At 66.4% G+C, this 41,452-nt stretch carries 38 protein-coding genes and 3 pseudogenes (1 of these 41 running past the window's edge); 9 read left to right on the forward strand and 32 right to left on the reverse strand.

From position 1 onward, the window contains the following. The 5 genes in view from rplB to rpsJ are tightly spaced (at most 36 nt apart) and all read right to left on the reverse strand, a layout consistent with a single transcriptional unit that may run on beyond the window. Nucleotides 1-529, reverse strand: partial view of a 50S ribosomal protein L2 gene (rplB, locus tag CYU59_RS18010; RefSeq protein WP_293000921.1) — the 5' portion only. Its footprint begins 311 nt before the window's first position; only the first 529 of its 840 coding nucleotides appear in the window; the start codon lies at nt 527-529; the stop codon falls past the left edge of the window. A gap of 36 nt (nt 530-565) precedes the next feature. Next, a complete protein-coding gene (rplW, locus tag CYU59_RS18015) occupies nt 566-868 on the reverse strand; it encodes a 50S ribosomal protein L23 (protein WP_293000923.1) in 303 nt (100 codons plus the stop codon). Then, on the reverse strand, nt 868-1,551 hold the full coding sequence (gene rplD / locus CYU59_RS18020) for a 50S ribosomal protein L4 (RefSeq protein ID WP_293000925.1): 684 nt from the start codon (nt 1,549-1,551) through the stop codon (nt 868-870). The genes rplW and rplD overlap by 1 nt, the downstream gene beginning before the upstream one ends. Continuing rightward, complete coding sequence (gene rplC, locus CYU59_RS18025; protein WP_293000927.1) at nt 1,551-2,204, reverse strand: 50S ribosomal protein L3; 654 nt, start codon at nt 2,202-2,204, stop codon at nt 1,551-1,553. Before rplC ends, rplD begins: the two co-directional genes overlap by 1 nt. A gap of 14 nt (nt 2,205-2,218) precedes the next feature. Further along, entirely contained in the window at nt 2,219-2,524 is a 306-nt protein-coding gene (rpsJ, locus tag CYU59_RS18030) for a 30S ribosomal protein S10 (RefSeq protein WP_003873519.1), read from the reverse strand. Nucleotides 2,525-2,882: 358 nt separating this feature from the next. Here rpsJ and CYU59_RS18035 point away from each other — a divergent pair. Together CYU59_RS18035 and CYU59_RS18040 are read left to right on the forward strand one after the other, a co-directional pair. Beyond that, nucleotides 2,883-3,369 (forward strand): annotated as a pseudogene (locus tag CYU59_RS18035) (hotdog fold domain-containing protein). Nucleotides 3,370-3,505: 136 nt separating this feature from the next. Next, nucleotides 3,506-5,878 carry a PGRS repeat-containing protein gene (locus CYU59_RS18040; protein WP_293001103.1) on the forward strand — a complete coding sequence of 791 codons (2,373 nt, stop codon included), beginning with the start codon at nt 3,506-3,508 and terminating at the stop codon, nt 5,876-5,878. 3 nt (nt 5,879-5,881) lie between these two features. Here the strand turns inward: CYU59_RS18040 and CYU59_RS18045 are convergent, their stop codons facing one another. From CYU59_RS18045 to mftA, 10 genes are all read right to left on the reverse strand, one after another. Beyond that, entirely contained in the window at nt 5,882-6,235 is a 354-nt protein-coding gene (locus CYU59_RS18045; RefSeq protein WP_293001105.1) for a nuclear transport factor 2 family protein, read from the reverse strand. Beyond that, nucleotides 6,232-7,827 carry a carboxylesterase family protein gene (locus tag CYU59_RS18050; protein WP_293001183.1) on the reverse strand — a complete coding sequence of 532 codons (1,596 nt, stop codon included), beginning with the start codon at nt 7,825-7,827 and terminating at the stop codon, nt 6,232-6,234. Before CYU59_RS18050 ends, CYU59_RS18045 begins: the two co-directional genes overlap by 4 nt. 279 nt (nt 7,828-8,106) lie before the next feature. Then, the gene (locus CYU59_RS18055; RefSeq protein WP_293001107.1) at nt 8,107-8,805 is read right to left on the reverse strand and encodes a TetR/AcrR family transcriptional regulator; all 699 of its coding nucleotides are present in this window, start codon (nt 8,803-8,805) and stop codon (nt 8,107-8,109) included. Between the two features lie 33 nt (nt 8,806-8,838). Then, the gene (gene mftG / locus CYU59_RS18060; protein WP_293001185.1) at nt 8,839-10,284 is read right to left on the reverse strand and encodes a mycofactocin system GMC family oxidoreductase MftG; all 1,446 of its coding nucleotides are present in this window, start codon (nt 10,282-10,284) and stop codon (nt 8,839-8,841) included. A gap of 3 nt (nt 10,285-10,287) precedes the next feature. Then, entirely contained in the window at nt 10,288-11,700 is a 1,413-nt protein-coding gene (mftF, locus tag CYU59_RS18065; RefSeq protein ID WP_293001109.1) for a mycofactocin biosynthesis glycosyltransferase MftF, read from the reverse strand. Then, entirely contained in the window at nt 11,697-12,440 is a 744-nt protein-coding gene (mftE, locus tag CYU59_RS18070) for a mycofactocin biosynthesis peptidyl-dipeptidase MftE (RefSeq protein WP_293001111.1), read from the reverse strand. Before mftE ends, mftF begins: the two co-directional genes overlap by 4 nt. Nucleotides 12,441-12,569: 129 nt before the next feature. Further along, nucleotides 12,570-13,748: a pre-mycofactocin synthase MftD gene (gene mftD, locus CYU59_RS18075; RefSeq protein WP_293001113.1), complete on the reverse strand. Its 1,179-nt coding sequence runs from the start codon at nt 13,746-13,748 to the stop codon at nt 12,570-12,572. A gap of 2 nt (nt 13,749-13,750) precedes the next feature. Continuing rightward, nucleotides 13,751-14,923 (reverse strand): mycofactocin radical SAM maturase, encoded by a 1,173-nt coding sequence (gene mftC / locus CYU59_RS18080; protein ID WP_293001115.1) that lies wholly within the window; start codon nt 14,921-14,923, stop codon nt 13,751-13,753. After that, nucleotides 14,920-15,213, reverse strand: a complete 294-nt coding sequence (gene mftB / locus CYU59_RS18085; protein WP_293001187.1) for a mycofactocin biosynthesis chaperone MftB — start codon at nt 15,211-15,213, stop codon at nt 14,920-14,922. The genes mftC and mftB overlap by 4 nt, the downstream gene beginning before the upstream one ends. Before the next feature lie 17 nt (nt 15,214-15,230). After that, a complete protein-coding gene (mftA, locus tag CYU59_RS18090) occupies nt 15,231-15,326 on the reverse strand; it encodes a mycofactocin precursor MftA (protein ID WP_293001117.1) in 96 nt (31 codons plus the stop codon). Between the two features lie 102 nt (nt 15,327-15,428). Between mftA and mftR the strand changes: the two genes are divergently transcribed. Both mftR and CYU59_RS18100 read left to right on the forward strand, forming a co-directional pair. Continuing rightward, nucleotides 15,429-16,028 carry a mycofactocin system transcriptional regulator gene (gene mftR, locus CYU59_RS18095; protein WP_293001120.1) on the forward strand — a complete coding sequence of 200 codons (600 nt, stop codon included), beginning with the start codon at nt 15,429-15,431 and terminating at the stop codon, nt 16,026-16,028. Beyond that, nucleotides 16,025-17,083 carry a DUF2332 family protein gene (locus CYU59_RS18100; RefSeq protein ID WP_293001122.1) on the forward strand — a complete coding sequence of 353 codons (1,059 nt, stop codon included), beginning with the start codon at nt 16,025-16,027 and terminating at the stop codon, nt 17,081-17,083. Before mftR ends, CYU59_RS18100 begins: the two co-directional genes overlap by 4 nt. Here the strand turns inward: CYU59_RS18100 and CYU59_RS18105 are convergent. Together CYU59_RS18105 and CYU59_RS18110 are read right to left on the reverse strand one after the other, a co-directional pair. Next, the gene (locus CYU59_RS18105; RefSeq protein WP_293001124.1) at nt 17,066-18,250 is read right to left on the reverse strand and encodes an FAD/NAD(P)-binding oxidoreductase; all 1,185 of its coding nucleotides are present in this window, start codon (nt 18,248-18,250) and stop codon (nt 17,066-17,068) included. The two genes, CYU59_RS18100 and CYU59_RS18105, sit on opposite strands and share 18 nt — an antisense overlap. Nucleotides 18,251-18,287: 37 nt before the next feature. Continuing rightward, nucleotides 18,288-18,740: an Lrp/AsnC family transcriptional regulator gene (locus CYU59_RS18110; RefSeq protein WP_293001126.1), complete on the reverse strand. Its 453-nt coding sequence runs from the start codon at nt 18,738-18,740 to the stop codon at nt 18,288-18,290. 114 nt (nt 18,741-18,854) lie between these two features. Between CYU59_RS18110 and ddaH the strand changes: the two genes are divergently transcribed. Both ddaH and rocD read left to right on the forward strand, forming a co-directional pair. Then, nucleotides 18,855-19,706 carry a dimethylargininase gene (ddaH, locus tag CYU59_RS18115; RefSeq protein WP_293001128.1) on the forward strand — a complete coding sequence of 284 codons (852 nt, stop codon included), beginning with the start codon at nt 18,855-18,857 and terminating at the stop codon, nt 19,704-19,706. Nucleotides 19,707-19,711: 5 nt separating this feature from the next. Continuing rightward, complete coding sequence (gene rocD / locus CYU59_RS18120; protein WP_293001189.1) at nt 19,712-20,941, forward strand: ornithine--oxo-acid transaminase; 1,230 nt, start codon at nt 19,712-19,714, stop codon at nt 20,939-20,941. On the opposite strand, the gene CYU59_RS18125 is transcribed toward rocD, so the two are convergent. The 7 genes and pseudogenes from CYU59_RS18125 to CYU59_RS18155 form a co-directional block, all read right to left on the reverse strand. Further along, on the reverse strand, nt 20,938-21,756 hold the full coding sequence (locus CYU59_RS18125; RefSeq protein ID WP_293001130.1) for a mycofactocin-coupled SDR family oxidoreductase: 819 nt from the start codon (nt 21,754-21,756) through the stop codon (nt 20,938-20,940). The two genes, rocD and CYU59_RS18125, sit on opposite strands and share 4 nt — an antisense overlap. Nucleotides 21,757-21,841: 85 nt before the next feature. Continuing rightward, nucleotides 21,842-22,667: pseudogene (locus tag CYU59_RS18130) on the reverse strand (SHOCT domain-containing protein). 154 nt (nt 22,668-22,821) lie between these two features. Continuing rightward, nucleotides 22,822-24,012, reverse strand: coding sequence for an elongation factor Tu (tuf, locus tag CYU59_RS18135; protein WP_293001132.1), 1,191 nt, complete (start codon nt 24,010-24,012; stop codon nt 22,822-22,824). Between the two features lie 158 nt (nt 24,013-24,170). Beyond that, the gene (gene fusA / locus CYU59_RS18140) at nt 24,171-26,276 is read right to left on the reverse strand and encodes an elongation factor G (protein ID WP_293001134.1); all 2,106 of its coding nucleotides are present in this window, start codon (nt 26,274-26,276) and stop codon (nt 24,171-24,173) included. An 82-nt stretch (nt 26,277-26,358) separates the two neighbouring features. Next, nucleotides 26,359-26,829: a 30S ribosomal protein S7 gene (rpsG, locus tag CYU59_RS18145; protein WP_099037227.1), complete on the reverse strand. Its 471-nt coding sequence runs from the start codon at nt 26,827-26,829 to the stop codon at nt 26,359-26,361. After that, nucleotides 26,829-27,203 (reverse strand): 30S ribosomal protein S12, encoded by a 375-nt coding sequence (gene rpsL, locus CYU59_RS18150; RefSeq protein ID WP_285187242.1) that lies wholly within the window; start codon nt 27,201-27,203, stop codon nt 26,829-26,831. Before rpsL ends, rpsG begins: the two co-directional genes overlap by 1 nt. A 283-nt stretch (nt 27,204-27,486) precedes the next feature. Further along, nucleotides 27,487-28,128, reverse strand: coding sequence for a TetR/AcrR family transcriptional regulator (locus CYU59_RS18155; RefSeq protein ID WP_293001144.1), 642 nt, complete (start codon nt 28,126-28,128; stop codon nt 27,487-27,489). A gap of 145 nt (nt 28,129-28,273) precedes the next feature. Between CYU59_RS18155 and CYU59_RS18160 the strand changes: the two genes are divergently transcribed. Genes CYU59_RS18160 through CYU59_RS18170 form a run of 3 tightly spaced genes read left to right on the forward strand, consistent with a single transcriptional unit; the run spans nt 28,274 to nt 30,281 of the window. Continuing rightward, nucleotides 28,274-28,651: a DUF3060 domain-containing protein gene (locus tag CYU59_RS18160; RefSeq protein ID WP_293001146.1), complete on the forward strand. Its 378-nt coding sequence runs from the start codon at nt 28,274-28,276 to the stop codon at nt 28,649-28,651. A gap of 4 nt (nt 28,652-28,655) precedes the next feature. Next, entirely contained in the window at nt 28,656-29,096 is a 441-nt protein-coding gene (locus CYU59_RS18165) for a DUF3060 domain-containing protein (protein WP_293001148.1), read from the forward strand. 12 nt (nt 29,097-29,108) lie between these two features. Beyond that, nucleotides 29,109-30,281 carry an FAD-dependent monooxygenase gene (locus CYU59_RS18170; RefSeq protein ID WP_293001150.1) on the forward strand — a complete coding sequence of 391 codons (1,173 nt, stop codon included), beginning with the start codon at nt 29,109-29,111 and terminating at the stop codon, nt 30,279-30,281. On the opposite strand, the gene CYU59_RS18175 is transcribed toward CYU59_RS18170, so the two are convergent. The 8 genes and pseudogenes from CYU59_RS18175 to CYU59_RS18210 form a co-directional block, all read right to left on the reverse strand. Further along, the gene (locus CYU59_RS18175) at nt 30,278-31,042 is read right to left on the reverse strand and encodes a crotonase/enoyl-CoA hydratase family protein (RefSeq protein WP_293001152.1); all 765 of its coding nucleotides are present in this window, start codon (nt 31,040-31,042) and stop codon (nt 30,278-30,280) included. The two genes, CYU59_RS18170 and CYU59_RS18175, sit on opposite strands and share 4 nt — an antisense overlap. After that, on the reverse strand, nt 31,039-31,761 hold the full coding sequence (locus tag CYU59_RS18180; protein WP_293001191.1) for a PaaX family transcriptional regulator C-terminal domain-containing protein: 723 nt from the start codon (nt 31,759-31,761) through the stop codon (nt 31,039-31,041). The genes CYU59_RS18175 and CYU59_RS18180 overlap by 4 nt, the downstream gene beginning before the upstream one ends. A gap of 16 nt (nt 31,762-31,777) precedes the next feature. Further along, nucleotides 31,778-32,716 carry a crotonase/enoyl-CoA hydratase family protein gene (locus CYU59_RS18185; RefSeq protein WP_293001154.1) on the reverse strand — a complete coding sequence of 313 codons (939 nt, stop codon included), beginning with the start codon at nt 32,714-32,716 and terminating at the stop codon, nt 31,778-31,780. 49 nt (nt 32,717-32,765) lie between these two features. After that, the gene (locus CYU59_RS18190; RefSeq protein WP_293001155.1) at nt 32,766-34,394 is read right to left on the reverse strand and encodes an acyl-CoA dehydrogenase family protein; all 1,629 of its coding nucleotides are present in this window, start codon (nt 34,392-34,394) and stop codon (nt 32,766-32,768) included. A gap of 47 nt (nt 34,395-34,441) precedes the next feature. Continuing rightward, complete coding sequence (locus tag CYU59_RS18195) at nt 34,442-35,287, reverse strand: PHB depolymerase family esterase (RefSeq protein ID WP_293001156.1); 846 nt, start codon at nt 35,285-35,287, stop codon at nt 34,442-34,444. A gap of 1 nt (nt 35,288) precedes the next feature. Further along, nucleotides 35,289-36,047: a deoxyribonuclease IV gene (locus CYU59_RS18200; protein ID WP_293001157.1), complete on the reverse strand. Its 759-nt coding sequence runs from the start codon at nt 36,045-36,047 to the stop codon at nt 35,289-35,291. 173 nt (nt 36,048-36,220) lie between these two features. Continuing rightward, a complete protein-coding gene (locus CYU59_RS18205) occupies nt 36,221-40,171 on the reverse strand; it encodes a DNA-directed RNA polymerase subunit beta' (RefSeq protein WP_293001159.1) in 3,951 nt (1,316 codons plus the stop codon). 74 nt (nt 40,172-40,245) lie between these two features. Next, nucleotides 40,246-41,452 (reverse strand): annotated as a pseudogene (locus CYU59_RS18210) (DNA-directed RNA polymerase subunit beta); the annotation flags it as partial.

The raw sequence follows: 41,452 nt of genomic DNA on the forward strand, positions 1-41,452 counted from the left end.
TACGCAGCGAGGCGTATGTGCCTTCCTTACCGAGCAATTGGATGCTGGAGCCGGCAGAGCGAGCCAGCTTGGCACCGCCGCCGGGCCGCAGCTCCACCGCGTGGACCAAGGTACCGGCCGGGATGTTGCGCAGCGGCAGGTTGTTGCCCGGCTTGATGTCGGCGTTGGCGCCGGACTCGACCACGTGGCCCTGCTTGAGTCCCTGGGGCGCGATGATGTAGCGCTTTTCACCGTCCAGGAAGTGCAGCAGTGCGATGTTCGCGGTGCGGTTCGGGTCGTATTCGATGTGCGCGACCTTCGCGTCGACGCCGTCCTTGTCGTTGCGACGGAAGTCGATGACGCGGTAGGCCCGCTTGTGCCCGCCACCCTTGTGACGAGTCGTGATACGGCCGTGCGCGTTACGTCCACCCTTGCCGTGCAACGGCTTGATGAGCGACTTCTCCGGAGTCGAGCGAGTGATCTCGGCGAAATCGGAGACGCTGGCACCGCGACGACCCGGGGTCGTCGGCTTGTACTTGCGAATTCCCATGTCTGTTAAGTCTCTCTATCCTCGGCTATTCGGCGGCTACGCCGTCACGCCGAACAACTCGATCGGCTTGCTGCCAGGCGCCAACGTCACGATGGCGCGCTTGGTGCTTTTCCGTTGTCCGAATCCACTGCGGGTGCGCTTGCGCTTGCCCTGGCGGTTCGCAGTGTTCACCGCGGCCACCTTGACCGAGAAGATTTTCTCGACCGCGATCTTGATCTGTGTCTTGTTCGAGTCGGGGTGGACCAGGAACGTGTACACGTTGTCATCGATCAGGCCGTAGGACTTCTCCGAGATGACCGGGGCCAGGATGATGTCGCGGGGGTCAGTGACGGTTGCCATCAGACCGAAACCTCCTCGGCGCCACGAGTGTTCGCGGTGATGAAGGCGTTGAGCGCCTCCACCGAGAACACCACGTCGTCGGCGCGCAGCACGTCGTAGGTGTTGAGCTGGTCCGGCGAGAGGATGTGCACACCCGGAAGGTTGCGCACACTCTTGGCGCCGGCCTCGTCGCTGCGACCGATGACCACCAGCACCTGCGTGCGGTCAGTCAGCGAGGCCAGGAAAACCTTGGCGCTCTTGGTCGACGGCGTCTGACCCGACACCAGCTCGGTGATCGCGTGGATGCGGCCGTTGCGCGCCCGGTCCGACAACGCGCCACGTAGTGCTGCGGCGATCATCTTCTTCGGGGTGCGCTGGCTGTAATCACGCGGCTGCGGACCGTGCACCACACCACCGCCGGTGAACTGCGGCGCACGCGTCGAGCCCTGCCGCGCGCGACCGGTGCCCTTCTGCCGGTACGGCTTCCGTCCACCACCGCGAACCTCGCCGCGGGTCTTGGTCGCGTGCGTCCCCTGGCGCCTCGCGGCCAGCTGGGCCGTGACGACCTGGTGCAGCAGCGCGATGTTGGCAGGCGCGTCGAACAGCTCGGCTGGTAGCTCGACCGAGCCTTCCTTCTTACCGGCGGGCGTCTGAACGTCGATCGTCAGGCCCTTGGCGGCTTTTGCCGACTCGTCAGTAGCCATTACTTCTCACCTCGTTTGATCGCGCTGCGGACCACGACGAGTCCGCCGGTGCGGCCAGGCACGGCGCCCTTGATCAGCAACACGCCGTTCTCGGCATCGACCAAGTGCACCAACAGGTTCTGGGTGGTCACCCGGTCGCTACCCATCCGGCCGGCCATCCGAGTGCCCTTGAAGACACGCGCGGGAGTGGCGCAACCGCCGATGGATCCGGGCCGGCGGTGGACCGCCTGGGCGCCGTGGCTGGCGCCCTGACCCTTGAAGCCGTGCCGCTTCATGGTGCCCGCGAAACCTTTACCCTTCGACGTGCCGGTCACGTCGACATACGTTCCGGCAGCGAAGATCTCGGCCGTCAGCTCCTGGCCCACCTCGTAGTCGGAAGCGGCCGCCTCGTCCTCGAGACGAAACTCGGCCAGGTGCCGACGCGGGTTGACACCGGCGGCGGCGTACTGGCCTGCCAACGGCTTGTTGATCTTGCGTGGACTGATTTCGCCGTAAGCCAGCTGCACCGCGCTGTACCCGTCGACCTCCGGGGTACGGATGCGGGTCACCACGTTCGGCCCGGCTTTGACCACCGTCACGGGGACGACGCGGTTGTTCTCGTCGAACACCTGCGTCATACCGAGCTTGGTGCCCAGAATGCCCTTTCTCGCCATTGCTCGCAGCTCTCCTACTGGATGTTGACGTCGACGCTGGCAGGCAGATCGATGCGCATCAGCGCGTCAACGGTTTTCGGGGTTGGGTCAAGGATGTCGATCAGGCGCTTGTGAGTGCGCATCTCGAAGTGCTCCCGCGAGTCTTTGTACTTGTGCGGTGAGCGGATAACGCAGTACACGTTCTTCTCAGTCGGCAGCGGCACTGGGCCAACCACACTGGCGCCCGTACGGACAACCGTCTCGACGATCTTGCGCGCCGAGGCGTCAATGGCCTCGTGGTCGTAGGCCTTGAGCCTGATGCGGATCTTCTGTCCCGCCACGCTTCCTCACTCTCCAGGTCGAGACCCGGTTTCCTGCCGGGCCCCAATCGCCTCAGACGATTGGACGCGCCCGGTTGTTGCGCCGCTGTTTACCTGTCTTGGTTCACCGGCCCCCGCGGTCGGGTGTGTCGCCCTCACGCAGCCCGGGCCGCGACCGAAATTGGTCACGCTCCAGATTGGGACCGGATGCGCCCGTGTGGGCGCTGGTCGTATGCCCAGCCAGGCGCGAACCTGGCTCAAGGCAACCCGAACAGTATGCCCCAGAACCCGGTGCAGGCCAAATCCCCGCGACCAGGCACCCGCACTGCCGCCCGATCGCTCGCCGGAAGCTTCTTACTCCAGAGTAAGGTGTCCCGATATGACGGGCTCGACCAGCACATATGCCGCTTGGCAGCGACTATCCGGTACACCCGGCGGCAGTCGGTTGTTTTCGCTGGCGGCGATGGCGCGCGTTCCGTACTTCGCCTCGGTACTGCCGCACGTGGTCACGATGGAACCGGGCCTGGCCGAAGTGCGGGTCCCCAAGTGGTTCTTCGTCTACAACCACCTACACACCGTGCACGCCATCGCGTCGTGCAACGCGGCCGAGGTGGCGATGGGGATGCTGATGGAGGCCACGGGGCCCCCGCAGTCACCGATGGATACCGAAGGCGATGAACGTCCAGTACCTCGGCAAGGCCACCACGTCACTGCTGGCCCGCGCCGAGCTCGACCCGCCCGACTTCGCCGCGATGCGCGAGGGCCAAAAAGGATGGGACCTCGTCGTGCCGGTCAGCATCACCGACCGCAGCGGGGTCGAGGTCGTGCACGCCGACATCACCACCTGGGTTACGCCGGCCCGGTAACCCGCCCTGCTCACATTTCCCCCGAATGCGAGGGAAATCCCTGTATCGCCGCGCTGGGCATCCCGTTAGCGTCTGAGCTGAGTTTCCTGTGATTTACAGGAGAAAAGCGTAAGAAAAAGCTGATTAGGGGGCGGGCATGATCGATGGACGCAGCTGGTTCGTCAAGCCGCAGGCACGGGCCGGTTTCGGTCGCCGGCTGATCGGCTGGAGTTCTAGTGCCGGAGCCGTGCTGGCGTTCGGCATGGCGCCGCTGGCCAGCAGTCCACCGGCACACGCCGACGGCCTGGACGCGATCATCGACCCGATCATCAACTCCCTGGCCAGCCTCGACCCCGTGCTGGGCGCCGACTGGACCAGTTGGGTGGCCAACCTCGACTCCGCCTTCGATGCGGCCGCGAGCATCGACGCCTCCAGCGCCGCGGCTTCGAACTCAATGGACTTCGCTCATCTTTACGCACAGTTCGTCTACGAACCGATCCACACGTTCCAGCAGCAGTGGATCGACGGGACCTCATTCCTCGGGCCTAGCACCGTCACCTTCGACGAGAACCTCAACGAGCTGTACGGACAACTCCTGATCGGCAACGGCACCGAAGGTATCGAGGCAGCCCCCGACGGCACCGCCGGCGGCCTGTGGTTCGGCGACGGCGGGGACGGCTGGGACAGCACCATCGCCGGGATGGATGGCGGCGACGGTGGCGCGGCCTATTTCGGTGACGGCGGGATGGGCGGCGACGGCGGCCTCGGCGCGAACGGTGGTGACGGCGGTGCGACCGCACAGGGCATCGGTGGCATCGGCGGCGCCGGCGGCGACGGGGTCTTCGACTTCAGCGGTTTTGGCGTCGGGGGACTCGGCGGCGACGGCGGTGACGCCACCGGATATGTCTTCGGCATCGGCGGCGATGGGGGTGTCGGTGGCAGCGGAGCCAGCGGCGATTTCGACAACAGCTTGAGTGGCGGCGCGGGCGGTGACGGAGGAATCGGCGGCACCGGCGGGTCGAACGTGTCCCTACTGGGCGAGGCCGGCGACGGTGGCCATGGCGGCGCCGGGACTGACGGATTGAGCGACGGCAGCGGGGCGGTCGCCGGTCACGGTGGTGCCGGCGGAGTTGGCGGGACAAGCGACTTCACCGGACCCGGCCACGGCGGCGGCGGCGGGGGTGGCGGCGGCGGGGCACAGATTCAAGGCGACTCGGCCAGCGGTGCCGCTACCGGAGGCGACGGCGGCAGCGGCGGAGCGGGCACTGGCGGCATCAACGGCGAGTCCGGTGCGTACGGCGGCCATGGCGGCAACGCCTACATCACAGCGGACGCAAACAGCTCGGCAACCGGTACAGCGACTGGTGGCGACGGAGGTGACGGCGGCATAGCGACCGGCGGCAACGGCGGTGACGGCGGAAACGCCGTAATCCACGGGGGTGACAGCACATTCACGGGCAGTGGCGGCACAGCAAGCGGAATCAGTAGCGGCGGCAACGGGGGCGATTCAACCGGCCACGGCAGCGGCGGCGACGGTGGCTTTGCCTCGATCGTGGCGTACTCCGGCGCGACATCGAGCGGAACCGCCACCGGAGGCGAGGGCGGCGATGGCATCGGAGGCGGCGGGGACGGAGGAAGCGGCGGGGACGGCGGCTCCGCAGCGATCTCATCGATCAACTCCGGCACTACCAGCGGAGCAACCGCGATTGGCGGGGACGGCGGTTCGGGTAGCAGTAGCGCGAGCAGCAGCTTCGGCGGTGGCATCGGAGGCATGGGCGGTTTCGCTCAGGTCCAGAACGAGGGCGGCAGCATCAGCGGCGGCATCGCTCGCGGAGGGGATGGCGGTGCGGGCATCGGCTTCGGAGGCGATGGCGGCTTCGGCGGGGCCGGCGTCATCGGCGTCGGGAACGGAGGCGCCGTCGACGGAGTCGGTCACGACGCCATCGCGATCGGCGGTAACGGCGGCTCCGCCACCGACTCCGCCATGGGCGGTGACGGCGGCAGGGGCGAAATCAGTGCGGGACCCGACGGCCTGTCCTACGGCGAGGCGACCGGAGGCGACGGCGGCAACGCCGTCGGTACGGACTCTGGCTTCTCGGACGGCGGCAACGGCGGAAGCGCCTCCATCATCAGCAGCGAAACGGGTCAGGGTGGCACAGCGAGCGGCTCGGCGACCGGCGGTGACGGCGGTGATTCGAGCGGCAGGTTTTCGATCGGCGGCAGTGGCGGTTCTTCGTTCATCGCTGCCGACGGAAGTAACGCCGTCGCCAGCGGCACAGTCCAAGGCGGCGATGGCGGCGCAGGAATGAACGGGGGGGCCGACGGCGGAATGGGCGGAAATGGAACGATTTCCGCGACGGGCACGGGGAGCTCCGCGAGCGGGGCCACCGCTACTGGTGGCGACGGTGGCAGCGGCACGGGGTCCGGTCAGACCGGCGGCAACGGCACGGCAGGCAGCGTAAGCGCGATCGGTGGGGCGAACGCAGATGGGCAGACGGCGATCGGCACGAACGGCGCAAACCACCCGTAAACCTCAGGCCAGGTACGTCCCGTGGCCGCGCCGCACCAAGGCACCGTCGAACTCGAGCACCTCGTTAACCATGCCGCCGCGTTGGTTGCGATAGTGGAGGACGAGGGTCGACACACCCGCGTACACGCCTAGGATGTCGAAGTGCAGGTCGGGCACGGCTTGCAGTGCGGTACACCAGTATTCGCGCAGCGCCGACTTACCGGACACCACTCCCCCTGAGCCACGGACAATTTCGGCCGCGATCGGCGAGGTGAACACCACGTCGTCGTGAAAGTGCGCGAGCACCGCCTCGACGTCGTGACGGTTCCAGGCTGCAGCCCAATCTTCGGCGAAACCGGCCGGCTCGGGTGTGCTCACTGCGCGCCTTTCAGCGTCGCCCAGAACGGACACTGGTGTTCGGCCTCGAAGTCGAGGCTGACCTGACTTCCGCCGGGCCGCAACGACATCCAGACATTGCTGTGCTCGGAAGTACCGTCCTGGGCCGGCCAGTCGGGCAGACCGGCCGCCTTCGGTGCCCCGTTGATGACGAACTGGCTCCAGTAGCTCATCATCTGGTCGGACAGGATTTGTTGCGCGTGATTCAACGGCGGGGCGCCGCCCATGCTGAACAGATACCTCAGTTCCAGCGAATGGCTGGCGCCCACCGGGAACGGCGCGTGCCGCAGGAAGTCGGGCGCGGGGGCGTGCGGATCGTCGAACTCGTAGGCGTAGACCGGCGAATTGCGACTCAGTGAGTCGGCCATTCTGTCTGCGACACAAGCGAATACACCGTCGGTTGCCGCCGCCGAGTAGGCCAGCGACAGGTCGCCACCGTAGTGGTCCGCCGGGTAATGCGCCAACACCGCCGCACCGTCGGCGCCGAAGATGTCGCTGAGCGTGCGCGGATATTCGGCGGCGCTGACGCCCCGGCGGAGTCGGTCCGCCCGGAGTGCTGCGAACAGGGTGAACTCGTCGTGGTTGACGCCGAGCAATACCGGAACGTGGGCGGCGCGGCCGGCGGCGATACTCACGACCGGATTGTCCGGCAGCGCAGGCGTTCCGGTGACCGGGCCGGAGAGCGCGTCGGAGTCACCGAGGAAGAAGTACCAAGGCGGATGTTCGAGTCGGGTCGCCGGTAGGCCACGCAGGCACCGCGCGGTCGTAGCGGGATTGCGACAACCGGCCGCGAAGGCGTAGTTCACACTCTGCTTCTGCCCGAACTCCAGGCCGGTCTGCGCCTGGCACGGCGCGCTCTGAATGATCGCCGCGCGGAACAGACCTGCCGACCCCGGCGCGACCAGGTGGTCGCAGACCGACATTCCGCCCGCGGATTCACCGGCGATCGTCACTTTCTTCGGATCGCCGCCGAAAGCGGCGATGTTGTCGTGAACCCAGCGCAGCCCGGCCTGCTGGTCGGCCAGGCCGTAGTTGCCGACCGTCCCGGGCGCTCCGAGCGCAGGGTGGGCCAAGAAGCCGAGCGCACCCAGGCGGTAGTTGAGCGTGACCACGATGATGTGGCCTTTGGCTGCCAGCCAGCGCGAGTGGTAGATGTCGCCGCTGCCGTTGACGAACCCTCCCCCGTGAATCCACACCATCACCGGACGCTTCTCGCCGTGCTGGGCACGCGGTGGTGTCCAGACGTTGAGGGTGAGGCAGTTTTCACTGGTCGGTTTGCCGACCCCCGGCTTGAGTCCGGTGTCCTGCATGCATTGCGGCCCGGCTTTGGTGGCATCCAGCATGCCCGGCCAGCGCGCCGCCGGCCGTGGCAGTTGCCACCGCAACGGCCCCACCGGCGGCGCCGCGTACGGAATGCTCTGGAACAGACGGTAATCCGGGGCGACCTGGCCGCGGATCGATCCGAGCGCGGTACCCACCACCCCGGCGTCCAACGGGCCCGCGTAGGCCGGTTCGGCCTTCCGGGGCTTGACGACGGCGTCCTGACCGCACGCCACCGCGAGCAGGGCCGTCATCAGCACGACGGCCCACGCTCGTCGGCGGCGCGGCGTTCGGATGGGCACGAAATAACAGCCTACGGATTACCGGGAATCCGGTCATCGACTATTCCGCGATCACGGAGCCAGTGTCTGACACGTGTTCAAAAGCTTGGCGACCGAACTCGGCCGACAAGACGGCGACTGAGCCGGGTCCAGCTCGACGTCGGTCCGGGTTGAGCAGCCTGCCACCCGGGCGCTAACCCTGCCGAAATCTGTTGACCTGAATAGCAATTCACGAGCGGTCGGCGGCGGATCTCACGCACCGGCCGAGTCGCTCGGAGCTTTCTCGCGCGCTTCCTGCTGCGTCCGCTGCACATGGAGGAAGCCGTCCACGGCGGCCTGCGCGGCGTCGCGGTAATCGAAGTCAGGCAGGGTGGAAAGCCTGCCGAGCACCGCCGGGCCGATCAGCAGCGCAATTGCCCGGGTGCGGTCGATATCGCCCAACTCCGCTGCGTCCGGGCTGTCGAAGATCGCGTCGAACGGCGCGGCGTACTGCTGGGCGATCCGCTCACGCAACGTGCTGACAGCGGGGCTGTCCGCGGTGCGCCGGCGGTCCGACTCCGGCAACTGGTCGAGGTCACGGCCGAGCGACAGCCAACTCATCGCCATCACCATGCTCGGACGATCACCGATCGTCTGCGCGAAATCCGTCACCAGTGCGATCAGTCGATCACGCAGCATGCCTTCGGCGGACGGTATCGGCGCCGCCGGTATCAGACCGCTGAAAGCCGCTGCCAGCAAGTCGTTTCCGCTCGGGAAATGTCGGTAGAGGGTCGCTCGGGCGACATTGGCTCCGCGCGTCACCGCGTCGACGGTCACCGCGCTGGGACCGCCGGCGCGAAGTAACGCGGTGGCAGCTTCCAGCAACCTGGCCCGGGAGCGCGCTGGGCGCGGATCGCTCTTCTCGGCGATGTGGACCACCTCCTCGTGTCCGACCCTGTCAAGGGTACGCAATACAGGGTCGGCATCGGTGCAGAGCTTGGCTGGTCAGCCGACGAACTGTGCAGCCCGGTGCCCCAGCATCGCGATGGTGGCGTGTGGGCCGCGGCTGGTGATCGACGGCAAGACCGACCCATCGATCACCCACAATCCGTCGATCCCGCGCAATCGACACTGGTGGTCGACGACGGCCGACGGGTCGTCGGCACCGCCCATCGGAGCGGTACCGCACAGGTGCTGAGAGGTCGACCAGACTGGCTCACCGATTTCAGTTGTCGGACCGGCGATTTCGCGGGCCAGCTCGCAACCCGCTTGCAACGCCGCGATGTCGGCGGGTTCGCTGTCGTAGCGGTGCTCGATCAACGGCGGCACCAGTGGGTCGGCCGAAACCAGCGACACCCGGCCGCGGGACAGCGGGCGCATCAGCGCCACACCGAGGTGTGGCCAGTCGGGATGGCCCGCCGTTCCGTCACCGACCATCGCCACAAAGCCACCGGTGTAGGGCCGGATCTCGATGTCGTCGGGCGTACTGAGCACCACCTCGAGCACCGGTCGGCCGGCGGCGACGGTCCACGTGGTCGGCAGCACCCATTCCGGGTGGTCGCTGCAGGCCGTCCCGACCGGAGCAGGAGCCAGCACGTCGACACCGACGGCACGCAACATCGCCTCGTCACCGATGCCGGAAAGCATGAGTAGATGGGCGGATTCGATCGCACCGGCGCACAGCACAATGCGATCGGCGGTCAGGGTGATCGGCCCGCCCGGCCCGACGGCAAGCACGCCGGTGGCGCGTCCGCCCGAGACCCGCAGGCGCAACGCCCGAGTCTGGGTCAGCAGCGAGAGGTTTGCCCGGTTCAGGGCCGGCAGCAGAAACGCGGCGCCGGGCCCGATCCGCACACCGTCGACGATGTTGAGCGGGACGGCGCCGATACCGGACGGCAGTGCGCCCGCGTCCGGCACGTCGTTCAAGTCGGGCAGCCACGGGAGCCCGAAGCGTTCAGCCGCGTCGACGAAAAGTGCTGTACTGCCGATGATTTCACTGGTCCGGCGAACCTGGATCGGTCCGGAATCACCGTGGGCGGGTCCGGTGAAGTCCAGGTCGGTCTCGATCGCGCGAAAGTGATCGGCCACGTCCGACCAACCCCAACCCGGTATGCCGAAGCCGTCGAAGTCGCGTCGCAGAGCACGGCAGAAGTAGCCGCCGTTGACGGCGCCGGAACCACCGAGTGTCGCGCCCCGCACGATCGGCATCTGACGGGCCGGTCGGTCGGTCAGTCGGGTCTGGTACCGCTGTACCAGCGGGCTGACCGCTCCGATCGGCAGCCGGAGCCCGTTGGCCGTCTCCGCGTGCAACCTCGGGTCAGCCAGACCGACGCCGGCTTCGAGAACCGTCACCGAGCGGCTCGGATCGGCCGAAAGCAGGCTCGCTACAACGGATCCAGCGCTTCCCGCGCCGACGATCAGCACATCGCTGTGCAGCGCTGCTGCGGTCAGGACTCAGACTCGAATCTGCGGTTTGAGCGGACCGACGTTGCGTTCCCGCAGCACGCCGTACCAGAGTCCGAGGCCGTAGGCCAGGTCGTCGAGTCGCTTGAGCACCAAGTACATCAGCAGGCCGATCGGGCGGGCGTCGTCGTCCGCGGTTTGCCGACGGCTGATCCAGTCCACCACCCCGTCGACAACCGCGGCGACCAGCACCACCCGCCGCACCGGACGGAAGAGGATCGCCGCGAGCAACGCGACCGGCCAGTAATGCCGGCAGATCGCCGACGCCAGCTGCAACGCTGCCGACCACAGGCTGCGCGCTGCCACCGTGACCACATCCCACATCTGAGTCTCGGTGCCATGCATGCTCTTCGCGACTCGGCGACCGGTCAGCCCGGCAACGAACAGCGAGGCCAGGTAACCGAAACTGGAACCGACGGCCATCAGAATCCACGCCGTCAGCGCCCACCCGGAGATCATCATCGGCGCGATCTTGTCCGGGTGACGGACCGAGAGCGGAGCCGCCGAACCGCCGTAAAATGCCTTGCGCGTCAGCCAATCGCGGAGTTCGGTCCGATGATCGTGTGCCACTTGGGCGATTGGCTCGTAACGCAGCCGAGCACCGGCCTCCACCAAACGCCAGCACAGATCGACGTCTTCACCGGAGCGCATAGTCTCGTCGAATCCGTTGATATCGCGCAAAGCCGAAGCGCGACAAATGATTGCGGCACTCGGCACATAGGACACCGTGGTGTAGGGAATGACCGGAGCTTCGCGCTGCCCGAGGTCCAGCGACGAGCGCACCGCCTCGTATCGGGCGACCAGGTCATCGTTCTGCGCGAGACCCACGATCCTCGGGGCCACCAGAGCCACGGTCGGATCGCAGAAGTGGCCGAGCAGTGCCTCCAGCCAGCCGCGGCGCGGGACGACGTCGGAGTCCAGAAAGGCGACGTAGTCCGTCTTGCAGGCGGACAGACCGGTGTTGCGCGCCGCAGCGGGGCCCCTGCTCTGGCCGTGCCGCAGAATCTCGACCTCGGGATGCGCCCCCGCGAAATCCTCACTGCCGACCGGTGTCGACGATCCGTCGTCGACGATGACGATGCGCAGGCCACGTAACGCTGTAACCAGTCGACGTAGTCCACATGCGTTGTCCCGCACCGGAATTACCACCGTCACGTCACGATGCGACGGGCCGCCGGCAGGGCGCGGGTGCGCCACCGTCGCGTCCAGCAGCGTCCTGGCCAGCTCCGCGCTCACCGCGTCGCTCACCTTGAGCCGCCCGTCGGCCAGCATGTCCTGAGCGGCGGGTGCCAACCGCAGGATCCGGGTCGGCGATCCGCCCAGCAGCGCCGACCCCTGACCGAGCACACGGACCCGACGATCGACCTGCACAGCAAACCCGTCCGGCAACCGAGTGGGTGTCATGCGAGCATCCCGTTGGCTGCCGGCATCCAGCGCAGCACCCGGCGCAGGCAGTCCTCGGTCATCTCGGTCAGCATGCGTTCGCCGTCGGCGGCAGTGGCGGTGGTCGGGTCACCCAGCACTCCGACTTCGCTGACCGCGGCGACTCCACCGCTGCGCATCGACGGCAGCAGCTCCGCCAGTGGTGCACTGTTACCCGCCCGCCACCGGTCGGTCCGCACGTCGGTCGGCGAAATATGTAGCAATACGGAAGTTTCAGCGTGTCCGGCGTGTGCGTCACCACCGGCCACCACGCACGGGCACCACCCGGCGTCACGCCCTTCGCGACGCAGTTGCGCGACGGCGCTGCGCAGCGCGGCGATGTTGCCACCGTGGCCGTTGACGAAGACCAGGCGCTGCGCCCAGCAGGTCGCCGACCTGCCGTACTCCACCAGCAGCGTGGCCAGCGCTTCGGTGCCGATGGAGATCGTCCCGGGGAAGCTCTGGTGCTCGCCGCTGGCGCCGTATGCGATCGGCGGTGCCGCCAACCAGGACAGGTCGGGGTCGTCCGACAATCTGGACGTCACCCCGCGGGTGACGGCGTTCGCGATCCTGGTGTCGGTGTCCAGTGGCAGGTGCGGCCCGTGCTGCTCGGTGGAGCCAACCGGTACAGCCAGCCCTATCGGCAAGCTTCGCAGTTGGCTCGACGTAGAGCCCCCGAGATCGGGCTGGACTAGCACTCGGTGATGGTAAGACGAATTCACCTGCAGTGCATCGGTTGTTGGCGCTATCGAAGAAGTTTTTCCCGAAGCGCGTTCACCAACACCGGTCATCGACGCCACGTCAGCCACGTCAGTACCAACATACCCGCTGGTCTCGCGTGCGGGGAGCGACTAGACGGCGCCGAGCGTCCGGGTGAACCCGTCGGGCACCAGTACGTCGTCCCGATTCAGATCGTGCACCGATGCGCGCCCGAGGCCCATCAACGCCGAGTCGATCCCGCTCCGCAAGATGTCGAGTACGTTCTCGACGCCGGGCTGCCCGGCGGCGGCCAGACCCCAGAGGTAGGCGCGCCCGATCATCACGGCACGAGCACCCAGCGCCAGCGCCTTGACGACGTCGCTGCCGCGCCGGATGCCGCCGTCCAGCAAAACTTCGACCTGGTCGCCGACGGCATCGGCAACGGCCGGAAGCGCGCGAATCGAGGCCGGCGTCCCGTCCAGGTTGTTGCCGCCGTGATTCGATACCGAGATTGCCGAAACACCGGCATCCACAGCCCTTTTCGCGTCGTCGAGCCGCATGACGCCCTTCAGCATGAACGGGCCGCCCCACAATTCGCGCAGCCACGCGATATCCGCCCAGGTCGGCGGCGGCGTGGTCATCCACTCCCCGTAGGCAGCGAAGAACGGCGGACCGGTCTCACCACGGCCGGCCAGGTTGGGTACTCGCAGGTCCGGGGGCCGCAGCGTCTTGCCGAACCTCCACAGCCAGCCTGGGCGGGTGATCACCTCCGGCGACATCCGCAGCATGGTGCGCAGGTTCATCTGCTCCGGGATCTTCGGGCTGCCCCAGTCCCGGCCGTGGGAGAACGACCAGTCGGTGGTGACGATCAGTCCGACCGCGCCGGCCTGCCGGGCCCGTTCGACACGCTGCGCGATCACGTCGCGGCCGCCGGACCAGTAGACCTGGAAGAACAGCTTCGGATTGGCGGCGACCACGTCCTCGACCGGCTTGCTGGCGAACGACGACAATCCCATCGCCGTCCCGCGCGCCGCGGCGGCACGTGCCACCGCCACCTCACCGTCCGGGTCGACCGCCTGGACACCGGTCGGCGAAATCAACACTGGCAACGAGATCTCTTGTCCCATAACAGTTGTCGACAGATCGCGCTTCTCGAGTGCACCGACGACATGCGGCGCGAAGCCCAGCTCGCCGAACGCCTCGACGTTGTCGGCGACGGTCAGCCCTTTTTCACTGGCAGCCACCAACGCCGAGTACGACGATTTGGGCAGCCGCTTCTTCGCGCGCTGCTGCGCGATGGCGACGGTCTCGAACCAGACGTCACGGGCCACGACTAGACCGGGCTCTCGTTACACAGCCGCTGCGGCGGCATGCTCAGCTGCAGCAGCACCGGTCCGCTCTTGCGCTGACCGCGCGAGTGATCGCCGGACGGCTTCGGCTTGTCGCGGTCCTGCGCCAGCGCCGGCATGCCGTAGCCCTGGACGCACTCCGGGTCGGGGCCGTCGAGCGGCAGACCGGTGAAGAACTTGGCAGCCATGCAGCCACCACGGCAGCTGTCGTAGTGCCCGCAGCTGCCACAGGCGCCCGCCGACTGCGGCTCACGCAACTCGTTGAACAGCGGGGCGTCTTTCCAGACTTTGTCAAAACCCCCGTCCGACACCACGTTTCCCGCGAGGAAGCGATCGTGAATGGCGAACGGGCAGGCGTAGACGTCGCCGACCGGGTCGATCAGGCACACCACCCGACCGGCGCCGCACATGTTCAGCCCGGCCAGCGCCCCGGGCTCACCCAAGCCGGACAGGTGGAAGAACGAGTCGCCGGTGAGCACCCGATCGCCCTTGGCGACCAGCCAGTCGTACAGCTGGACCTGCTGGTCGGCGGTGGGGTGCAGGTCGTCCCAGACGTCGGCTCCCCGACCCGACGGACGCAGTCGGGTGATACGCAGTGTCGCACCGTAACGGCTTGCCAGCGCGGCGAATTCGTCGAGCTGGTCGACGTTGTGGCGGGTCACCACCACGGAGATCTTGGCGTCGGAGAAACCGGCGGCGGCCAGGTTCTCCAGGGCGCGGACGGCCATCGCGAACGATCCGGCCCCACGAACGGCGTCGTTGACTTCGGCGGTCGCGCCGTCCAGCGAGATCTGGACGTCGACGTAGTCACTGGCGGCCAGCCGCTTCGCGACCTCGGGGGTGATCCGTACGCCGTTGGTGGAGAACTTCACCCCGACGTGATGGGCGGTCGCGTAGTCGACCAGCTCCCAAAAGTCGGGTCGCACAGTCGGTTCCCCGCCGCCGATGTTGACGTAGAACACCTGCATGCGTTCCAGCTCGTCGATGATGTCCTTGCACTGACTTGTGGACAACTCGCGCGGGTCGCGCTTGCCCGACGACGACAGGCAGTGCACGCACGCCAGGTTGCACGCGTAAGTGAGCTCCCAGGTCAGGCAGATGGGCGCGTCGAGGCCGTGTTCGAACTGTTCGATCAGCCGTGGCACCGTCGAGGTCATGGGCGCTGCTCCTGTTCCGCAGGTACCAGCATCTGCGAGCCGGCCAGCACGCCGAGCGCGTGCACGTACGGACCCTGCTGGGAATCCTCGACGCCGGCCGCACGAAGCGCGGCCCGGACGTCGGGATGATCGGCCAACGATTGCACCACCGTCAGGATGGTGCGGTTTTTGAGAAACGACAGTTTGCGAGTTCCGAAGTGATACAACAGCGCTCCGAAAGACTCCGGGCGCACGGCGACCTGCGGGTGCAGTCGCCACGGCTGATCGAGATCGAACTCGGCTCGCCCCATGGTGGGGGCACTCACGGTCAGTAGACCCCGCACATCCCGTCGATGGACACCTCTTCGACCAGGGTTTCGGTGACGAGCTCGGTCTCGGTGTCGGTCTGCTGCTGCGGCTCCATGACGTTGCCTTTCGTTCGGGCGGTACTCGACAAGTCGTGTCGATGTGGTCAGAATCACGGTCAGAATATGGCATCGAGTGCCGGAATGGAAGGGTGGGGCCGATGGCGCAGCAGCAGCCGCGGGTTGGCCGCCGCCGGTCCACCACTCCGCAACACATCTCCGACGTCGCCATCAGATTGTTCGCCGACCGCGGATTCTCGGAGGTCAGCGTCGACGACGTTGCGCAGGCAGCGGGTATCGCCCGCCGGAGCGTGTTTCGGTATTACGCATCGAAGAACGCAATTCCGTGGGGCGATTTCGACACCCACCTTCAACAGTTCGGCGAACTGCTCAGCGGGGTCGATTTGCGACTGCCACTGGACGACGCGCTGCGGGCAGCGCTGCTGTCGTTCAACACATTCGACGAATCCGAGACCGCCCGGCACCGCCAGCGGATGCGGGTGATACTGCAAACTGCCGAGCTGCAGGCGTATTCGATGACGATGTACGCCGGATGGCGGGAGGTGATCGCCGCTTTCGTCGCACACCGGACCGGCGCCAAGACCGCCGACCTGCGACCACAGACCGTCGCCTGGATGATGCTCGGCGTTGCGCTGAGCGCCTACGAGCATTGGCTGGATGACGAATCGGTCTCGTTACCGCAAGCTTTGGGCGATGCCTTTGACGTGGTGCGCGACGGGCTGAAGGATCTAGAGGCATGAGCCGACTACTGCAGACCATTCAGGTGCAGGGTCAGGTGTGCGCCGGCATGGGGTCGGCGATGTACGGCGAGCTCTTGCCCCGGGTGGCCGACGACGTCGAAGCCGACGGGGTGTTCGCCGAGATCTTCGCGGGCCACGAAAACGATTCTGGCCGCATGGCTTTGCCGCTGCGACTGCTCGGCGGGTTGCACCGGTTGGCGCTCGACGGCCGCGCTCCCGCGTTGCGTCGCTGGTATCCCAGCGCCGGCGGCGCGTGGAACGCTGAGTCGGCGTGGCCCGATATCGTGCAGGCGGCCGCCGCGCACGCCGAGTATCTGCGCGCCGCACTCGACCATCCGCCGCAGACCAACGAGGTCGGCCGCTCGGCCGCGCTGATCGGCGGGCTGCTGATGTTGGCCGACCGCTTCGCAGCCCCGGTACGGCTTTTCGAGATCGGCTGCAGCGCCGGGCTCAATTTGCGTGCCGACCACTTTCGCTACCGCCACCCCGACGGCGCATGGGGCCCGGCTGAATCACCGGTGACCATCGACGACGCCTGGCGCGGCGAACTTCCCCCCGCGGCCGACCTGACCATCGCCGAGCGTCACGGCTACGACATTTCGCCACTGGACGCCACCGGCACCGACGGCGAATTGACGTTGTTGAGCTATGTCTGGCCCGATCAGCAGGCCCGGCTGGACCGGCTGCGCGGCGCGATCGAGATCGCCCGCCAAGTGCCGGCGACGTTGCACCGCCGCAATGCCACCGAAGCCGTGGCCGGCTTGACGCTGTCCAACGGCACGCTCACGGTGCTGTGGCATTCGATTATGTGGCAATACCTTTCGCTGCCCGAGCAGTCGACCATCTCGACCGAACTCGAGGCGATAGGGTCACGGGCGACCACCGAGGCCCCATTCGCCCATCTGAGGCTGGAGCCGCACCGGCGGACGCCGGACGCCGACGTCGAGTTCGTGGTGCAGGCCCGCTGCTGGCCCGGCGGAGACGATCGGCTGCTGGCCGCATGTTCGCCGCACGGGCCGCCGGTCGTCTGGGAACGACTAGCCCAGGACTTCTGAAATCGGCACGGCGGCGGCGATTTTGGCCCGCGCCTTCATCACCTTGCCGGGCATCCCACCACCGACCACCCCGGCCACCGCGCCGTCCCGTTCGTAGTAGGCCAGAAACTTGCGGCCGTCGTCCTCGACGATGTGCACGGTATCGGTGGCCACCGGCTCGCCGAGGCACTGGATTTTGACGTCGTACTGATCGCTCCAGAAGTACGGGACGACGACGCTGGTCGGTGCGTCTTTGCCGAGCATGGCGGGGACCACGGACCGCGCCTGATCGGCAACGTTGCTCCAATGTTCTACGCGCACTTGATGTCCCTTGGCGTCGCGCCAGGACGCGACGTCGCCGAGGGCCCATACGTTGGGCGCACTGGTTCGGCCGGCCGCGTCGCAGATGATGCCGTTGTCGACCTCGATGCCGCTGCCTTCGAGCCAGTCGGTGGCCGGCCGCGAACCGATGCCCACCACGACCAGATCGGCGTTGAACTCGGTGCCGTCAGTCAATTCCACGGTCTCGACGTGGTTGTCACCGCGTACGCCCGCCACCCCCACACCGGTCCGCACGTCGACACCTTCGTCACGGTGCAACCGGGCCACCAGGCCGCCGATCTGTTCACCGAGCACCGAGGCCAGCGGCGCCGGCTGCGGTTCGATCAGCACCACATCGACGCCGAGGCCGCGAAGGCTGGCGGCCACTTCGCAACCGATGAACCCGGCTCCGACCACGACCGCGCGGTGCGCTTCGGACGCGTGCTTGCGCAGGGCCAGACTTTCGTCGAACGACCGCAGCACCCGGATGCCGTCCAACTCGGGGAAGGCCGGAATACGCCGGGGCACCAGACCGGTCGCGATCACGAGTTCGTCGTAACCCAGCGTGGATCCGTCGTCGAGCGTGACGGTCTGCGCCTCGGTGTCGATGCCGGTGGCCGCCGACCCCAGCCGCAACGTGATGTTCTGCTCGTCGTAGAACTCGCGCGGTTTGAGAGTGACGTCGTCGACCTCGCTGCGCAGTACCTCCTTGGACAGCGGCGGGCGGTCGTACGGGAGGTGGACCTCGTCGCTGACGATCGTGATCGGACCGGCGAACTCCGAGCGGCGCAGTTGCTCGGCGGTCCGGATCGCGGCGAGTCCTCCGCCGACGATCAGAATTCCGTTGTCGCCAGAGCTAGTAGTCATTCGGAGTTCATACACGATTGCGGCGACCGACGGTTGCTCACCCCTGCGCGCGAGAGCGATCGATCAGGTTCGACAGCACGACGATACTTTCGCTGCGCTCGATGTCAGCGCTGGTGCGGATTCGCTCGAGGGCATCTTCTAAATGCTGCATGTCGCGCGCCAGCACCCGCAGGATGGCATCGGCGGTGCCGGTTACCGTTGCGGCGCTGACGACTTCGGGGATGTCAGCCCACGCCCGCCGCAGCTCGTCCGGAGAAATCCGGCCGTGACAGAAGACCTGGACGTAGGCCTCGGTGTTCCAGCCGATGGCGTTGCGGTCGACGACCGTGGTGAACGCCCGGATCACCCCGCTGTCGAGCATCCGATCGACGCGCCGCTTGACCGCCGGCGCCGACAACCTCACCCGCTCACCGATTTCCGCGAACGTCGCGCGGGCGTGCTGGCCGAGCTCAGCCAGAATCTGCTCGTCGATGCCGTCCAACCGGTCCATCGGGCCCTCCGCCCACAACAAAACTCTAAAATGCAGCATTTGGCGCAATAAAGTCAGTATAACCAAGCAACATTCGTCGATACATTGTTCTCAAGGCTGCTTTACCGTTGATTTATGACTATCTTCGCGGAGTCCGACGCGGCCGCCTGCCGCGACACGACGGCACGCAGGGCCAGCCTCCGGCATTACGTGATGACACCGCCGCGGTTCTTTGCGGTCGACTATGCGATCAATCCCTGGATGGACACCACCACGCCGGTCGACGCGGACGCCGCCCTCGATCAGTGGCAACGCCTGCACGACGTCTACCTGGCTCTGGGTCACCAGGTCGACGTGGTCGAACCAGTGCCCGGCCTGCCTGACATGGTGTACGCCGCCAACGGCGGGTTGATCATCGACGGCACCGCGGTGGTTGCGCGTTTCAAACATGTTGAGCGTCAACAGGAGTCGGCGGCCTACGGCAAATGGCTGCAGTCGCAGGGCTTCGATCCGGTGTATGCCCGGCAGGTCAACGAGGGCCAGGGCGATCTGTTGCCAGTCGGTGACATCATCCTGGCCGGTCACGGTTTCCGATCCAGTCTGCGGGCACACAGCGAGGTCGCGGGGATCTTCGGTCGCCGGGTGATCAGCCTCGAGTTGGTGGACCCGCGGTTCTACCACCTCGACACGGCGCTGACCGTGCTCGACGACAGGACGATCGCCTACTATCCCCCGGCATTCACCTATGTCTCCCGGGCGCATCTGGAGACGCTGTTCCCCGACGCGATCGCGGTGGACAGCGCCGACGCCTACGCGTTCGGGCTCAACGCGGTCTCCGATGGTCGCCACGTCGTGCTGCCGGCCGCCGCCACCGGGTTCGCCGCTCAGCTCAGCGACGCCGGATTCGAGCCGATCGGCGTCGACCTGCCGGAGCTACTCAAGGGCGGCGGCTCGGTCAAATGCTGCACGCTGGAGATGTATTCGTGACCGCGATGGGCACGGCACTGGGTCGCGGCACGCTGACCGAAGCGGCGATCGCGATCGACGAGCGTTACGCCGCACACAATTACTCGCCGCTGCCGGTCGTTGCCGCCAGTGCGCAGGGGTGTTGGATCACCGACGTCGAAGGCCGCCAGTATCTGGATTGCCTGTCGGCGTATTCGGCAGTCAATTTCGGGCACCGGAACCCGGAGATCACCGCGACGGCCCATGCCCAACTCGACACCGTGACACTGGTCAGCCGTGCGTTCCACGCCGAAGCCCTGGGCACGTTCTGTACGGCACTGGCGACCTTGTGCGCCAAGGACATGGTGTTGCCGATGAACAGTGGCGCAGAAGCAGTCGAGAGCGCACTCAAGGTGGCGCGCAAATGGGGTACCGACGTCAAGGGCGTGCCGGCCGGCCAGGCCAACATCGTGGTTGCCGACAACAACTTTCACGGTCGGACCATCAGCATCGTCAGCTTCTCTTCGGACCCGACGGCACGAGTCGGCTTCGGGCCGTTCACACCGGGTTTCCGCTCGGTGCCGTTCGGTGATGCCACCGCGCTGGCCGAGGCGATCGACGAACACACTGTCGCCGTGCTGCTGGAGCCGATCCAGGGCGAGGCCGGCGTGATCGTGCCGCCCGAGCACTACCTACCGGCGGTGCGTGAAATCTGCACTGCCCGCGACGTTCTCATGATCGCCGACGAGATCCAGTCGGGTCTGGCCCGCACCGGTCGCACCTTCGCCTGCGACCACTGGGATGTGGTGCCCGACATCTATCTGCTCGGAAAGGCACTCGGTGGCGGCGTGGTACCGCTGTCGGCGGTGGTGGCCGACCGCGACGTTCTCGGCGTGTTGCATCCCGGCGAGCACGGCTCGACGTTCGGCGGCAACCCGTTTGCCGCGGCGATCGGCCACACCGTGGTGTCGATGCTGGCTCGCGGCGAGTTCCAGGAGCGGTCCACCCGGCTGGGGGAACAGCTGCACGGCCGGCTGCGAGACCTGATCGGCCACGGGGTGCTCGCGGTGCGCGGGCGAGGCCTGTGGGCAGGTGTCGACCTCGAGCCGAGGCTCGGCAGTGGCAAGCAGCTCAGCCTGCGACTGGCCGACCGTGGGGTGCTGGTCAAGGACACGCACGGGTCGACACTGCGGATCGCTCCGCCACTGGTGGTCACCGCGGCCGAAATCGATTGGGCCATCGATCGATTGGCCGAGGTCCTGGCTGAGACGACCTAGTACTTCAGCACACCCTTGTCGACCGGGATCTGCGCTCCGGTCAGTGTGCCCGACCCGTCGCTGACGAGCCAAGCCACCACATCGGACACTTCGGCCGCCCCCATGAACCCGTTGGGCTGCAGCGGCATCGGGCCGAAACTGTGGATGAAGTGGGGGTGCTCGGCGAACACCTGCATCATCAGCTCGGGTTCGATCATCGGCGTTTCGACCGAGTAAGGGTGGATGGAGTTGACCCGGATGTTGTACTCGCCCAGTTCGATTGCCAGGGTGTTGGTCAGACCGGTCAGCCCGTGCTTGGAGGCGGCGTAGTGGCCGTTGCCGGGGGTGGCCTTCAACCCGGCCGACGAACTGACCACGACGATCGCTCCGCCGTTGCCCGCCTTGATCATCGCGGGTATTACCGCGCGGACCGTCTGGAACGTCCCGGTCAGATTCACGCTGATGACGCTGTCCCACTGCTCGTCCGTGAGCTCCCACACCCGTCCCCAACTGAGCACACCGGCATTGGCAACCAGGATGTCGAGGCGGCCGAACTGCTCGACACCGTCGGCGACCAACTGCCGTAGCGCCGCGTCGTCGCGAATGTCAACCTCACGGGCCAGGATTTTGCGGCCCTCGGCCTCGACGGCGCGAACCGTCTCCGCCAGATCCGCCGCGGTGGCCGGCGGGTAGGTGATGCTGTCGGACACCGGCGCGCAGATATCCGAGGCGATGATGTCCGCGCCCTCGCGCGCCAGTCGGACCGCGTGGGCGCGGCCCTGGCCGCGCGCCGCACCGGTGATGAATGCAACCCGCCCCTGCAATGATCCGGACACGCCTGCCCCTTTCGCCGACTGTCGATCAGGCTAACAGCGAAACTGAAACGTGTTCTAATCGGCCGTTCAAGCACCGGCCGCCGGGTCAGAGGTCGGCGATGATTTTCTGCCGTGCCGCGGCGTACTCCGCGTCCGAGATGGCGCCGCTGGTGTGCAGTTTCTGCAGCTCCTCGAGGCGGTCCGAGACGCCCCCGCCGACCGGTGAGGGCTGCTGCGCCTCGCCGGCCCGCCGGACCACTGCGAGTACCTGCTGGCGCACGGCCGGGTAGTTGCGGATGTCGACGGTGCCGGCCAGCGGCAGGTTGTGGGCCTTGTAGATCTGCATGATCTCCATCAGCGGACCTGCCTGACCACTCAGATCGTAGGTCTTGTTGTCCTCGCTGACGGTGATCTGCGCGGGCACCACACCGGCAATCAATGCGCTTGCCTGCCAGTCGATCTCGTACTCACGTGTGGTGGGGTCGACCAGGGCGACGAGCTTGCGCGCGGTGACGATTGCCTGCTTGGAGAAGTCGACGGTGACCCGCTTCTGGTCGGTGAAATCGACCCCCTGGCCCGGTGATTCGCAGGTCCAACTTGATCACCGGGCGATCGTTGATCCGCATACCGGTTTCCGCCAGGCCCTGGATCTGCGCGGTGGCGAGCACGCCGGTCTGCTGCAGCGCGGCCATTTTGGCGGACGCCCGGGCGCCGCGGTTCGCCAGCCAGAGCGCGACCAGCACGTCGACGACGGTGATCAGCAGCCCGACCCATAGCAACCACGACGTGCTCTGCTCGACAATCGAGTCCGCTTCGCTGCCGAACGAACCAAGCAGGTTGGGCAGCGCAAAGTAGGTGATCAGAAATATCGGACCGACCAGACCACCGCAGACCAGAACGATGAGTTGGGCCCTGAGGTACCGAGCTAACATTCGTGCTCCCGCGGGTCGGCGACCGATGACGCCGGTCAGCGTATCGCCGCGGGATTGGAAATGGATTGGTCCGTGCCGAACCGGTGGTCAACACGGGTAAATGCGCAACGGCGCCCATCCACCAGGGATGAGCGCCGTTGGGCGTTGGAGCGAACTACTTGAGGATCTTGGTGACCCGGCCGGCGCCGACGGTGCGGCCACCTTCACGGATCGCGAACCGCAGGCCGTCGTCCATGGCGACAGGCTGGATCAGCTTCACCGAGATCTCGGTGTTGTCACCGGGCATCACCATTTCGGTGCCCTCCGGCAACGTCACGACACCGGTCACGTCGGTGGTGCGGAAGTAGAACTGCGGCCGGTAGTTGTTGAAGAACGGCGTGTGCCGGCCACCCTCGTCCTTGGACAGGATGTAGACGCTGCCCTCGAAGTCGGTGTGCGGGGTGGTGGTGCCGGGCTTGATCACAACCTGGCCGCGCTCGACGTCCTCACGCTTGATACCACGCAGCAGCAGCCCGACGTTGTCACCGGCCTGGCCCTGGTCCAGCAGCTTGCGGAACATCTCCACACCGGTGACGGTGGTCTTGGCGCTGGTCGTCTTGATGCCGACGATCTCGACCTCTTCGTTGACGTTGATCACGCCACGCTCGACACGGCCGGTCACCACGGTGCCACGACCGGTGATGGTGAACACGTCCTCGACGGGCATCAGGAACGGCAGGTCGGTCTCACGGACCGGGTCCGGGATCGACTCGTCGACCGCGTCCATCAGCTTCTCGACCGACTCGACCCACTTCGGGTCACCCTCGAGGGCCTTGAGCGCCGATACCTGGATGACCGGTGCGTCCTCGTCGAACTCCTGGGCGGCCAGCAGCTCACGAACCTCGAGCTCGACGAGCTCCAGCAGCTCCTCGTCGTCGACCATGTCGGCCTTGTTCAGCGCGACCAGGATGTAGGGCACACCGACCTGGCGGGCCAGCAGCACGTGCTCGCGGGTCTGCGGCATCGGGCCGTCGGTGGCGGCAACCACCAGAATCGCGCCGTCCATCTGGGCGGCGCCGGTGATCATGTTCTTGATGTAGTCAGCGTGACCGGGGGCGTCGACGTGTGCGTAGTGACGCTTCTCGGTCTGGTACTCCACGTGGGAGATGTTGATCGTGATACCACGCTGACGCTCTTCGGGCGCGTTGTCGATCTGGTCGAACGCACGCGACTCGTTGAGTGCGGGGTACTTGTCATGCAGAACTTTGGTGATAGCCGCGGTCAACGTGGTCTTGCCGTGGTCAACGTGACCGATGGTCCCGATGTTGACGTGCGGCTTCGTCCGCTCGAACTTCGCCTTCGCCACTTCTGTGTCCTCCTGGACTTGTTGGTGCTTGTTAAAGCAGTGTTGTTATTTCCGTTGTGCCGCGGTTGTGACCGGGCAAGATTACTCCGTCGCTTCTGTGCGCATTACTCGGCTCCTCACTCGTGAGCTTCGCTCACTCGCCGTCGCCTTCGTGCCGCTCACTCGCCGGTTGCCTTCGCGATGATCTCCTTCGACACGTTCGCCGGAACTTCGGCGTAGGAGTCGAACACCATGGAGTAGTTCGCCCGGCCCTGTGTCTTCGACCGCAGGTCGCCGACGTAGCCGAACATCTCCGACAGCGGCACGTGGGCTTTGACCACGCGCGCGCCGCTGCGTTCCTCCATGGCCTGGATCTGGCCACGGCGGGAGTTCAGGTCGCCGATCACGTCACCCATGTAGTCCTCGGGCGTAGTGACCTCGACGGCCATGATGGGCTCCAGGATGACCGGCTGTGCTTGCGCCGCAGCCTTTTTCATCACCTGTGAACCGGCGATCTTGAACGCCATCTCCGACGAGTCGACGTCGTGGTAGGCGCCGTCGAGCAGCGTCAGCTTGACGTTGACCAGCGGGTAGCCGGCCAGCACGCCGTACTGCATCGCGTCCTGGGCGCCGGCGTCGACCGACGGGATGTACTCCCGCGGGATGCGACCACCGGTGACCTTGTTCTCGAACTCGTAGGTCGCGCCGTCCTCACCGCTGAACGGTTCGAGGCTGACGAGGACCTTGGCGAACTGACCCGAGCCGCCGGTCTGCTTCTTGTGGGTGAACTCGACCTTGTCGACCGTGCGCTTGATGGTTTCCTTGTAGGCCACCTGCGGCTTGCCGACGTTGGCTTCAACCTTGAACTCGCGACGCATCCGGTCGACCAGGATGTCCAGGTGCAGCTCGCCCATACCGCCGATGACGGTCTGGCCGGTCTCGTTGTCCTGGTGCACCTTGAAGGTCGGGTCCTCCTCGGCGAGCTTCTGGATGGAAAGGCTCAGCTTCTCCTGGTCGCTCTTGGTCTTGGGCTCGATGGCGACCTCGATGACCGGGTCCGGGAAGGTCATCGACTCCAACACGATCTGGTTGTTGGGGTCGCAGAGGGTGTCACCGGTGGTGGTGTCTTTCAGCCCGATGACGGCGTAGATGTGACCCGCCGCGGCGGTCTCCACCGGGTTCTCCTTGTTGGAGTGCATCTGGAACAGCTTGCCCAGCCGCTCCTTCTTGCCCTTGGTGGCGTTGATGACCTGGCTACCGGAGTCGACCTTGCCCGAGTACACCCGGACGTAGGTCAGCTTGCCGAAGAACGGGTGGGTGGCGACCTTGAACGCCAGCGCCGAGAACGGCTCGTCGGTCGACGGGTTGCGGGTGATCAACTCGTCTTCCTTGCCCGGCACGTGACCCTCGGCGGGCGGCACGTCCAGCGGCGACGGCAGGTAGTCGATGACCGCGTCCAGCATTGGCTGCACGCCCTTGTTCTTGAACGCGCTACCGCACAGCACGAGGTAGGCCTCGGAGCTGATGGTGAGCTGGCGCAGGGCGCCCTTGATCTCGTCGATCGTCAGCGCTTCGCCGCCGAAGTGCTTCTCCAGCAAGGCCTCGTCGGTCTCGGCGACGGCCTCGAGCAGCTTCTCGCGGTACTCGTCGGCCTTCTCCTGCAATTCGGCCGGAATGTCGATGGTCTCGTAGGTCTCACCGAGCTTCGTCTCGCCCCGCCAGACCTTGGCCTTCATCTCGACCAGGTCGATGATGCCCTCGAAGTCGCCCTCAGAGCCCACCGGCAGCTGGATCGGAATGACGTTGGCGCCCAGCCGGTCTTCCATGGTCTTCACCGAGAAGTAGAAGTCGGCGCCGATCTTGTCCATCTTGTTGACGAAACAGATCCGCGGGACGTCGTACTTGTCGGCCTGCCGCCAGACCTGCTCGGACTGCGGCTCGACACCTTCTTTGCCGTCGAACACGGCCACGGCGCCGTCCAGCACGCGCAGGCTGCGCTCCACCTCGACGGTGAAGTCGACGTGGCCGGGGGTGTCGATGATGTTGATCTGGTTGTCGTTCCAGAAACAGGTGGTCGCCGCGGAGGTGATGGTGATCCCGCGCTCCTGCTCCTGCTCCATCCAGTCCATCGTGGCGGCGCCGTCGTGGACTTCACCGATCTTGTAGCTGATGCCGGTGTAGTAGAGGATGCGCTCGGTCGTCGTCGTCTTGCCGGCGTCGATGTGCGCCATGATTCCGATGTTGCGGACCTTGGTGAGGTCGGTCAGCACGTCCTTCTGTGCCACGGAAGTCTTCCCACTCTTTCGATTGCTTGGTTATTTCGCTGTCAGCGCCCCGGCGTCGCGCCGGTTCGGACCGTTGCGGTCCCTACCAGCGGTAGTGCGCGAAGGCGCGGTTTGCCTCGGCCATCTTGTGGACGTCCTCGCGTCGCTTGACGGCGGCGCCCAGGCCGTTGCTGGCGTCCAGCAGCTCGTTGGCGAGCCGCTCGACCATGGTCTTTTCCCGGCGCTGCTTGGAGAAGCTGACCAGCCAGCGCAGTGCCAGCGTCGTCGACCGCTCCGGGCGCACCTCGACGGGCACCTGGTAGGTCGCACCACCGACGCGGCGGCTGCGGACCTCGAGTGCGGGCTTCACGTTGTCCATCGCACGCTTGAGGGTGACGACCGGATCGGTACCGGTCTTCTCGCGGGCCTGCTCGAGGGCACCATAAACAATGCGCTCGGCCAGCGATTTCTTCCCGTCCAGCAGAACTTTGTTGACCAGCTGGGTCACCAGCTGCGACCCGTAGACCGGGTCGTTGACCAGTGGCCGCTTCGGCGCGGGCCCTTTGCGCGGCATTAGCTCTTCTCCTTCTTGGCGCCGTAACGGCTGCGAGCCTGCTTGCGGGACTTGACACCCTGGGTGTCCAGCGAGCCGCGGATGATCTTGTAACGCACACCCGGCAGGTCCTTCACACGACCGCCACGCACCAGCACCATCGAGTGCTCCTGCAGGTTGTGACCCTCGCCCGGGATGTAGGCGGTGACCTCGACACCCGTGGTCAGCTTCACGCGCGCGACTTTCCGCAGCGCCGAGTTCGGCTTCTTCGGGGTCGTTGTGTACACGCGGGTGCAGACCCCGCGGCGCTGCGGGCTGCCCTTGAGGGCCGCGGTCTTGACCTTCGCGACCTTGTCACGGCGACCCTTGCGGACCAGCTGCTGAATGGTTGGCATCTACCGGCTTCCTACTTCGTTCTTTTGTTGCTGTCAGATTCTGGTGGAGCTAAGTCTCTGTAGTGCAGTTTCACCCTTCCGCGGTCCCCCGCGGCCGGGTGTGTCGCACGCGCCCGCCGCAGAATCAATCCGTTGCGTGGTTGGCATGCGAATTGGCCCGGCGTTCGCGTCGTTAGGTGAAGCGCCTAAAACCGCCAGGCACGAGGCTCCACAATACCCGCCGCTAGTCGGGCAGGTCAAAGCGACGACGTCGGCGTCCAGCCGACCAAGTTACCGGCCCGCGTCACGGGGCGTCGCGCGCACCGGATCCGCTGCGCAACTCGATGCCGGCCGCCAGCCGGAGCACCATGTCCGAGAACACCGAATCGGTGTCGATGTCGTCCATCACGCCGGTCATCTCCAGCAGCACGAAGCCGTGCATGGCCGACCAGAACTCCAGTGCCGCATAGAAAGCCTGCTCGAGGTCGAGCCCGTAAGACGACAACACCTCGATCACCGGCGTCGCGGCGGCCCGGGTTGCGGCGGTGTACTCCGGGTCGTCGCCGACGCCCAACGGCATGCGGGTGAAGGCCGAGTAGCGGCCCGGGTGGTGGTGGGCGTAGCTGCGGTAGGCGCTGGCCATCACCAGGACGGCGTCGTCGCGCGCACGGCCCTCGCCGACCCGGTTCAGCATCGTGATGATGTCGTCGATGACCCGGATCCGCACTGTGCGGCGCAGGTCCTCCAGGCTGTCGACGTGGTTGTAGAGCGACGGGCCCTTGGTTCCCAGCTGGGTGGCCAGCGCATTGATGGTCAGGGCGTCCCAGCCCTCGCGGTCCAGAAAGGTGAGCGCCGCATTGACGATGATGTCGCGACTCAACCGGGCCACCCGGGCCCCGGACTTCGCGCCGGACCGCGCGGCCGGTGACTCCGGCTCTGCTGGCATGGCGGTCATCCTTCGGTTGCATTCGCCGGCTTGTCTACGGACTGTCGTCCGCGCTCCCCCGGAACGAAGAACTCTAGTCTGCCGGTGACGCGGAGACGTAGGCTCTTTTCCAGCAGATCGCACGCCGTGGCGAGAGGAACCCGCGATGACCAAGTCGATTGCCGGCCGGGCTGTGGCCGCCAGTGCGCTCGCGATCGCCTTCACCTCCGCCGCAGGGGCGCCGAGCGGGCTCGCCAAGAACGGCGACACGCACATCACCGGGATGGGTATCGAGCAGACTGTCGACTGCAACGGGGCGACGCTGTTGGTAGACGGCACCAGGAACACCGTCAACGCGCTGGGGACGTGCTGGGCGATATCGGTGATGGGGTCGGGCCATACTGTGGTGGCAGACAACGTGATCCACGACATCACCGTCTACGGCTCCAACGAGTCGGTCTTCTTCAAAAACGGCGACCCGGTCGTCTGGGACCGTGGCCGCGAACTCGGCATGACGAATCGCGTCAGCCATGTGGGGAGCTGAAGGCATGCGCACCAACGACTCTCGCGTTCTGGTGGCGGTGTCCGCGCTCGCGGCGCTCGCGATCGCCGGCTGCACGCACGGCAGCAACAACGGCGCCGTGCCGTCGAGCGGATCCCCCACGTCGTCGACATCCACGCCGCCGACCAGCAGCTCGGGTGCGCAGTTCGACATCGGCAACACGATCAACTACACGTCGCTGGGTACCACGACGACGCTCGACTGCGGCGACGGCAAGTCGCTCAACGTGGGCGGATCCAACAACACGCTGATCGTCAAAGGCACCTGCGGCACGGTGAGCATCGGCGGGGCCGACAACAAGATCACCATCGACAAGATCGCCACCCAGATCAACGTGGTCGGGTTGAACAACACCATCAGCTACAAGGACGGCGACCCCAAGATCGACAACCTCGGCAGCGGGAACTCCATCAACAAATCCGGATAGCCCTCCGCGACAATGTCATTCGACGTACTCATCAGCGGCGGCGGTATCGCCGGGCCGAGCCTGGCCTTCTGGCTGACCCGGCACTGCCACACCGTGACGATCATCGAGCAGGCCCGTGAGCTCCGTACCGGCGGCCAAGCCGTCGACTTCCGCGGGCCCGCGTTGACCGTGCTCGACAAGATGGGCCTGCTCGAACAGGTACGAGCGGAAGCCACCAGCATGGGACCGCTGGCACTGGTCGACAGCCGGGGCCGCGAAGTCGGACGCTTGCCCGCCGAGGTGGTCAGCGGTGAAGTGGAGATCCACTGGGGCACGCTCACCCGCATCCTGTACGAGGCCGTTCGCAATGACGTGAATTACCGTTTCGGCCAACGTATTACCGCGGTTGACGACGACGGGCAGCGGGTGGCGGTGACCTTCAGCGACGGCACCACCGGCAGTTACGACCTCGTCGTCGGGGCCGACGGCCTGCATTCCGGGTTGCGCCGGTTGGTGTTCGGCCCCGAGGCAGACTACGTCACCCAACTCGGGCAGTGCTTCGGGTTCTTCGACGTCGAAAACCGTTGGCACCTCGATCATTGCGGCGTGGCGCACATCGACGCGGGTCGGACCGCCGCGCTGCAGGCCATAAACCCCGACGAGCCGGCGCGAGCCAGTTTCTTCCTCGCCGACCCCGGCCTGACATTCGACTATCGCGACACCGAAGGCAACAAGCGGTTGTTCGCGCAGCGATACGCGGGGATGGGCTGGGAGGTTCCGCACCTGCTCGCGGGCCTGGCAGCGACTTCGGAGGTGTACTTCGATTCGATCGCGCAGGTCCATCTGGACTGCTATGCGCGCGGACGGGTCTGCCTGACCGGCGATGCGGCCTGGTGCGCGTCGCCCCGGTCGGGCATGGGTACCACCCTCGCGATGGTCGGCGTGTACCTGCTGGCACACGAATTGCTTACGGCTGGTGGCGATTACGCCGCTGCATTTGATCGCTACCAGCGGCAGATGGAACCGTACGTCGCCCGGTGTCAGAAGAGCGCCGTCGACGCGCTGAAAACCGAGCGCTTCGCCACCGGCCGGCTCGCCCCGCTGCGCAACATCGCGTTGCGGATGCTGCGCATTCCGCTGGTGAGCAGGCTGGTGGCCCGTCAGTCGCTGGCGGTCGCGCGGTCGTTCACGTTGCCGGAATACTAAGCCTGCGCACCGTGGCGGCCGGCCCCGGCGGCGAAGCGTCCTGCTCCTTCGTTCGCTTCGGCGGCGACGCGGGAGATGCTGGCGAACTCGTAGTCCAGGGCCTCAGCTTCGGGCAGTCCCCACTGATGCAAGGCTGAGAGCCGGTCCGAACGTAGGCACTGCTGAGGCAGGGCGGCCAGTTCGGCGGCCAACTGCTCGGCAGCCTCGCGCGCCTGGCCTGTGGGCACAACACGATTGGCCAGCCCGATCGACAGCGCCTCACTGGCGTCGACCGGCCGGCCGGTGAGGATCATGTCCATTGCCCGGCTCTGCCCGATCAGCCGGGGCAACCGGATCGTGCCACCGTCGATCAGCGGCACCCCCCAGCGGCGGCAGAACACCCCGAACACGGCGTCCTCCTCGGCGACCCGCAAGTCGCACCACAGCGCGAGTTCCAGACCACCGGCCACGGCGTAACCGCTGACCGCGGCGATCACCGGCTTGGACAACACCATCCGGCTTGGCCCCATCGGCCCGGGTCCGGTCCGATGGACAGCGTTGGCGTCCGGTGTACCGAATGCCTTCAAATCGGCTCCGGCGCAGAAGGTTCCGTGGTCACCCCACAGCACCGCCACCGATGCGGACTCGTCTTTGTCGAAATCGTCGAACGCCTCGTACAGGGCCGCGGCGGTGGGGCCGTTCACGGCGTTGCGCGCTTCGGGCCGGTCGAGGATGACGGTGGTCACCGCACCATGCCGTTCGACGCGTACCGGATCGCTCATCTCGCCTCCATGAGTCGGACGTCGTCGCGCCGCGCGAGCAGTTCGGCGGCGAAGTCGTTGTAAGCGGCCCGTAACCGAACGCCCGGCCACTCGTCGGGCAGCAGCTCGTCGGGCAGCACCGGGTCGGTCAGCAGGTGGCGCACCATCGCCGCGGCCGTGACGAACCGGGCCGGCACGTCGTCGGCGCACGACATGTCCGCGAGCAGTTGTGCACCGGTGCGCACCCAGGACGGTAGGTCCCACAGCTGCCTGGCCAGGTCGGCCGGGTCGTCGTCGCGGGCCTGGATGATCCGCACCCGTGAACGGACGCCGGGGTCGAGGTCTAGCTCGAGATTGTCCGGCCGCATCCACACGCCCTCACGCAGCTCGCCGAAACGCTTGTGGTGCAGCGTTGTTCGCAATGACGCGCGGGTCCGCGCGTCGGTACCCACGCTGGTGACGATCACCGTCGTCCAGGTTCCGCGCCAGGGCAGCAGCTTGGGCCGCATCGCGTCGTCCTGCCGGCGCTGACGGGCCAGCAGCCGATCGGCAAGCCGGTAGCCGTCGGCCGAGCGCACCAGATCGCCCGCGCTGACCATCCGGGTGAGCGCCACTCGCAGCGTCGATTCCTTGATGCCGAAGTCGTCGGTGAGCCGGATCAATTCGGCGGCGCTGGCTCGCGCCGGGTGCGCACCGAGCATCACGCTGAGCACCACCGACCGGGCGGTCATGCGGGCCAGCGAGTTTGGCATCAGGTCAGACCTGAGAAGCTCGCCGGCCGGAGTCGCCGAACGGCTCGTCGCGGTGTTTGACCGCCTCGCGGAAGCCGTGCTCGACCGCATCGGCGACGAATGCATGGCCCTCCGGAGTATGGCGCGCGACACCGTCGAACACCGTGCTGACCATTCTGCTGGTGGCCACACCCTGCTGCAGCAGAGCGGAATTGAGTGCCAGCTTGACCATGATCAGCTGGTTCACCGGGACGGCGGCGATCCGCTCGACCAGTCGCTCGGTCCGCTCGTCGAGATCCTTCGGGTCTGGTGCCTCGACCGCCAGGCCCCATTCGGCGGCCTGGGCGCCGGTGATGCAATCTCCGGTCAACAGAAGGCGTTTGGCGCGCTGGTCACCGAGTCGGTGGGCCCACATGCCGGCCGCCGGCACACCCCAGACGCGGGTGGGCGGGTAGCCGATCTTGGCATCGGATGCGGCGATCACCTGGTCGGCGTGCAGCGCGATATCCGTTCCGCCGGCCACGCAGTAGCCGTGGATCTTGGCCACCGTCGGCTTGTCCGCGTGCAACAGGCTGGAGAAGCCACGCACGAAGCGGCTCATCATCTGGTAGTCGATCATCGGATCCCACGGCTGGTTCGGTAAGTGGTTGACCGCCTGAGTTTTTCCGTCCAGCGACGTTCCGCTGTAGGCGCCGGTGCCGCCGGCCGAGCCGGTCCGGTCGGCGTAGGCACTCAGATCGAATCCGGCACAGAATCCCTCACCCCGGCCGGAGACCAGGATCACGTGGACGTTGGGGTCCAAGTCGGCGCGTTCGACCAGGGCCGAGAGCTCCAGCGGGGTGTCGGCGATGATCGCATTGCCTTTGTCGGGCCGGTTGAACGTGATTCGTGCAACCCGATCGGTGACCTCGTAGGTCATCGTCTTCAAGTTGTCGAAGTCGACCGGCCTGATCGCGTGCGTCATCGGCGCCACTCCTCCCCGTCGCTACGCTCCGAACCGTCGTTGGCGCGTTTCATCCCTTCACCAGAGCACGCTCGATGATGGGCGCGAGATCCAACCCGGCGGGCATGGTGCCGAAAGCGCCACCCCACCGGCCTTCCAGCCGGGTGGCCAGGAACGCCTCGGCGACGGCCGGGTGTCCGTGCCGCACCAGCAGCGATCCCTGCAGCGCCAGGCAGATGTCTTCGGCGACCTTGCGGGCGCGGTATTGAATCGTCTCCAGGTCGCCGAGCTGCGGCCGCAGCTGCTCGACGTGGCGGTCCAGCCGGGCGTCCTGGCCCGCGCTCTTGGCCAGCTCGCCGAACAGCACCTCGATGCATTCCGGCCGAGTTGCCATGGCGCGCAGGGTGTCCAACGCACTCACGTTGCCGGAGCCTTCCCAGATTCCCATCAGCGGCGCCTCGCGGTAGAGCCGCGGCATGCCGGACTCCTCCACATAGCCGTTGCCGCCCAGGCATTCCATGGCTTCGGCGGCGTGCGGTGTCGCGCGCTTGCACACCCAGTACTTGCTGGCGGCCAGGCCGATGCGCCGCAGCAGGGTCTCGGTCTCGTCGCCGCGCACGGCGTTGTCGGTGGCACCGGCCATCCGCATCGCCACCATGGTGGCGGCTTCGGCTTCGACGGCAAGGTCGGCCAGCACGTTGCGCATCAACGGCTGGTCGATCAGATATTCGCCAAATGCCTTGCGGTGCTGGGCATGGTGAACGGCGTGGGTGAGTCCGGTGCGCATGCTGGTGGCGCTGCCCAGTGTGCAGTCGAGCCGGGTGAGATTGACCATCTCGATGATGGTCGGAACACCGCGACCTTCCTCGCCGACCAGCCACGCGGTGGCGCCGTCGTACTCGACCTCGCTGGAGGCGTTGGCGTTGTTGCCGAGCTTGTCCTTCAGCCGCTGCAGGCGCATCCGGTTGAGGCTGCCGTCGGGCAGCACGCGCGGCAGGAAGAAGCAGGACAGGCCGCCGGGTGCTTGTGCGAGCACCAGGAAGATGTCGCACATCGGCGCCGAGGTGAACCACTTGTGGCCGGTCAGCCGGTAAGTGCCGTCGCCATTGGCGACGGCCTCGGTGTTGCCGGCGCGGACGTCGGAGCCACCCTGCTTCTCGGTCATCGACATGCCGGCGGTGATGCCGAGTTTGGTTGTCGCAAGCTTCAATTCAGGGTCGTAGACACGACTGGTGAGCAGCGGTTCGTAGGTGGCGGCGAGCTCGGGGTTGAAGCGCAGCGCTGGGACGACCGCGTAGGTCATCGAGATCGGGCACACATGACCGGGCTCTGCGGTCCAGACGCTGGTCTTGGCCGCGCGCACCACGTGCGCTCCCGGGCGGTCGTCAGCCCACGGCGCGCCATGCATTCCGTGCTCGATCGCGAGGTGCATCAGCTCGTGGTATGACGGGTCGAACTCGACCTCGTCGATTCGGTTGCCGTAGCGGTCGTGGGTCCGCAGGATCGGCCGGTTGCGCTGCGCCAACTCGCCCCAGCGCTGGGTCTGCCGCGAGCCGGAGATCGCGCCCACCGCGGTCACCTCGTCCAAGCCCCACTGCCCGCCCTCGCGAATCAGTGCCTCGATCAGCACCGGTGAGGACGCCGGGTTGTGCTCCTCGAGCGGCGGCACCTGATTACTGACGACATGAGTATCTGGCATGTCGCCAATGTTACATATTTCCTACAACCGCACAAGAGGTGTAATGCTCAGCGGCGGTGAGCTGCGAAGAACTCCCAGAGCTTGGCGGCGGCGAAGTCCGGCCAGCGGTGTCCGCCGTCGGCGATGGTCACCAGTGCGACACCGCGGCCCTGCGCACACGCGGCAGCCGATGTGGTGACCTGGCCGTCGGTCGTCTCGGTCGGCGGCCGGCAGTCATCGAGCTTGCGCCACAACGCATTCAGCTCGGGAACCGGTGGCCCGTCGATGCGGGCGAACCCGTGGCCGGGACCGCCACCGTAAGGGACCATGGGATCGGCGGTGCCGTGGATCGCCATCACCGAGACCGGATGGGGAGTCCGGCATGGATCCAACTGCGTGCCGGCGACCGGCCCGATCGCGGCGAACAGCGTGGTGGTGCACGCCAGCGTGTACGACATGATGCCGCCGTTGCTCATACCGGTCGCGTACACCCGCGAGGCGTCGATACCGACGTGTTTGGACACGTCCGCAACCACCGCGCTGATGAAGCCGACGTCGTCGATGTTCTCTTGGGCCGGCCGGCCGCAACAGCCACCGCCGTTGACGTTCCACGCCCGTTTGACGCCATCGGGATACACCGCGACAAATTTCGCCGAGTCGGCCAATTGATCCCAGCCGTAGGTTCTTTCGGCCTGCTCGGCGCTGCCGAAGCCACCGTGCAGCACGACCACCAGGCTGGCCGGACCCGTCAGCCCGGTCGGCTTGTGCAACCGATAGACCCGGTCGTGCCCGGCCACGCCGATGGTGTGGATGCTGGCGCCGTCGACGAAGCCCGACGGTGGCTTGGGGTGTAGTACTGCACACCCGGCGAGCAGCAGTACGACACCGAGCAGCATCGCGAACCGATGACGCATCTCAGGCGCCCGTCTTCTCCCGCAGGAAAGCAATGTCGTCCTTGCGGCCCTCTTCGGCCGTCTCGCAGATCACCGGTGCGTCGGCGGCTTTGACCACCGCCACCAGCAGCTCGGGATCGATCTGTCCGGTGCCGAAATTCGCGTGCCGGTCGCGACCCGAGCCGGCCGAGTCCTTGGAGTCGTTGCAGTGCACCAGGTCGATGCGACCGGTGATGGCCTTGATCCGGTCGACGGCATCGATCAGGCCCTCCCCCGCCGCCCAGGCGTGGCAGGTATCGAGGCAGAACCCGACACCGGCGTCGCCGATGTGGTCCCACAGCCGCGCGATGGTGTCGAAGTGACGGGCCATCGCGTGGTCGCCGCCCGCCGTGTTCTCAAGGTAGACAGGGACTTTCGTCTCGAGTTGATCGAGTGCCTTACGCCAGCGCAAGAAGCCCTCGTCGAGATCGTCGTCCTCGGCGACGTGCCCACCGTGCACGATGATCGCAGCGGCTCCGATCTCGGCGGCAGCGTCACAGGTCTGCTGCAGGATCTTGCGCGACGGGATCCGCACTCGGTTGTTCGCCGAGGCGACGTTGATCAGATACGGGGCGTGCACGTATATCGGCAGGGCCGCGGCCTTGAGTTCCGCCGCGTCCTCACGCGGTTCGGGGGCCTTCCAGCTCTGCGGGTTGCCGAGAAAGATCTGTACGACGTCGGCGTTCTCGGCGGCAGCGGTGGCCAGCGGATCCTGCGGGCTGATGTGTGAACCGATGAGCACGTCGGCCAGTCTAGTGAGCGCCGCCGACGGGCTCGAGCGCCCTGCCAGCCGGGCGCCCACCTCCCGGCGTGCGGCTGGCCGGGCACTCGGCGGTACGTCGGCGCGCGAAAAAGCCCCGAGCCGAAGCCCGGGGCTTTCCCGTTGTGCGCCGATAGCGGGGCGCTATCGAAGTGTTACCGGTAGTCGGAGTATCCGTAGTCGTCCAGCGGAACCGCGGCTCCGGTCGCCTGGCCGAAGTCCGGGCTGTAGTACTGATCCTCGTAGGACGGGATCGTGTACGCCGCAGCGCGGGCTTCCTCGGTCGGCTGCACCTGGATGTTGCGGTACCGGTTGATGCCGGTACCGGCCGGGATCAGCTTTCCGATGATCACGTTTTCCTTCAGACCCTGCAGCTTGTCGCTGCGGCAGTTGATCGCCGCATCGGTCAGCACGCGGGTGGTCTCCTGGAACGACGCCGCCGACAGCCACGAGTCGGTGGCCAGCGACGCCTTGGTGATACCCATCAGCACCGGACGTCCGGCCGCGGGCTCGCCACTCTCGGCGACCACGCGACGGTTCTCCGCCTCGAAACTCGCACGCTCGATCAGCGAACCGGGCAGGAACTCCGTCGAGCCCGAGTCGATGATGGTCACCCGGCGCAGCATCTGCCGGACGATCACCTCGATGTGCTTGTCGTGAATCGACACACCCTGGGCGCGGTAGACCTCCTGGACCTCCTTGGTCAGGTGGATCTGAACCTCGCGGGGGCCCTGCACACGCAGCACCTCGTGCGGGTCGGCCGAGCCTTCCATCAGCTGCTGACCCACCTCGACGTGGTCGCCATCGGTGAGCAGTCGCTCGGAACCGTCCTCGTGCTTGAACACCCGCAGCCGCTGACGCTTCGAAAGCTTGTCGTAGACAACCTCTTCGCCGCCGTCGTCCGGAACGATGGTGATCTTGTAGAAGCGCTCGCCGTCCTCCAGACGCACCCGTCCGGTGACGTCGGCGATGGGCGCCTTGCCACGTGGCACCCGGGCCTCGAACAGCTCCTGCACCCGGGGCAGACCGCCGGTGATGTCCTCACCGACACCACCCTGGTGGAAGGTACGCATCGTCAGCTGCGTGCCGGGCTCACCAATCGACTGTGCCGCAACGATACCCACGGCCTCACCGATGTCGACCAGCTTGCCGGTGGCCATCGAACGTCCGTAGCAGGTCGCACACACACCGGTACCGGTGGTGCAGGTCAGCACCGAGCGGACCTTGACCTGTGTGACGCCGGCCGCCAGCAGAGCCTCGATCTGCGGATCGCCCAGATCCTCGCCGCGAGCGACGATGACGTTGCCCGCCTCGTCGCTCGCATCCGAACCCAGGGTTCGGGCGTACGCCGAGGTTTCGATGTGCGGATCGCGGATCAGCGTGCCGTCCGGCCCGGCCTCGGCCAGGTCGACCAGGATGCCACGCTCGGTACCACAGTCGGTCTCGCGGACGATGACGTCCTGCGACACGTCGACCAGACGACGGGTCAGGTAACCCGAGTCGGCGGTACGAAGTGCGGTGTCCGCCAAGCCCTTTCGGGCACCGTGGGTGTTGATGAAGTACTCCAACACCGTCAGGCCCTCACGGAAGGACGACTTGATCGGGCGCGGGATGAACTCACCCTTCGGGTTTGTCACCAGGCCCTTCATGCCGGCCAGGGTCCGCGTCTGGGTGAGGTTACCGGTCGCTCCGGACTTCACGATCGTGATGATCGGGTTGTCCTCCGGATAGTGCGCCTCGAGTGCGTTACCAACCTCGTCGGTGGCTTCCTTCCAGATCTCGACCAAGGCCTCGTTGCGCTCGTCCTTGTTCAAAGCACCACGCTGGAACTGCTTTTCGACCTTGTCGGCCCGACCTTCGTAGGCATCCAGGATCTCGGCCTTGTTCGGCGGCACCAGAACGTCGGCCATGGACACCGTGACACCCGAACGGGTGGCCCAGTGGAAGCCGGCGTCTTTGAGCTTGTCGACGGTCTGCGCCACCACGATCATCGGATAGCGCTCGGCCAGGTCGTTGATGATCGCGGCCTGCACCTTCTTGTGCATCTGCTTGTCCACGAACGGGTAACCGACGGGCAACAGCTCGTTGAAGAGCACGCGGCCCAGCGTCGTCTCGGCGATCCAGGGATCGCCTGGCTGCCAACCGTTCTGACCGAACTGCTCAGCCTCGATCTCGGCCGGCGGACGCAGCTGCGTCAGCCGGACCTTGATCTTGGCGCGCACGCTGAGCGCACCGCGGTCCATCGCCATGATGGCCTCGGCCGGCGAGGCGTACACACCGGACTCCGGCTGATCCTTGGCGGCAGGGGTGTATTCGCCCTGGTCGCCGGCGATCTCGGTGGTCAGGAAGTACAACCCGGTCACCATGTCCAGTCGCGGCATGGCCAGCGGGCGACCCGAGGCCGGCGACAGGATGTTGTTCGACGACAGCATCAGGATGCGGGCCTCGGCCTGCGCCTCGGCGCTCAGCGGCAGGTGCACGGCCATCTGGTCACCGTCGAAGTCGGCGTTGAACGCCTCACACACCAACGGGTGCAGCTGAATGGCCTTGCCCTCCACCAGCTGCGGCTCGAAAGCCTGGATACCCAGCCGGTGCAGCGTCGGTGCACGGTTCAGCAACACCGGGTGCTCGGCGATGACCTCTTCGAGGACATCCCACACCTGGGGACGCTGACGCTCGACCATCCGCTTGGCGCTCTTGATGTTCTGCGCGTGGTTCAGGTCGACCAGTCGCTTCATCACGAACGGCTTGAACAGCTCGAGGGCCATCAGCTTGGGCAGGCCGCACTGGTGCAGCTTGAGCTGCGGGCCGACCACGATGACCGAACGTCCCGAGTAGTCGACACGCTTACCGAGCAGGTTCTGCCGGAACCGGCCCTGCTTACCCTTCAGCAGGTCGGACAGCGACTTCAGCGGGCGGTTACCCGGTCCGGTGACCGGACGTCCGCGACGGCCGTTGTCGAACAGCGCGTCGACCGACTCCTGCAGCATCCGCTTCTCGTTGTTGACGATGATCTCGGGCGCGCCGAGGTCGATCAGCCTCTTGAGTCGGTTGTTGCGGTTGATCACGCGGCGATACAGGTCGTTGAGGTCGGAGGTCGCGAAGCGGCCACCATCCAGCTGCACCATCGGACGCAGCTCCGGCGGGATCACCGGAACGGCATCGAGCACCATGCCCATCGGCGAGTTGCCCGACTGCTGGAATGCCGCAACGACTTTCAGACGCTTGAGGGCGCGGAGCTTCTTCTGCCCCTTGCCGTTCTTGATCACGTCACGAAGGTTCTCGGCCTCGGCGTCGATGTCGAAGGTCTCGATCAGCTTCTGGATCGACTCCGCGCCCATGGCGCCGGTGAAGTACTCGCCGTAGCGGTCGATCAGCTCGCGGTAGAGGTTCTCGTCGACGATCAGCTGCTTGGGAGCCAGCTTGGTGAACGTCGTCCAGATCTCCTCCAGCCGGTCCAGCTCACGCTGGGTCCGGTCGCGGAGCTGGCGCATCTCGCGCTCGCCACCGTCGCGAACCTTGCGCCGCGCATCGGCTTTCGCGCCCTCGGCCTCCAACTCGGCGAGGTCGGCTTCCAGCTTCTGCGCCCGCGTCTCGAGGTCGCTGTCGCGCTGGTCCTCGATCGCCTTGCGCTCGACCACCATCTCGGCCTCGAGAGTCGACAGCTCGTTGTGCCGCATCTCGTCGTCGACCGCGGTGATCACGTAGGCCGCGAAGTAGATGATCTTCTCGAGATCCTTGGGCGCCAGGTCGAGCAGGTAACCCAAGCGCGAGGGCACGCCCTTGAAGTACCAGATGTGGGTGACCGGCGCGGCCAGCTCGATGTGGCCCATCCGCTCACGACGCACCTTGGCGCGAGTCACCTCGACGCCACAGCGCTCACAGATGATGCCCTTGAAGCGGACGCGCTTGTACTTGCCGCAGTAGCACTCCCAGTCGCGAGTCGGTCCGAAGATCTTCTCGCAGAACAGGCCGTCCTTCTCCGGCTTCAAGGTGCGGTAGTTGATCGTCTCCGGCTTTTTGACCTCACCGAAGGACCAGTTACGGATGTCCTCCGCTGTGGCCAGGCCGATACGGAGTTCATCGAAGAAGTTGACGTCTAACACGTAACTCCCTTTCCCCTTGCGGGATTAGAAATCGAAACCACTGTGAATGGCCGGCTCGCGCAAGCGCTCACCGATTAGGCCAAGTCCTCGACGGATGCAGACTCGTTGCGCGACAAGTTGATTCCCAGGTTCGCCGCAGCGCGCTCCAGGTCTTCGTCGTCGCCGTCGCGCATCTCGATGGCGGCACCGTCGCTGGAGAGCACCTCGACGTTGAGGCACAGCGACTGCAGCTCCTTGAGAAGCACCTTGAACGACTCGGGAATGCCCGGCTCGGGGATGTTCTCGCCCTTGACGATTGCCTCGTAGACCTTGACCCGGCCGACGGTGTCGTCGGACTTGATGGTCAAGAGCTCCTGCAGCGTGTACGCCGCACCGTAGGCCTGCATGGCCCAGCACTCCATCTCACCGAATCGCTGTCCACCGAACTGCGCCTTACCACCCAACGGCTGCTGGGTGATCATCGAGTACGGGCCGGTGGAACGGGCGTGGATCTTGTCGTCCACCAGGTGGTGCAGCTTCATGATGTACATGTAGCCGACGGTCACCGGGTACGGGAACGGCTCGCCACTGCGGCCGTCGAACAGCCGCGCCTTGCCGTCTGCGTTCACCATCACTTCGCCGTCGCGGTTGGGCAGCGTCGAGCCCAGAAGCCCTTGCAGCTCAGCCTCTTTGGCGCCGTCGAACACCGGGGTGGCGACGATCGCGTCCGGCTCGGAGGTGTGCAGATCCGCAGGCAGGCCGGCCGCCCATTCGGGCGATCCTTCGATGTTCCAGCCGGCCTTGGCGACCCACCCGAGGTGGGTTTCCAGGATCTGGCCGATGTTCATCCGTCGCGGCACACCGTGCGTGTTCAGGATGATGTCGACCGGCGTTCCGTCAGGCATGAACGGCATGTCCTCGGCGGGCAGGATCTTGCCGATGACGCCCTTGTTGCCGTGGCGTCCGGCCAGCTTGTCACCGTCGGAGATCTTGCGCTTCTGCGCGACGTAGACGCGAACCAGCTCGTTGACACCGGCGGGCAGCTCGTCGTCGTCCTCGCGGGAGAACACCCGGATGCCGATGACCTTGCCGGACTCACCGTGCGGCACCTTCAGCGACGTGTCGCGGACTTCGCGGGCCTTCTCACCGAAGATCGCGCGGAGCAGCCGCTCCTCCGGAGTCAGCTCGGTCTCACCCTTCGGGGTGACCTTGCCGACCAGGATGTCGCCGTCGCGGACCTCGGCGCCGATGCGGACGATGCCGCGCTCGTCGAGGTCAGCCAGCACCTCGTCGGAGACGTTC

The sequence above is a fragment of the Mycobacterium sp. genome, from assembly GCF_002863225.1.
In the GTDB taxonomy this organism is placed as follows: domain Bacteria; phylum Actinomycetota; class Actinomycetes; order Mycobacteriales; family Mycobacteriaceae; genus Mycobacterium.

Excerpts from the sequence above, each read along its gene's own strand:
- rplW (WP_293000923.1), bottom strand. The coding sequence starts at position 868 with ATGGCAACCGTCACTGACCCCCGCGACATCATCCTGGCCCCGGTCATC.
- rplD (WP_293000925.1), bottom strand. The coding sequence starts at position 1,551 with ATGGCTACTGACGAGTCGGCAAAAGCCGCCAAGGGCCTGACGATCGAC.
- rplC (WP_293000927.1), bottom strand. The coding sequence starts at position 2,204 with ATGGCGAGAAAGGGCATTCTGGGCACCAAGCTCGGTATGACGCAGGTG.
- CYU59_RS18040 (WP_293001103.1), top strand. The coding sequence starts at position 3,506 with ATGATCGATGGACGCAGCTGGTTCGTCAAGCCGCAGGCACGGGCCGGT.
- CYU59_RS18050 (WP_293001183.1), bottom strand. The coding sequence starts at position 7,827 with ATGACGGCCCTGCTCGCGGTGGCGTGCGGTCAGGACGCCGTCGTCAAG.
- mftF (WP_293001109.1), bottom strand. The coding sequence starts at position 11,700 with ATGACACCCACTCGGTTGCCGGACGGGTTTGCTGTGCAGGTCGATCGT.
- mftC (WP_293001115.1), bottom strand. The coding sequence starts at position 14,923 with ATGACCTCGACGGTGCCACGGCTGATCGAACAGTTCGAACACGGCCTC.
- mftB (WP_293001187.1), bottom strand. The coding sequence starts at position 15,213 with ATGGGGCGAGCCGAGTTCGATCTCGATCAGCCGTGGCGACTGCACCCG.
- mftA (WP_293001117.1), bottom strand. The coding sequence starts at position 15,326 with ATGGAGCCGCAGCAGCAGACCGACACCGAGACCGAGCTCGTCACCGAA.
- mftR (WP_293001120.1), top strand. The coding sequence starts at position 15,429 with ATGGCGCAGCAGCAGCCGCGGGTTGGCCGCCGCCGGTCCACCACTCCG.
- CYU59_RS18100 (WP_293001122.1), top strand. The coding sequence starts at position 16,025 with ATGAGCCGACTACTGCAGACCATTCAGGTGCAGGGTCAGGTGTGCGCC.
- CYU59_RS18105 (WP_293001124.1), bottom strand. The coding sequence starts at position 18,250 with ATGACTACTAGCTCTGGCGACAACGGAATTCTGATCGTCGGCGGAGGA.
- CYU59_RS18110 (WP_293001126.1), bottom strand. The coding sequence starts at position 18,740 with ATGGACCGGTTGGACGGCATCGACGAGCAGATTCTGGCTGAGCTCGGC.
- ddaH (WP_293001128.1), top strand. The coding sequence starts at position 18,855 with ATGACTATCTTCGCGGAGTCCGACGCGGCCGCCTGCCGCGACACGACG.
- rocD (WP_293001189.1), top strand. The coding sequence starts at position 19,712 with ATGGGCACGGCACTGGGTCGCGGCACGCTGACCGAAGCGGCGATCGCG.
- rpsG (WP_099037227.1), bottom strand. The coding sequence starts at position 26,829 with ATGCCGCGCAAAGGGCCCGCGCCGAAGCGGCCACTGGTCAACGACCCG.
- rpsL (WP_285187242.1), bottom strand. The coding sequence starts at position 27,203 with ATGCCAACCATTCAGCAGCTGGTCCGCAAGGGTCGCCGTGACAAGGTC.
- CYU59_RS18155 (WP_293001144.1), bottom strand. The coding sequence starts at position 28,128 with ATGCCAGCAGAGCCGGAGTCACCGGCCGCGCGGTCCGGCGCGAAGTCC.
- CYU59_RS18160 (WP_293001146.1), top strand. The coding sequence starts at position 28,274 with ATGACCAAGTCGATTGCCGGCCGGGCTGTGGCCGCCAGTGCGCTCGCG.
- CYU59_RS18165 (WP_293001148.1), top strand. The coding sequence starts at position 28,656 with ATGCGCACCAACGACTCTCGCGTTCTGGTGGCGGTGTCCGCGCTCGCG.
- CYU59_RS18170 (WP_293001150.1), top strand. The coding sequence starts at position 29,109 with ATGTCATTCGACGTACTCATCAGCGGCGGCGGTATCGCCGGGCCGAGC.
- CYU59_RS18175 (WP_293001152.1), bottom strand. The coding sequence starts at position 31,042 with ATGAGCGATCCGGTACGCGTCGAACGGCATGGTGCGGTGACCACCGTC.
- CYU59_RS18185 (WP_293001154.1), bottom strand. The coding sequence starts at position 32,716 with ATGACGCACGCGATCAGGCCGGTCGACTTCGACAACTTGAAGACGATG.
- CYU59_RS18190 (WP_293001155.1), bottom strand. The coding sequence starts at position 34,394 with ATGCCAGATACTCATGTCGTCAGTAATCAGGTGCCGCCGCTCGAGGAG.
- CYU59_RS18195 (WP_293001156.1), bottom strand. The coding sequence starts at position 35,287 with ATGCGTCATCGGTTCGCGATGCTGCTCGGTGTCGTACTGCTGCTCGCC.